Genomic DNA, 57,671 nt, shown 5'->3' with positions numbered 1-57,671 from the left:
CGGGTCGTCTCGTTGCCGGCGACCACCAGCAGCAGCCAGAACTGGCAGAACTCCCGGTCGGTCATCCGCCGTCCGTCGACCTCCGCGGTGGCGAGCAGGCTGATCAGGTCGTCGCGGGGCGCGGCCCGCCGCCGTACGGCCACGGCCAGCGCGTACTGGAACGCTTCCGCGAACGTCTGCCGGTAGACCTCGACGTCACCGCCGCCGTACTCCGGGTCGTCGAAACCGACCAGGTTGTTGCTCCAGCGGTACAGCAGGTGCCGGTCGCCGCGGGGCAGGCCCAGCAGGTCGGCGAGCACGAGCAGGGGCAGTTCCGCCGCCAGGTCGGTGACCGCGTCGAACGTGTCCCGCTGACGCACCGCCTCGACGAGTTCCTGAGCGTGCCGGGTGACGGTGTCGCCGAGCGAGCGCACGGCGCGGGGGGTGAACACCGAGCTGACGATGCGGCGGATCCGCACGTGCTGCGGTGCGTCCATGTTCACCAGCAACTGACGCATGAAGTCCAGGTCCGCCGGGGTGCGCGGGTCGTGCAGGAACGCCCCGCGCAGGGCGGAGGAGAACACCTCCGGCTGCCGGGACGCCTCCACGACCGCCTCGTGGGTCGTCGCCGCCCAGAACCCGGAGCCCTGCTGCTGCATCCGGCCGGCCGAGCTGTGCCGCCACAGCGCCGGCTCCGGCACCCACCCGACCGGCTCCTCGCGGCGACGCCTGTCGAACTCGGCGTGCGGCACGCCGCGGGCGTAGGTCGCCGGGTGGGCGATGTCCACGTGGGACGTCGATCGCGTCGCTGGCATCCCGCTCATCGTTCCCATCGGTCGTCTCCGCAGAGCGTGCGCAACTGGTCGAGGCGGACCTTGCCGGTCGGCTCGCGGGGGACGACGTCGACCGATCGCCAGCGGCGAGGCACCTTGAATCCGGCGAGATGGTGCCGGCAGTGGGCGTCGAGCGCCGACCAGGACCGCTGTCCGACGCCGGGCTCCCACTCGACGACAGCGGCCACCCGCTCGCCGTACTCGTCGTCAGGGACGCCGAGCGCGACGGCGTCGCGCACGTCCGGGTGGCGCAGCAGCACCTGCTCGATCTCGGCGGGGTAGACGTTCACGCCCCCGGAAACGATCATGTTCTGGGCGCGGCCGGTGAGGTACAGGTAGCCGTCGTCGTCGAGGTGGCCCACCTCGCCGTACGTGAAGACGCCGGGCGCGAGGTGCGCGGCGCGGGTCTTCTCCGCGGCGTTGTGGTAGCGGAAGCCGCGGCCGGGCCGACGGATGTAGATCCGGCCCTGCTGGTGGGGGTCGAGCTCACGGCCGTCGTCGTCGACGACGAGGATCTGGTTCGGCGGTACGGCCCGCCCCACGCTGCCGGGGTGGGCGAGCCAGTCGGGCGAGTCGATGAGGGTGACCACTCCCCCCTCCGTGGCCGCGTAGTACTCGACCAGCACCGGGCCCCACCACTCGATCATGCGGTGCTTGACGTCCGGCGGGCAGGCGCCGCCGCCGTGCCAGATCCGGCGCAGGCTGGTTCCCGAGAACGCGGCTCGGACGGCCGGGTCGAGGCGGAGCAGGCGGACGAACTGGGTCGGCACGAGGTGGCACTCGGTGATCCGCTCCGCGTCGATGGTCGCCAGCGTGTCGGCGGGGTCGAACCGCTCCCGGACAACCAGTGTCGCGCCGTTGAGCAGGGGCAGAAGCGCGAAGAACAGTTGAGCGGAGTGGTACCACGGCCCGACCAGCAGCACCCGCCCGTCGGCGGGCACGCCGAGCGTCCCGCTGGCGTACTCGAGCAGCCGGGTGGCGCGGGAGAACGGCGCTCCGGTGACGAACAGGCCGTTGAGTACGCCCTTGGGCCGCCCCGTCGTGCCCGACGTGTAGATCATCATCTGCCCGCACTCCTGGTCGGAGGGGGAGGTGTGCGGGTCGGTCGCGGCGAGCAGCGGCTCCGCCGGCGGGAGGGCGTGTACGGCACGGTCGCCGGTGACCATCGCCCGGACCGTGCCCGCCTCGGCCGCCGCCTTGGCGCCCACCAGCGCACGCGGTGGATCGACGACGAGCAGCCGGACATCGGCGTCGGCCAGCAGGTAGGCGACCTCCGGCGCGGTGAGGTGCCAGTTCACCGGCACCGCGGTGACGCCGGCGTGCAGGCAGGCCAGCAACGCTTCCAGCGCCTCCCTGCGGTTGCCGAGCATCAGCGCCACCGCGTCGCCGGAGGTGACGCCGACGTCGGCGAGCAGCCCCCGCCACCGGTGCACCCGCTCCCCCAGTTGCGCCCAGGTGAGGACACCGCCCTCGTCGGCGAGCGCCGGCGCGTCGGGGGTCGCGGTGAGCTGGGCGGCGAGCAGAACGGGCGGGTCCTGAGGACGGGGCATCATCAGTCCAGCAGGTCCGGGTGGCGGCGCAGGACACCCTCGTAGAGCGGCTTGAAGTTGAACCGGCCGATGCCGGGCGAGCCGATCACGTCGCGGGTCCGTTCGGCGTCCTCGTGGTCGATGAGCACCGGCCTGCCGGCCGCCTCGGCGGTGAGCTGCACCTGGCAGGACCGCTCCATGGCGACGAACCACCAGGCCGCCTCCTCCACCGACCCGCCGACGGTCAACAGGCCGTGGTTGCGGAGGATGGCGGCCTTGCCGGAGCCCAGCGCGGAGGCGATCCGCTTGCCCTCGTCATCGTCGAGCACCACGCCGGTGTAGTCGTCGAAGACGGCATGGTCGCCGTAGAACGCGCAGGCGTCCTGCGTGATCGGGTCGAGGAGCCGGCCCAGTGTGGAGAACGCCCGCCCGTACAGGGAGTGGGTGTGCACGGCGCAGATGACGTCGGGTCGGGCGGCGTGCACCGCCGAGTGGATGACGAAGCCGGCGGGGTTGATCCGGCCCTTGCCGCCCAGCACCTTCCCGTCGGCGCCGACCAGCAGCAGGTCGCTGACCCTGACATGGCCGAAGTACATGCCGAACGGGTTGATCCAGAAGCAGTCGGGCCGCTCGGGGTCACGGACGGTGATGTGCCCGCCCGCGCCCTCGTCGTAGCCGAGTTCCGCGAACAACCGCAGCGTGGCGGCCAGTCGCTGCATGCGCCGCTGCCGGAGCGCCGGTGTGTCAGGAGAGAACATCATCCGCATCCACCCGTCGTGTCGGTGTCGTAACCACCGGAGGCCACGATTGCCTCCGCCCGGTCGGGGAGCCGCACCGTGGCCGGGGCGGCAGCCAGGACGGGGACTGTGACGCCAGCCGCGTCCGGCCGCCACAGGCTGAGAAAGCCGTCGAGCCGGTCCAGCCCCCAGAACCGGTGCCGCCCCCACTTGAGGTACGGGATCCCGAAGATGTCGTCGAGGTAGGCGCGTTCGAGGCAGTCCGCCCCCTCCGCCCGCAGCTGCGGGTCGTCGACCGCGCCGGTGACCAGGGCCGGATCCAGGCCGGCCCGCTCAGCGCAGCCGGCCACCACCTCGGGGTCGCAGATGTTCTCCCCCCGTTCCCAGCGGGCGGCGACCACCTCGTCGTAGAACGGCTCCGCACGGCCGGCGCGGCGGGCGGCCAGCCAGCCCAGGTGCGGCACCTCCCAGTGCGGGTCGACGTCGATCGGCCACGCCATCGGCACGCCTTCGCGCTGCACCAGTCGTTTGGTGTCCATCAGCAGGTAGAGGTGCTTGGCCCGGCTCATCTGCACGTAGTGGAACTCCGCGCCGCGCGCGGTGAGCGCCTCAGAGGTCTGCGCGTCCGGATCCCAGTAGGGGAACCAGTCCAGCTCCGCGAACGCCGTCGGCACCGCGGCGCGCAGCCGCCGGATCGTCAGCCAGCTGTACGGGCTGCGGAAGGAGAAGAACAGCCGGGGGCGGGCGGGCGCGCGGGTCACTGCCGACTCCCGGTGAGGATCGCGCACACCTCGGGATCGAGCCGGGCGAGCTGACCGGCGTCCGGTCCCCGGCTGATCGCGTACCCGTGCAGGATGGTCGCCGTGGCGACCAGCGTCAGCCGGTCGCCCCGGTTGACCCAGCAGTCCATCCGGCCGCTGAACATCACGTCCCGCAGCACGTCGTCGACGTGAAAGACGGTGTGCACCGTCTCCTCCATGTGGGCCGGCTCGGCGAGGCGTACCCGGGCTCGGGAGACCACCGGGATCCACGCGCGTTCGGCCAGCATGCGTCCCACGGAGATGCCCCGGTCGTCGAGGAACCGGTCGACGACCTCCTCCAGGGCGCGCACGAAGCCGGAGTGCTGCACCCGGTCGGAGTAGTGGCAGTAGAAGTACGGCGCCCGCCAGGACCACAGGTAGGCCGCCGAGCCGGGTGGCGTCAACACGGAGGCGGGGTCCGCGCCGGCCGGCAGCGCAAGCTCCCCGCGCAGGCCGGTCGCCGCGTCGAGCCCGGGTGTCTCCCAGGTCGAGAGGGCGGCCGGCGCGGGCCGGTGCACCGGCGCGTCGGTCTCGGGCACCAGGGCGACCGTGACGTGTCCCCGCAACACCACGACGTCCTGGCCGCCACGGTTGACCGACAACTGCACCCGCAGCCGCTTGCCGGTGCCGGCAACGACCTCCGCGCGGACCTCGTCGTCCACCTCCAGCACGGCCGGCAACTGCACCGAGCAGTCGATGATCTCGGTGCCGAGGCCGTACTCGTGGAAGAGCTCGCGGGCCCCGTGGCCCTGGTCGCGCAACCACTGGAGGACCGCCTCCTCCACCAGGTACATGAAGTGCTTGAACCCGATCCAGGTACGGATGTTGGCGCCTTCGTAGCGCGGTCGGCTGACCAGGACGCTCGGGGTCGGAGCGTGGGGAGCGAGGGTGGTCACGTGGCTACTCCTTCGGGATGACCGGTGACGATGGGAGCCACGTCGACGAAGGCCCGCAGGCGGGCCGCGACATCCTCCGGCTGGCGGGCGTAGCAGAAGTGGTCGTAGCTGTCGCCGACCGACAGCACCGCGTGCGGCATGCCGTCGGCGAGGGTCCGTGCGGCCTCCGGGGACAGGGTCGGATCGGACCCTCCGGCGAGCACCAGCACCCGGGCGGTCACCTGGTCCAGCCGCAGTGACGCGCTGGCGCAGAACTGGTCGAACACGGTCAGGAATCCGGAGGGGCCGACCCGGTCGACCGCCTTGGCGATCATCCGCTCCACCACGTCCGCGTCCATGGCCCGCAACCGCCCGCCGAGCCGGCTGCGCAGCGAGTCGTGGATGTGCTGTTCGAAGGAGCGCCGCGCGCGTTCGAACACCCGCCAGGTCACGGCGACGTCCGGCGGCCGGTACAGCGGGCAGATCAGCATGACGGTGTCCGGCACCCGCTGGTCGCGGGCGCAGAGCAGTTCGAGCAGGGCGTTGCCGCCGAAGGAGTGGGCCACGAGGAGGTCGGGGCGCCGGCCCAACCGGTCGAGGCCGTCGGCCAGCCACCGCGGTGAGGGGCGGCGACGCCACTGGTAGTCGTTGCCGGGCCGCCATGGCAGGTCGAGAGCGACCGGGGACCACCCGGGCGGCAGCACGTTGCCCAACGGCAGCCAACTCTCCCAGGAGTCCTCCAGCCCGTGGACGAAGACCGCGAGCGGTCCGCCCGGCGTGGGCGGGCGCAACTCCCGTACGGTCGGCGCCGTCACGGCTGCCTCCCGCTGGTGGCGGGGGTGAGCAGGGCGGTACGCCAGCCGTCGTCGTCGCCGCCGCAGAGCACCGCGACGCCGTCCGCGCCCTCGGCGACGAGCCGCGCCGCCAGCGCCGTCTGGAGCACCCCCTGGGCGCCGTAGCAGTCGCCCCAGGCCGACGCGGGGTCGAGGTGGCCGGGGCCGACCACGATCCGGGCCGGCCACGGGGGTACGTCCTCGCGTCGGCGCACGGTCGGCCCGACCGTCAGGGTGGCCAGCGGGGCGGCGGCCCGGGTGACGGGTTCCAGGACCACGCAGGCGGCCCCGGCGCGCAGGGGCGGGGCCACGGCGTCGGCGGCGGGGCCACGGCGCACGGCGACCGCGGTCTCGTCGTCGGCTTCCGCGCCGACGACCAGCACCCGGTCGGCCCGGTGGGCGCGCAGCAGCAGGACGCCCAGAGCGAGCGCGTCCAGGCCGGCGGTCTCGCCGGAGCAGACCATCAGGTTCGGGCCGCCGAACCGGAACCACAACGCGATGCTGCTGGCGATGACGTTGCTTGACGCGTTCGGCGCCGCCATCGGGCTGACCCCCCGGCTGCCCTCGCGGGCGACGGTGCGGGTCACGTCGACGACCGTGGCGACGTTGCCGAGGTTGCTGGCGGCCACGACCGCGGTACCGGGATCGAGGGTGGCATCGGGGCGGACGCCGTCGGACAGGCCCAGGGCGCGGTGCACGGCGCACAGCGCGAGCCGGGTGGCTGGTTCCTTGTACAGCAGTCCCTTGCGGCCGAGCAGCGTGTTGGCGCGGTCGGAAGGGCAGCCGGGGTCGACCGTCGGCAGGCCGGCGACGGTCGTGCCGAAGCGGTCGTCCGCGGGCAGGTGGACGCTGTAGGAGGTGACTGCGACGGCGGTGGCCGGGGTGGACCCCGGTGTGCCGGTCACAGCGACTCCACCAGGGTCACCGCGTTCACGCCGCCGAAGCCGAAGGCGTTGACCTGCGCCAGGGCGACGTCCCGGCGGGCGTGGACGTCCCGGACGAAGGTGAGGCCCTCGCCCTCCGGCAGGGGGTTCACCAGCCCGACGACCGGCGGCACCGTGCCGCTCGCCAGGCACCGCAGCGCCACGTCGAGGTTGGCCAGGGCGGCGGCGCCCGACAGGTGGCCGACAGCGCCCTTGACGGCGGTGATCAGGGGCGCTCCGGGCCGCGGCAGGCACCGCAGCAACGCGGCGCACTCCGTGGAGTCGTTCAGGGCCGTGCCGGTGCCGTGGGCCACCACCAGGTCCACCTCTTCCGGGCTCCGGCCGGCCCGCGTCCAGGCGTCGCGCATCGCCCGGCAGATGCCGTCCACATCGGGGGCGGTCTCGTGCACGGCATCGCAGGACAGCCCGGTGGCGAGCAGCCGGCCGACGGCCGGCCCGGTCCAGTCCTCGCCGACCACGACGAGCGCGGCGGCGCCCTCGCCGAGCAGCACTCCGGTGCGGTCACGGTCGAACGGGCGGATCTGGTCGGTGGGCTCCGGTGCGACCTTGCCGATCATCGCGAGCATGGAAGCGGTCATCGTGTCGGCGGCGCCGACGACCACCGCGTCGGCCTCGCCGGTGTCGATCAGGTCCTGGGCGAGCGCGAGGGCGTGCCCGCCCGCGCTGCACGCGTTGGCGATGGTCACCACCTCGGCCAGGCCGGGCACGGCGTCCCGGACGGCGGGCCCGAAGTGCAGGCGGGACGGGGTGGTGGTGGTGCCGGTGAGCGCCAGGTCCTCGACCGCCGCGAGTTCCCGCAGACCGGTGCCGACGAGCACCACGACCCGGCTCCGCAGGGGGTCGATGGCGGCCCGCACCAGCGCCTCGGCGACGCACTCCCGCAGCCAGGTGCCGGCCCGCAGGGCGACCCCCGGGGCCGGCTCGTCGATCTGGTAGCCGGCCGTCACGTTGAGCCGGCCGGTCAGCGGGTGTCGCAGCTCGCGCACCCCGGTACGTCCCTCCAGCAGCGCGGCGAAGGTGTCCGCGCCGTCGCCGAAACACGTGCGCAGGCTGCTCGCCGCGATCAGCGTCGCCATGGGCTACCGCCGGACCAGGGCGGCGCCGACGCCGCCGTCGGTGCCGTGGGCCGTGAGCAGGGTCAGGCCGGACGGAGGCCGGTCGCCGTCATCGGGCAGGCCCAGCGCGGCTACCAGGGCGAGGGCGGGGGTGGCAGCCCCACAGTCCCCGGCCGCCCGGCTGACGACGAGTTCGGCCGGTCGGTGTCCGCGAAGCGCCCGCAGGGCGGCGGCGCGCTGCGGGCGGCGGCCGGAGGTGATGGTTTCGCTGGTGGCCAGGAGCGTGACGTCGGTCGGGGCGACTCCGGCGACGTGCAGGGCCCGGGCGACGCAGTCGGTGAGAGCCTGCTCCGCCGTGCCGTCGGGGCCGTACCCGGTGGTCACGGCACAGACCGCGGCGCGCCCGGCGGGGTCGGTGTGGCCACCGATCACGAACACCGCGGCACCCTCGCCCGGGAGAACCTCGCCGCCTGCCGGACCCAGCGCGGATGCCCAGGCCCGGTGCGCCGAGAACTCCTCGACCGCGCCGACGAGCATGGTGTCGACGTAGCCGCGGCGGATGGCGTTGCTGGCGTACCGCAGCGCGTGGAAGAAGGCCAGGGGTCCACCGGTGACCGTGGCGTTGATTCCCTTGAGCCCGTGCCGGATGGCCGCCTGGCCGGCGGCGCAGTTCATCACGGTGTTGGGAAACAGCATCGGGTTGACCAGGTACGGCTTCTCCTGGACGAGCGTCTCGCGGCTGTAGTCGCTTGTGGACTTCAGGCTGCCGACGGTGGTGCCCAACACCATGCCGATCCGGGCCCGGTTGGTGTCGTCCACTGTCAGTCCGCTGTCGCTGAGGGCCTCGCCGCAGGCCACCACGGCCAGGGCGGTGGCCCGGTCGTAGAAGCTCGTGCCGCGCCGCCCGAGCCGGGCGCGCACGTCGAAGTCTCTGACGGTGTGACCCTCGGCGCGCGGCAGCGGCTCGGTGACGAGGCCACCGACGGGTGCGCCTGGATGACACTCCCCGGCGAGGGCGGCGACCCGTCGGGCGAGCGCCTCCGGCCGGTCACCGGCGGCGCTCAGCGCCGCGAAGCCGTTGATGGTCAGTGGCGTCATTGGGCGGCTCCGAGCAGGACGATCGCGTTGTTTCCGCCGAAGGCGAACCCGTTGTTCTGCACGAGCCGGACGGTTGCCGACCTGGCCTCGTTCGGCACGGGATCGATGGCGGCCAGCTGCGGGTCCGGGTGCGACCAGTTGACGGTGGGTGGCAGGAAGCCCTGTTCGATCGCCAGGGTGGAGGCGATCGCGCCGAACCCGCTGGCGGCGCCCATGGTGTGCCCGATCATCGACTTGATCGAGCTGATGGGCGGCGGTTTCGGCCCGAACACCTCCAGCACGGCCTGCGCCTCGACCAGGTCGTTGGCCGGGGTGCCGGTGCCGTGGGCGCAGATGTAGTCGACCTGGTCCGGTGTGACGCCAGCGTTGCGGTGGGCGATGCGGATGCACTCGGCGATGCTGTCCCGGTCCGGGGCCACCGGATGGTTGGCGTCGCAGTTGAGGCCGTAGCCGAGCACCTCCGCATAGATGTACGCGCCGCGCGCCTCGGCGTGCTCCCGGGTCTCCAACGCCAGCACCGCGCCGCCCTCCCCGGTGAGGATGCCGGAGCGGTCCCGGTCGAACGGCGTGCAGGCGGTCTCGGTGAGGGCGCCCAGCCGGTAGAACCCCGCGTGCGCCCAGCGGCAGACCGAGTCGGCGCCGCCGGCGAACACCACGTCTGATTCGCCGGTGACGAGCAGGTCGTAGGCGTACCCGATGGCGTAGTTGCTGGCCGAGCACGCGGTGGCGAGGGTCAGCGATTCGCCGCGCAGGCCCAGCTCCTCGCTTACCGCGTGCGCCAGCCGCCCCGCGGGCAGTTGCTCGATCAGGCGCGGCGGCACCGCGTCGAAGCCCGCTTCGACCAGATGCGCCGTGAGCGCCTCCAGGACGACGGACTCGCCGCTGGTCGTGCCGATCACGGCATGCGCCCGCGAACGGTCCACCGTGTCGAGGTCCAGTTTGGCGTCGTCCGCCGCGAGCCGTGCGGCGGCGGCCGCGAACTGGCTGGACCGGCCCCACCGTTCCGGCGGTAGCCGGCGCAGCCAGGCGGCGGGGTCGAAGTCGCGGACCTCACCGCCGTTGCGGTACGGGAACCCGGACGGGTCGAAGCTGGTGATCTGGGAGATGCCGGAGCGGCCCGCCCGCAGGGCCGCACCGAACGCCGTCACCCCCGTTCCGATGCTCGACACCGGGCCGAGGCCGGTCACGACCACACGCCGCACGGTGTCAGTCCTGCCAGCCGGCGTGCCGGGTGACGGCCTCGTAGGTGGCCTTGAGGTTGCGCAGCTCGGGCAGCTCCGACTGCGGGATCTCCACCTTGAACGCCTTGTCGATGCGGGCCAGGATCTCGATGGCGCGCAGTGAATCCGCCTGGTATTCCTCGGCGAAGTCCCCGGTGTCGGTCAGCTCGTCGGTCTCGATCTCCAACACCTCGGCGATGATCTCCCGGAGCTGCTCGTACCGCTCGTTTTCACCGGACATGTTGGCCTCCTTGGGCACTGGTGTTAGCGGGGATGGTGCGGTCGACGCCGGTCGGGCCGGCCGCGGGTTCGGCGACTGCGGCGCGGGGGCGGCGGGCGGCCATGAGCGAGCCGACGGTGGCGATGCACCGCTCACCGACCCAGCTCTCGCCGGTGGCGAACGCGGTGTCGGCGACGACGCGTTCCAGGCGTACGACGTGCCGGACGACGTCGCCCGGGTAGGCCCGGCCCTCGACGGTGTACTCCCGTGCGCCCACGAAGAGCAGCAGGGCGTCGTCGGTGAGCCGGTGCGACGGTGCGGAGCCGGCCAGCCACAGCAGGGCGGCGCTCTGGCCGAACGACTCGATGAGCAGCGATGCCGGGTAGGCGTAGTCCTCGGCGGTGGCGTCGTCGCCGAGGTGGGCGTAGCACGGCTCGGTGGCGGTGATCGCCTTGACCGTCTCGATGACCGCACCGGGTTCCAGGCTTGTCACGCGGTCGACCAGCAGCAGCGGGTAGCGCTGCGGCAGAACGGCGCGAATCTCGGCGGCGTTCACGCGCCGGCCCCAGTGTCGAAGACGGCGCGCAGTCGCGCGGTGACCGTGCCGTCATTGCGCCGGCCGGTGCCGCGGACCGCCCAACCGGACGGTGCCGGGGCACCGGGGTCCGCCGGATCCACATCGAGGGTGAGTTCCATCTCGTCGCCGCCGAGCAGCGCCGCGAGGAACCGGATCGAGGTGACGGCGCGCAGCCGGGGGGCACCGGGCACGGCCTGGGCCATCGCCTGGCACAGGGTCTCGACCACGAACACACCCGGGTAGATCGGCTGGCCGGGGAAATGGCCGGCGAGGTTCGGGGATCCGGGATCGACCGCGACCCGGGCGGTGATCGTCCAGCCGCCGTCGCGGGGGGCCACCCGGAGTCGGTCGACCGCCGGCAGCGGGGCGGCGTAGGAGACGGGGACCGCGGGTCGCCAGTCGGGCGCGACCGTCGCCGCGGTCACAGGGTCATCCCTCCGTCCACCTGGAACACCTGGCCGGTGACGTAGGCGGCCTGGTCGGAGAGGAGGAAGTCCACCATCGCCGCGACGTCCTCGGGGCGGCCGAACCGGCGTAGGCCGATCATGCCCAGTGCCCGGTCCCGGGCCTTCGCGTCCAGCGCGTCGGTCATGTCGGTCTCGATGAACCCGGGCGCGACCACGTTGACCCGTACGCCGTAGGGGGCGAGTTCCTTGGCCAGCGAACGGCTCAGCCCGATGATGCCCGCCTTACTTGCCGCGTACGCGGTCTGGCCCACGTTGCCGTGGATGCCGGCGATCGAGGAGAGGTTGACGATGGCCCCGGCGCGGCGCTTCATGAATCGGAAGGCCATGGCTCGGCAGAAGTTCCAGGTGCCGCCGAGGTTGACGTCGAGGACCGCCTCCCAGTCGGGGCGGCGGGCCAGCACCAGCGGGCTGTCCCGGGTGATGCCGGCGTTGTTGACCAGCTGGCCGATCGGGCCCAGCCGCCGCTCGGCTTCGGCGATGAACGCGTCCACCGCCGCGTCGTCGGCGACGTCGCAGGGGGCAAAGTAGCTCGGCACCCCGGCCGCGGCGACCTGCGCCTCGGTCTTCTCGGCGGCCTCACTCGGCTTGCTGTAGCAGCAGGCGAGCCCGTACCCCTGCTCGGCGAGCCGGACGGCCACCGCACGGCCGATGCCCCGTGAGGCGCCGGTCACCAGTGCCAGCGGTCGCTCGGTCACAGACGCCTCCTTAGCCCGTCGCACCCACACCGGGTGCCCCCGATCGGCGACCGGAACTCGTATCTTGCACTCCTATGTTGAAGCATCTTCGGCCTGACATCAATAGAAGCAGCAGGACACACGTAAAGCGCACGCAGATACTATGCAGACGCTGGCCGGACCCTACGGCTCGTCGGGGCGCGGGGCGGCGTCCCCCAGCACGTCAGAGCTGTCCGCGCCGGCGGCCGACGCGCCCCGGCGGATCCGCGTCGGTGTGCGGGAGAACTTCACCGCCGGACCGGTGAGTGGCGCGGTGGCGCCGTTGTGCAGCACCGTCGGCTGAAGCATGTCCCGCTCCGACACCTGTGGGTCGGCCGCGACCTCGGTCAGCGTGCGTACCCGCTCGGCCACCAGGCGCGCGGCGCGGAACGCCGCCATGACCTCGCCGACCGTGCGGGTTCGGCACCAGTCGGTCACCAGGCCGTCGACCGCGACACGGTTCTGCCGGCGCTGCGCGCCCCGCCCGTAGCCTGGCGCGCGGGCCAGATCCGGGCGGCCGATCGTCTCGGCCAGCGCCCGCCAGTGCTTGTCCAGGGCGACGGACAGGTAGACCTCGCCGTCCAGGCAGGGGTAGACGTTCGACGGGACCGCGAAGTCGGTCTGGTTGCCCCAACGCTCCGGCGGCGCGCCGGTCGCGGCAAGCGTCAACAGGCCACAGCTGCTGGCGAGCAGGCTGTCGAGCATCGCCACGTCGACGTGCTGACCCTCGCCGGTGCGGTCGCGGTGCGCCAGGGCGGCCAGCGCGCCGACGGCCGCGTGCAGGCCGGCCAGTTCGTCGGCGAGGAACGTCGGCGCCCGCACCGGGCGGCCCGCCGGGTCTCCGTTGAGCGACATCCAACCGCTCGCGGCCTGCACCACCGGGTCGTACGCCGGCCGGTCGATGTCCGGGCCGTACTGCCCCCAGCCGGTGATGGATACGAACACGATGTCCGGCCGGACACGGCGGCAGTCGGCGTAACCGACACCCCAGCCGTCCAGCGTGCCGGGCTTGTAGTTCTCCACCACGAGATCCGCCTCGCGCACCAGCCCCAGGAACGCCTCCCGACCGGCGGGCTGCCGCAGGTCCAGCCCCACGCTGCGCTTGTTCCGGTTCACCGTCTCGCGGAACCACGACAGGCCCGTGCCGGGGATCTCCGGCGGCACCTCGCCGTCGCGGCCGTACGGCAGCTCGACCCGGACCACGTCCGCGCCCATGTCGCCGAGCAGGCTCGTGGTCAGCGGGCCGGACCACACCTTGGTCACGTCCAGGACGGACAGGCCGTGCAGGGGGCCGTCCCGGTCGTCGCGGGCCTCCCGATAGAACTCCTCGCGCCGCACGTCACACCCGCGCCAGGATCGTCGCGGTGCCCAGTGACCCCCCGCAGCACATCGTGACAAGCGCCGTCTGCGCGTCCCGGCGCTCCAACTCGTGCAGCGCGGTGACGAGCAGCCGGGTGCCACTGGAGCCGAGGGGGTGACCCAACGCGATCGCCCCGCCGTTGACGTTGACCCGCTCCAGGTCGGTGTCGTGCTGCTGCGCCCAGTTGAGCACCACGCCCGCGAACGCCTCGTTGACCTCGACCAGGTCGAGGTCGGCAAGCGTCATACCGGCGCGCTCCAGCGCCCGGCCGGTCGCCGCCACCGGCCCGTCCAGCAGGTAGTACGGATCCGCTCCGGTGACCACCTGGGCGACCATCCTCGCCCGGGGCCGCAGCCCCAGCGCCCGGGCCCGGCCGCGGGACATCCACAGAATCGCCGACGCGCCGTCGGAGACCTGCGAGGTGGTACCGGCGGTGTGCACCCCGTCGGGCACGTTCGGCGTGAGCTTGGCCAGACCCTCCAGTGTGGTCTCGCGCAGCCCCTCGTCCCGGTCGATCCGGCGACGCCCGGCGTGGTCGTCGTCGCCCGGCACGTCGAGGCCGACCACCTCACGGTCGAAGTGCCCGGCCGCCCAGGCCGCCGCGGCACGCTCCTGGGACAGCACCCCGTACGCGTCGACGTCGGCGCGAGTGTGGCCCTGTCGGGCGGCGATCCGCTCGGCCCCGCCGAACTGCGCCCGCGGCGGGTCGTCCCACGGGTAGTCCGCGGTCTTGTAGTGACCCGGCCCGTTGTAGAGATTGACACCGATCGGGACCCGGCTCATGGACTCCACCCCGCAGGCGATGCCCACGCTGATCGCGCCGCTGCCGATCAGCGCGGCGACGAGGTGGTTGGCCTGCTGGGCGGAGCCGCACGAGGCGTCCACCGTCGTGCAGCCGACCGCGGGGTCCCATCCGGTGCTGAGCCACGCGTTGCGGGTGACGTTCAGACTCTGCTCGCCCGCCTGGGTGACGCACCCGCCCACCACCTGCTCCACGGCATCGGGCCGGACGCCCGCGGCGTCGACGACCGCACCCAGCACGTGCCGAAGCAACTCGACACCCTTCAGGCCGGCCAGCGCACCGCCCCGCTTGCCGATGGGGGTGCGGACCGCCGCGACGACGACCGGCTCGCGGTCGTCCGCCGTCACTGGTCCTCCAGCGTGATGGCGAGCTTCGGACAGGCGTTGGCGGCCTGCGTCGTCTCGGGCCACACCTCCTGCGGCGGGTTCTCCTGAAGCACGTAGAGGTAGTCGTCGTCCCGCACCTCGAAGACCGTCGGCGCGGCGAGCGCACAGAGGCCGTTGCTGTCGCACCTGTCAAAGTCCACGCGTACCCGCATCGCGGCCGTCCTCTCTCGGTCCCGGCACTCGTGTTCCACGGTAGTGGAGTACTCGTATCTGCGAAATACAAGCATCGTCTTTGCACAGACCCTTGTGTGTCTTCTGAGCCGTCGATACCGTGCGTACGGATATCCCATGGCCGGCTCCAGCCGGTGATCGGCGTACGGGAGGCCCCGTGGCTGTTCGTGAAGGCTTCACCCCCTGGCCGGCGGAGCTCGCCGCCCGATACCGCAAGGCCGGTTACTGGCGCGGCGAGGTGCTCGGCGACCTGCTCCGCCCCTGGGCCGACTGGGACGCCGAGGCCCGCGACCCCGGGCGCACCGCCGTCGTCACCCGGCACGGCCGGCACACGTACGGCGAGCTCGACGCACACGCCGACGAGCTGGCCGCGGGCCTGGTCGAGCTGGGCGTACGCCCCGGCGACGGCGTGGTCGTCCAACTGCCCAACACCGTCGAGTTCCTGGTCACCTGCGTGGCGCTGTTCCGCGTGGGCGCGTTGCCGGTGCTGGCCCTTCCGGCCCACCGGCGGGCCGAGCTGACCTACCTGACCCAGTACGTCGGGGCCGTCGCCCTGGTGACCAGCGACCGGGCGCCCGGAGTGGACAACCGCGCGGTGGCGCAGGAGGTACGCGACGCCTGCCCCACGCTGCGGCACGTCCTGGTGGTCGGTGACCCTGGGCCGTTCCTGGCCTGGTCGGACGTGCGCGCCCCGGCCCGGGAGTTGGCCCGACCTGACCCGCAGGACGTGGCGTTCTTCCTGCTCTCCGGCGGAACGACCGGGCTGCCGAAGCTGATCCCCCGCACCCACGACGACTACGCCTTCCAACTGCGCGCCACCGCCGAGGCGATGTCGTTCGACCACCGGCACGCCTACCTCGCCGCGGTGCCGGTCGCGCACAACGCCGCCCTCGGTTGCCCCGGTGTTCTCGGGGCGCTGCGGGTCGGCGGCCGGGCGGTGCTGTCGTCCAGCCCCAGCCCGGACGAGGTGTTCCCGCTGATGGTCCAGGAGCGGGTCACCCTCACCACCGTCATGCCGGCGGTGCTGTCGCTGTGGGCGGAGACCTCCGCCATGTTCGACGTGGACCTGTCCGAGCTGGTCATCGAGGTCGGCGGGGCCGTGCTGCACCCCGACCTCGCCCGCGCGGTCCGCCCGGCCCTGGGCGCCACGCTCACCCACTGGTTCGGCATGGCCGAGGGCGTGCTCTGCTTCACCCGCCCCGGTGATGGGGACGAGGCCGCGGCGACCACCCAGGGCACCCCGATGTGCGTCGACGACGAACTGCTCATCGTCGACGAGGCGGGCGAGCCCGTCGCGCCCGGCGAGGTCGGTGAGCTGCTGGCGCGCGGGCCGTGCGTGCTGCGCGGCTACTACGCCGTACCCGAGCACAACCGGACCGTCTTCACCCCCGACGGCTTCCTGCGTACCGGCGACCTGGCCCGGTTCGACCCCGAGGGCCGCCTGGTCATCTCCGGGCGGATCAAGGACGTGATCAACCGGGGTGGGGAGAAGGTGATGGCCGACGAGGTCGAGGGGCACCTGCTGACCCACGAGCGGGTCCGGGCGGCGGCGGTGGTCCCGTTCCCCGATCGGCGGCTCGGCGAGAAGACGTGCGCGGTCGTCGTCGCCGACGGCCCGGCGCCCAGCCTGGTGGAGCTTCGCAAGCTGCTGCGGGACCGGGGCCTGGCCGACTACAAGCTGCCGGACCGGCTCGAGGTCGTCGAGGCGCTGCCGTTGACCAACGTCGGCAAGGTCGACAAGCGGACCCTGGCCGCGGCGGTCCTCGGCGACCTGACCGCCACCGTCAGCCGGTAGCGGCAGCGCGGCATGACGGCCTCCCCCGACCGGCCCCGGCGACCGGCGAGCCTGTGGCTGGACACGCTGCCCGCGTTCCTGCGGGCTCGGCGGCCGGCCCTGTCCGGCGACGTGCAGACCGACGTGGTGGTGATCGGCGCAGGATTCAGCGGCCTGTGGACCGCCTACTACCTGACGGAGTTGGCACCGCAGACCTCCGTGCTGGTGGTCGAGGCAGAGCACGTGGCGTACGGGGCCAGCGGACGCAACGGCGGCTGGTGCACCACCGAGATGCCCGCTCTGCTGGCCAACCTCGTGCAGCGCTACGGCCCGATGGACGCCATGCGCTTCTACCGGGCGGGCCAACGCACTCTCGACGAGATCGAGCGGGTCCTCGCCGCCGAGGACATCGACTGCGGGTGGCGGCGCGACGGCTCGCTCTACGTCGCCCGTACCCCGCCGCAGGTCGCGCGGCTGCACGCCTGGCAGGACATGCGCCTCAAGCTCGGCATCACCGACATGACGCTGCTGTCGGCCACCGAAACCACCGAGCGGGTCGGCATCGAAGGGGCGCTGCTGAGCGGCTTCACGCCACAGTGCGCGGCGGTGCAGCCCGCGGTCATCGCCGCCGGGCTGGCGCAGGCCGTGGAGCGGCGCGGAGTGACAGTCGTCGAGGGCACCCGCGTGGTCGGGCTGCGGCCCGGCGTCGTCGTCACCGACCGGGGCACGATCCGTGCCCGCAGCGTGCTGTGCACCACGGAGGCGTACACGGCGGGCCTTTCCGGGCACGCCCGCCGGGTGCTGCCGGTGATCTCCCGGGTGCTGGCCACCGAGCCGTTGTCGGAGCGGCGCTGGCGAGAGGCCGGCTGGCGGGACCGGATCACCGTCGCCGACTCCCGCTACCAGTTCGCCTACTTCCAGCGCACCGCCGACGACCGACTGCTGGTGGGCGGTCGGGGGGCCGGCTACCACGCCGGTTCCCGGCCGGACCCGGCCGCTCGCTCCGGCGACCGGGTCTTCGCCCGGCTGCGGGCGTCCCTGGCCGAGAGCTTCCCCGCCCTGGCCGACGCAACCGTGAGCCACCGCTGGAGCGGGGCGTACGGGATGCACCGCGACGGCGAGCCGGCCGTGGTGTACGACCGCGACAGCGGTCTCGGTCACGCCGGCGGCTACGGCGGCGAGGGCATCGCGCTGAGCAACCTCGCCGGCCGCACGCTGGCCGCGCTGGTGGCCGGGGTGAAGAGGCCCGAGACCCGGCTGTTCTGGACCGGGCACCGGTCTCGCCGCTGGGAGCCGGAACCGTTGCGGACCATCGGTGTCCGCACGGTCAGCGCGCTGGCCACCGCCGCGGACCGCTACGAGGACCGGCTCCGGCGTACGGCGCCCCTGGCGGGAGCCGTCATGCGCACCGTTCTGTGACCGTCTTCTGCGAGAGGAACTCCGTGGCCAACGACTCCGCACCCCCGCTCAACGGCGGCACCCACATCAACCTGACGGTCCGGGACCTCGACCGCAGCACCGAGTGGTACTGCCGCGCGCTGGGCTTCACCGTCGTCCGCGACGCCCGGCCGGCCGAGTCGGGGTTCACCTTCCGGACGCTGCTGCACTCCCGAGCCCTGACCTCCATCGTCCTCGGACAGGCCGACCAGCCGGTCGAGGAGCCGTTCGACGAGCACCGGGTGGGGCTGCACCATCTGGCGTTCCACGTCCCCGAGCGGGAGGACCTGCACACCTGGGTGGCCCACCTGGACTCGGTGGGCGTCGACCACGGCGGGGTGCAGGAGTTGTTCCTGGAGGCCGGGCACGGCGTGTGGCTGCGCGATCCGGACAACATCTGGCTGGAGCTGTACTGGCTCAACGCCGACTACTTCATGCGGCGGATGCGGGAGCACCACCGGGCGCGACGGGCCGAGCGCGTCGGCGGGCAGCGGTGACGCTTCCCGACGCCGTCGCGCGGCCCCGGATCGCCGCGGTCGACCTGGCCTGCTCCGACGACCCCTACCCGGAGTACGAGCGGCTGCGCGCGCAGGGCCCGGTCGTGCGGGGCGAGTTCGGGCAGTGGCTGGTGGTCGACCACGCCACGGCCAACGCTCTGCTCCGCGACGGCCGGCTGGCCAGCCACTTCCCCCGGGAGTTCATCCGGCTGACCCTGGGCGACGGAGCCGCCGCCGAGTTCCCCTCCCGCATCGTGCTCACCCAGGACCCGCCGGTGCACACCCACGCCCGCCGGTTCCTCGGGCAGGCGTTCGGCACGCCCCGGGTCCGGGCGATGACCCCGGCGGTGGCCGCGCTGGTCGAGGAACTGCTCGCCCCGGCCCGCGACACCGGCCGCCTCGATCTCGTCGCGGAGCTGGCAGTGCCGCTGCCGGTCACGGTGATCTGCCGGCTGATCGGCATTCCCGACGCCGACCGGGAGACGGTGCTGCCCCGGGTGATCGAGCTGGCCCAGGTCTTCGACGCGGCGAACCTCCAGCCCGACGAGCGGGACGGCGTGGACGCCGCCGTCGCCTGGCTACGCGAGTACGTCACCGCCCTGCTGCGGGACGCGCCCGCCGGCGACTCGACCCTGGCCGGCATGTTCGCGGCGGCCCCGCCCGAGGACCGTGGCGACATCGCCACGATCGTCGACAATCTGCTGTTCCTGTTCCATGCCGGGTTCGAGACGACCATGGGGCTTGTCTCCAACGGTTGCATGGCGCTGCTGAAGCACCCTGACCAGCTGGACCGGCTACGTCGGGACCCGACCCTGGTCCGGTCGGCGGTCGACGAGTTCCTCCGGTTCGACTCGCCGATCCAGAACGCGATCCGGGTGGCCCGGGAGCCGGTCGAGATCGGCGGTCACAAGATCAGGACGGGCCGGTCGGTGATGCTGCTGCTCGGCGCGGCCAACCGCGACCCGTCGGTCTTCGACCGGCCGGCGGAGCTGGACCTGTCCCGTACCCCGAACCCGCATCTGGGCTTCGGCGGCGGCCTGCACCACTGCCTGGGCACCGCGCTGGCCCGGCTGATGGGCGAACTGACGTTCACCGCGCTCGCCAGCGGGTTCCGTGACCTCGCGGCCGACGGTGACGCTCTGCGCCGCCACCACGGGAGCCTGCGCTCCTTCGAGCGTCTCCCGCTGGCCGTCCGCGCCGCGTGATGCCGACACCTGCCACCCCCGCGACAGCCCGTTAAGGAGAGACCCGCATGGCGCAGTTGTCCACAGAGATGTACTGGCACTCCACAGAACCGACCGACATCGGCCCGCCGCTGGACGGCGACGCCTCCTGCGACGTGTGCGTCATCGGCGCGGGCTACACCGGGCTGTGGGCGGCGCACTTCCTCAAGCAGGCCGAACCGGGCATGTCGGTGCGGGTGGTGGAGGCGAAGTTCGCCGGCGACGGCGCGTCCGGAATGAACGCCGGGTTCGTGCAGATGACCGCCGGCAAGGTGCTACGCCGGATGCTCTGGTACTACGGGGCGGAGAAGGCGGGTGGGGTGTACCGCGCGGTCGCCCGGTCGATCCTGGAGATCGGTCGGTTCTGCCGGCAGAACGGCATCGACGCCCAGTACGAGAACACCGGCATCCTCCAGGTGGCCACCGACACCAAGCAGCTCGCGCGGCTGGAGTTGCAGATCAAGCGTGCCCAGCGGGCCGGTGTGACGGGGTTCCGCCTGCTCGACCGGGAGCAGGCGCAGGAGCGGATCGGTTCGCCGACCGTCCTCGGGGCGCTGAAGGTCAGTGGCGCGCTGCTCAACCCGTACCGGCTGGTGCGCGGGCTGGCTCGGGTGGTGCAGGAGCAGGGCGTGGTGCTGCACGAGCAGACCCCGGCGCAGACGGTCGAGAAGGTCGACGGGAAGTGGCGGATCACCACCCCGCACGGCACGATCACCGCCGACCAGGTGATTGTGGCGACCGAGGCCATGCAGGGCGCGTTCCCCGAACTCCAGCCGCGCCAGATGCCGGTGTGGAACTACCTGCTGGTCACGGAGCCGCTGACGGATGAGCAGTTGGGCCGGGTCACCTGGCCGGGGCGGGAAGGCGTGGCGAACTCGCTGTCGTTCTCCACCGCGGCCCGGCTGACGGCCGACAACCGGGTGCTCTGGGCGGGCGGCCTGTGGTACATGTTCGGCAACCGGGACACCGATCCCCGCCACCGCCGCAACGACGAGGCGTTCGACAAGCTGGGCGAGTCGTTCCGCGAGTTCTTCCCGCAGTGGCGGGACGTGCGGTTCAGCCACGGCAACGGCGGGCTCATCAGTTGGAGCCACAGCTTCATCCCGCAGTTCGGCCGGACCGACTCGGGCATGGTCTACGGCCACGGGTACACCGGCAGCGGGATCGCGGCGAGCCACACCGGCGGGAAGATCCTGCGCGACCTCGTGCTGCGTCGCAAGACGGAGTTCACCGAGCTGGCGTTCGTGACGGTCAACCAGCCCAAGTTCCTGCCCGCCCCGTTCGGCGACAAGGGCGGCGAGTTCTTCATCTGGCGGCAGCGGGTGGGCGACCAACTGCCGCTGCTGCTGCCGTACCGGGCGGCGCTGGCACCGAAGCGGTTCTTCGCGCGCCGTACGGCGTCTCCCGGCCAAGCCACCCCGGGCCGCGGCAGCGACTGATCCGCTAACAGGCCGCCAGCCGCGCCCGACGGCAACGCCGGGCGCGGCTGGGCCGTCGGCACCGGTCAGTCGGCGGCCGGCGCGGTCACCGCCCGACGCAGCACACGGCTCTCCCCCACCGCCAGGTCCCACAGGTCCTCGGTGGCTCGCCCGCTGGCCTGCCACGCCTTGCGGGCCTGCTCCAGCGGCTCCAACGGCGCCTCGGCGGAGAGCGCGAAGGCACCCCAGTGCATGGTGGCCATCCGCTGGGCACCCAGGTCGCCGCAGGCGCGTACGGCCTCGGACGGGTTCATGTGCAGCGGCTTCATGAACCAGCGGGGCAGGTAGGCGCCGACCGGCATCAGGGCGAGGTCCACCGGGCCGCAGCGGTTCCCGATCTCGGCGAAGTACGACCCGTAGGCGGAGTCCCCGGCGAAGAAGACCCGTTGCGGCGGGGCGCCCACGGCGGGGTCGGCGTCGGCCTCCAGCATCCACCCGCCCCACAGGCTCTGACAGCCGTCGAAGAGGGTCCGGCGGCTCCAGTGGTGCACCGGCACGAACGTGAACTCCACCGCGCCGAGGCGGGCGCTCTCCCACCAGTCCAACTCCGTGACGGCCGTGAACCCCAGCCGGCGGAACCACCAGCCCAGCCCGCCCGGCACGAGCATCAGGACGTGCCGCGGCAGCCGGCGGATGGTGGGCGCGTCGAGGTGGTCGAAGTGGTTGTGGCTGATGACCACGGCGTCCACCGGGGGCAGGGCCTCCCAGCGCAGACCGGGCGGGGTGAAGCGGGGTCGCACCCCGGGGATGCGCCGTGACCACACCGGGTCGGTGAGCACCACGAGCCCGCCGATCTGGAGCACGAACGAGGCGTGACCGACCCAGGTCGCCACCACCTCGCCCACGCCGGCGGGCGGCAGGGAGTCGGCGGCAGGGTGGACGGGAATCTGGTCGACCCGGCTGAGGTCGGGCCGCATGCCACCCTCGGTGATCAACTTGCGGACCGCCCGGGAGCCGGGGACCGGATGGGTCAGCCGGTCGGCAAAGCTGGTAGGCCAACTGCGCCCACCACGCTTTTTGGAAAGCATCCTGTCAAAGACGCGATAAACACTCCGCGGATATCTCATCCCGTACCCCGATACTCTCGCCGGAAAGCCCGACTCTGGCTGCCTTTTTGCGCCGGTAGCTAGGCCCGATCGAGGGTATGCCGAGCCTGGTATTTGCGCTAGCGTCTCGTGCATGTCGGCGACCACACACACCGACAGGCTATCTTTGTCCTGTCTGGACGATTTGCCTCGAGAGCTGTTCATCGGAGGCAAGTGGTCGCCCGCGAACGACCGCCGGGAATTGGCGTCTCTGCGTCCGTCCACGGGGGAGACACTTGCGACTGTGGCGCACGCCGACGCCACCGATGTCGCCAGGGCTGTCGCCGCGGCGAGCGCCGCCGGCCGACCCGGATCCCGATGGCACCGGATGTCTCCGGCCACCCGGTCCCGACTGTTGCACCGGGTCGGCGACCTGATCCTCGCGCATGCCGACCGGCTGGCTCTGCTCGACTGCCTCGACAACGGCAAGCCGCTGCGGGTGGCCCGGGCGGGTGACGTTCCGGCCGCCGCGGCGGTCTTCCACTACATGGCGGGTTGGCCCGGCCGGTTGAACGGCGAGAACGTCTCGATCTTCACCGGCAACCCGGAGCGGCACATCGCCATGACCGTGCCCGAGCCGGTGGGCGTGGTGGCGGCCATCATCCCGTGGAACTTTCCGCTCTACATGGCCGCGGCGAAGGTGGCGCCCGCACTGGCGGCGGGCTGCACCGTGGTGCTGAAGCCCGCCGAGCAGACACCGCTGTCCGCGCTGCTGCTCGCACAGCTGGTGCAGGAGGCCGGCCTGCCGGCGGGCGTGCTGAACGTCGTCACCGGCGACGCCGCCACCGGTGCGGCGCTCGCCGCGCAACCGGGCGTCGACAAGGTCACCTTCACCGGGTCGACGGAGGTCGGGCGCAGCATCGTCCGGGCCGCGGCCGTCGACTTCCGCCGGGTGACCCTGGAGCTGGGCGGCAAGTCACCGAGCATCGTGTTCAGCGACGCCGACCTGCCGCAGGCGATGGACGGCGCGGCCCACGCGATCTTCTACAACCAGGGCGAGACCTGCGTGGCCGGGTCCCGTCTGTACGTGCAGCGACAGGTCTTCGACGAGGTCGTCGCGGGGATCCGGGAGCGAGCCGCGGCGATCAGGCTCGGCGACGGTCTGGACCGGGACACGGACATGGGGCCACTGATCTCCGCGGAGCATCGGGAGCGGGTGTTGTCCTACCTGCACTCGGCCCGGGACGGCGGCGCACGGGTCACCGGCGGTCACGCATCGGACTCGCCGGGCTTCTTCTGCACTCCGGCCGTGGTGACCGGGGCCGACCCCCAGGCGCCGGTGGTCCGCGAGGAGGTCTTCGGCCCGGTGCTGGTGGCGCAGCCCTTCGACACGGCGGAGGAGGCGGTGGCACTGGCCAACGACAGCCCGTACGGGCTCGCCGCCGGCGTCTTCACCCGTGACCTGGGCCTGGCGCAGCAGGTTGGCCGCCGGCTGCGCGCCGGCACCGTGTGGGTCAACAGTTGGCACGTGCTCGATCCGGCGCTGCCCTTCGGCGGAATGCGGAGCTCCGGTTGGGGACGGGAGATGGGCAGGGCGGGCGTCGACGCCTTTCTCGAGACCAAAACACTGGTCAATGACCTGGGCATCCGCCCGTGGGGGTCGGTACCTGCTTCGAGGTGAGCACCGGCCCGCGTTCAGCGACGGGCACGTCGTGGGGAGGCATCGTGACAAGCGAACAGCAGATGCTCGACATCTGGAAGAACATATTCGGTCGCCAGGTGGAGCCGGACACCGACTTCTTCGACGACCTCGAGGGTGACTCGATGGCGGCAGCGGCCATCGTGCACTGGGTGAACATCGTCTTCGGCGTGCACCTGCCGATGATCGAGGTCTTCGACCGGCCCACCCCGGCAGAACTGACCGGGGCGGTGAACGAACTGCGGGCCGCCGCACGGTAGAGGCCGTACGGCCCCAGCACTCTCGGCCCGATCGCCAGAAAGCACTCGTCGATCGCATCTCGAGAGACCGTCCGGAGCGCACCTCCGGCAGGGTATTCGTACCACTTTGTTCACAACCCGCCATCCCGAGGGAACGTCATGGACATAGTGAGATCGGAGCACCACTCATCGTCAGCCAACGCCCCCCAGGCCCCGCCGCCGGCACCGTGCCGAGCGGACGCCTCGGGTGCCCACTCGGCGCCGTTGAGCGACCTGCAGTACGCATACCTGCTCGGCGAGCTGGGCGACTTCCAGCTGGGCGGTCCGGCCCTCTTCTTCGAGGAGTACGCCTGCCAGGAGCTGGACGTCCGTGCGTTCAGCGCGGCCCTGCACCAGCTCATGTCCCGGCACGAGATGCTCCGGGCGTCGTTCGACGAGACGGGCCTGCTGCACGTCCAGGACGAGCTGCCCGTGCCGTTGACCTACCGGTCGCTTCGCGGCCAGCCGGAACATACCTGCCGGCGGCTTCTCACCCGCAATCGGGAGCGATGTTACGACGAGGGGCCATCGCGCGACGGGCACGCTCCGTTCGAGGTCTTCGTGTTCGCCCTCGACACCCACATCGTGGTGCAGGTGTGCGCGCGGCTGCTGGCCATCGACGGGTTCTCGGGTGAGATCTTCGCCCAGGAGCTGCGGGCCCTGCTGAACGGTGAGTCGCTGCCCCCGCTGCGGTACACCTTCCGGGAGTACCGCAACGAGTTCGAGCGACGCAAGGACAGCGACGAGCACGAGCGGGCCCGCCGCTACTGGCTCAACCGGCTGGACAGCCTGCCCGCGGCGCCGGAGCTGCCCCGCCGCCGGATGAGCGGCGATCCCAGCCCCCGCCTCGTGCGCCGGGTCTTCAAGCTCACCCCCGAGCAGTGGACCAGCCTGGCGGCGCGCATCAGGAAGAGTCGGCTCACCGGCACGATGGTGCTCGGCGCGGCGTTCTGCGAGGTGTTGCGGCACTGGTCGAAGAACGCCGACTTCACCATCAACATCATGTACGGCGACCGGATGCCGTTCCACCCGGAGGCCGACAAGATCATCGGCAACTTCAGCAGCACCCTGCTCATGGAGTGCCGCCAGGGTGGCCCGGGCGACACCTTCCTCGACCGGGCCCGCGCCTGGCGCCGGCAACTGCTTCAGGACATGGAACACAGCTCGTTCGGCGGAGTCTCCGTCATCCGGCAGCTCAACCAACGGACGGGCAACGCCCGTAACGCGCTGATGCCGGTGGTGTTCACCAGCATGCTCGGCGTCGGGGAGCCGGACTCCGGTGTCTTCCTGGAGCACCTCGGCTGGCAGCGGCTGGAGGGCAAGGTCCGTACGCCGCAGGTCGCGTTGGACCACCAGGCGTTCGTGGCCGGCAACGCCCTGGTCACCACCTGGGACAGCGCGGACGACCTCTACCCGGCGGGCATGATCGACGACATGTTCGCCGCCTACCGGTCGCTGCTGATCCGGCTGGCCACCGGGGACGAGGCGTGGGGGATGGAATCGTTCGACCTCACCCCGGCGGCCCAGCTCAAGGTCCGCGAGCAGGTCAACGACACCGCCGCACCGGCCCGGGTGGCCACCATGCACCACCTCTTCGAGGAGCAGGCCGCGCGGCAGCCGGACCGGCTCGCGGTGATCGCCGACGGCCGGGAGCTCACCTACGCCCAGCTGCGCGACCAGGCCAACGCGCTCGCGGCGGATCTCGTCGCGGCCGGGGTACGGCCGGGCGAGGTGGTCGGCGTGCAGGCGCTGCGCGGGGCGCACCAGATCATCGCGTTGCTCGGGGTGCTGATGGCCGGGGCCGCGTACGTGCCGGTCTCGCCGCAGTGGCCGCGCCGCCGGCGCGAGCAGGTGGCCGAGATCTGTCGACTGCGGGTCCTGCTGGCCGACCGCAGCATCCAGGGCGAGGAGCCGTACGCGGATGCGCGGACCATCGACATCGCCACCGCCATCGCCCGGCAGGACGGCGCGGCGGGGCCGGCGGTGGACGTCAGCCCGGAGTCGCTGGCGTACGTCATCTTCACCTCCGGCACCTCCGGCACGCCGAAGGGGGTGATGATCTCGCACAGCAGCGTCGTCAACACGCTTGTCGACATCAACGAGCGGTTCGGCCTGAGCCCTCGCGACCGGGTCCTCGCCGTCTCCGACTACACGTTCGACCTGTCGGTGTGGGACGTGTTCGGGATGCTCGCCTCCGGCGGGGCGGTGGTCGTGCCGACCGCCGGGCAGGAGCGGGAGGTCACCCACCTCTACGAGCTGTGCCAGGCCACCGGGGTCACGGTGTGGAACAGCGTCCCGGCCTACCTGGCGATGTTCGTGGAGTTCGTGCGTACGAGCGGCCGGCACCCGCTCACCGAGCTGCGGCTGGCCATGGTCAGCGGCGACTGGGTGCCGATCAACCTCGGCGCGGAGCTGGCGGAAATCGCGCCGCACGCCGCATGCGTGAGCCTCGGGGGCGCGACGGAGGCGTCCATCTGGTCCAACTACCACCCGGTGCCCGCGCGGGTGCCCGCACAATGGATCTCGATCCCGTACGGTCACCCGCTCCGCAACCAGCGCTTCCAGGTCCTCGACGCCCGTTTGATGGACCGCCCCGACTGGGTGCCGGGCGAGTTGTTCATCGGCGGACGCGGCCTCGCCCTGGGCTACCTGGGCGACAGGGAGCTGACCGCCGCGTCGTTCCTCGTGCATCCGCAGCGGCAGGAACGGATCTACCGCACGGGCGACTGGGCCCGATACTGGCCCGACGGGACGCTGGAGTTCCTCGGCCGGGAGGACCCACAGGTCAAGGTCAACGGCTTTCGGGTGGAACTCGGCGAGATCGAGGCAGCGCTGCTGGCCCACCCGGAGGTCACCGACGCCGCCGTCGTCACCCGCACCGACGGAAGGGCCGTGTCGCTTGTCGCCTTCGTGGCCTCGCAGACCCCGGCCGAGCAGTTGGCCACGCAGTTGAAGGACCACCTCGCGGCCCGGTTGCCGGAGTACATGGTGCCGCGCAGCATCGACGTACGGCAGCGGCTGCCGCTGACCGCCAACGGCAAGGTCGACCGGCGGCAACTGGCCGAGCGGGCGGCCGGCGTGCGGGCCGCCCGGCATGTCGGCGATGACGCGCCCCGACCCGGCACCGAACGGGACCTGGCCACGCTGTGGCAGGAACTGTTGGAGGTGCCGGAGGTCGGCCGCTCCGTCGACTTCTTCGCCTACGGTGGCAGTTCGCTCCTGGCGGCGCGCCTGATGAACCGCATCGAGCAACAGTTCGGACGGCGGCTGCCGCTGGCCACGCTCTACACCTCGGGCACCGTCGCGGCGATCGCCGCCATGCTCGACACCGCCGGCGGCACCGAACCGGCGCGCAGCCTGGTCGCGTTGTCCGACAACGGGCACCGCCCGCTGGTCCTGGTGCACCCGGTCGGCGGCGACCTGCTCTGTTACCGCCCGCTGGTGGCGGAGTTGGGCGAGCGGCACCGGGTGCTCGGCTTCGCTGCGCCGTCCCCGGCCCGGTCAGTCGTGTCCATCGAGGATCTGGCCGCCCGCTACCTGGCGGAACTCGCGCCGATCCTGACGAATGAGCCGCCGGACCGGGTGGTCCGGCTGGCCGGCTGGTCGCTGGGCGGCGTGGTGGCGTACGAGATGGCCCGGCAACTGCGGCGGCAGGGCCGGGAGTGCGCGGTGCTGCTCATCGACCCGTGGATCGGCTGCGGCAGCAACCCGACGGTCGACGACGCCTCCCTCGTCAAGGCGTTCCTGCACAACCTCGCGGGCGCTCCGGTGGAGGTGTCGAGCGACCCGTGCACCCCGAACGCCGCCCAGGAGACGCTGCGCCGCACGTGGGCGGCGCCGCCCCCGCAGCTCAAGGACCTGAAGTCGGTGACGTACGCCGAGTTGCAGGAGATGTACGGGGTCTTCGAGGCCAACACCCGGGCGCTGCTGCGGTACTCGTTCGTCGCCGAACAGGGCCTGGAGGTGGACGTGGTGGAGGCGTCACGAGGGTTGGTCGGCCCGGCGGCGGGCTACCTGTCGCCGCTGCGGCACGCCGCGGCCGTGCTACAGGCCCGCTTCCACATGCTGGAGGGCGACCACTTCACCGTGGTCGACCACGCACAGGCGCAGGCCGTGGCTCGGCTGATCGACGGGATGCGGTAGGGCAGGGGCCCCGCGACGCCGGTCCTACGCGTCGCGGGGCCCCTGCCGGTGCGGTGCCCGGTGGCGCCGCCCGGGGCGTCAGGCGACGTCGGTGGTGGTGGTGAACGCGGTGTGCAGGGCGTCGCGGATGCCCGGGCGGGAGCCGAAGACCAGCAGGAACGTCGCCTCCCGCACCAGGCGCTGGGCGTGCTGGTCGAGCAGGACCGCGCGGCTGCCGGAGGCCACGGCGAGGTTCGCGCTGGCCCGCAGCGCCAGCTCCGAGGCGGCGGCGCGGGCGGCGGGCATGACCTCCGGGTCGGCGGTGTCGAGGCGGTCACGGACGGCGTCGAGCTGCGGGCGCAGCCGCGGCTCGTCAGCCAACTCGATCGCCCGGTCAGCCACCCCGAGCGCGAGGGAACCGTTGAAGCGCAGCGTCGCCGGGTCCCGCTGCCGCCACGCCTGCAGCGGCATCTGGTTGGCCACCCGGTCGGCAGACACGAAGTGGTTGTCGAAGGTGACAGTCACCGTGCTGCTGGCGTTGACCGCCGACATCCGCAGGGGCTCGACGGTCAGCGTGCCACTCGTCGCGGCGTCGACCAGGGCGAAGACCAGCGTGTCGTCGGGCAACCGGGCGGCAACGTAGATCGTGTCGACCAGGCCCCAGCCGCTGACCCACGGCGCGGCGCCGGAGAACCGGAACCCGCCGTCGGCCGGCGTCGCCGACAGCGCCGCCGGACCGGGCCGCACCGCCGCGCCGATCGCCAGCCCCGCCCGACGCTGCCCCGTGGCCAGCGGCTCCAGCCAGGCCGCCCGTAGCTCGGTGTTACTGGTGTTGGCCGCCGCCATCACCGCGTTGTGGTGCTGGGCCCAGAGGAACGTGGTGGTGAGGCAGCCGCTGGCGAGGGTCTCGATGACCCGGCACACCGCGGGGAAGCTCGGCAGGTCGAGGCTGTTGAACTCCGAGGGCGCGGCCAGTCCGTAGAAGCCCCGCTCGGCGAGCAGGTCCAGGTGGGAGATGGGGACGCGGTCGGCGCCGTCGACCGCCAGCGCGGCGGGGAAGAACACCTCGTCGGCGATCTCGCGCGCCTGCCGCAGGCTCGTGGACTCGTCGATGGAGACAGTCACAGCAGTGCCCTCCGTTCGCAGGGCCCCGGGGGGCCGGTGGTGCGGGCCATGGCCTGGTGGCCGCGTCGGCTGCCACGGTGGCTGGCCCGCCAACCACCGGAACTCGTCTTTACTAGCATCCTTGCGTGTCTGCGGAAGACGAGACAATGCCCGTTATGATGCTAGGACATCTCCCCTGACAGATCACGCACCGGAGGGCGCCGTGGCAGGAGAACCTTCGTTCATCGAGTTTGCAGTTCCGGTTCCCGAACGCACCCGGGACTTCTACGAGGCGCTGTTCGGCTGGAAGTTCACGATGCTCACCCACGGGTCGTACATCGAGATGCCGGGCGCGGCCCCGGGCCTGGAGGCCGGCTCCCACCCGGACACCGACCCTCCGCACATCATCGTCTACTTCGCGGTGGACGACCTGGCCGCGGCCGTCGAGCGGGTGAAGGAGCTCGGCGGCGAGGTGGGCCCGTTGCGGCCGCCGAGCCCGCAGTACGGCGCGTTCGCGGAGTGCCGCGACAGCCAGGGTGTGGCCTTCGGCCTGCGGGAGCTGCCCAAGGCCGGGTGACCGACCGTCCGGACACGACGGTGGCGGTCGGCGGCTCCCCGCCGGCCGCCTGTCGTTTTCGCGCGTGGCGCGGGCCGTACGGACACGTGGCACCGCCGACGCGCGTCTCAGGATGGCGTGCCCGGCAGCCGCTGCGGGTCGGTCACCACCGCCGCGGCCAACGCCACGTAGTCCTTGACGAACTGCCGTGCCCAGTCCGGGGTGAACCGGTCACGGTCACACATGAGGACGGCGGTGAGCGCGTCGCCCTGCGGTACGACGACGAACTCCAGCGCGAACCGACTGCGCTCCAGTTGCGCCTCAAGGTCGTCGAGCTCGTCGCCGCTCATGTCGGCCCTCGGCACGAACGACCCGAGCAGCTGGAACATGACGTCGTCGGTGCGGCCCTCCCCCGTGACCGACCCGGGCGGCAGCAGCTGCGCCGGTAGCTCCTGGTGGCGCAGGCCCTCCATCACCTGGTTGCGCACCTGCCGCAGCAGGTCGGTGAACGGTTCGGCGGCGACCACCCGGCCCCGCAGCAGCACCATGGACACGAAGAAGCCCACCGTGTCGCGGACCTCCGGCCGGCTGCGGTTGGCGAACAGCGACGCCACCGTCAGGTCCGACTGGCCGGTGGCCCGGTGCAGCACCAGGTAGAACAGCGAGAGCATCACCGGGAAGAGGGTGGTGCGTTGCCGGCGGGCGAGCTGGTGCAGCCCGTGCGCGACGTGCGGGTCGATGGTCAGCTCCACCGACACCCAGGCCTGCTCGTCGGGGCCCCGGGGGACCTCGGCGCGCTCGGGCAGGCGCACCAGCCGCGCCCCGTCGAGCTGCCGGCGCCAGTGGTCGGCCAGCACACCCGAATCCGGCCCGGAGATCCGCTCCCGCTGCCATGCCGCCCACGTGGCGTACTGCCATCCGACCTCCGGCAGCTCCTCGCCCTGGTAGAGCGCGCGGATGTCGCGTGACAGCAGCGCGTTGGACCAGTCGTCGCTGACGTAGTGGTGCATGGTCAGCACGAAGACGTGGTGCTCGGGGCCAACGGTGATCAGCGTGGGCCGGGTGGACCACACGCCGAAGTCCACGGCGGTGGTCAGCTCGGTTGCGACGTGTTCACGGGCGGCCCGTCGGGGATCGGCGTGCCCGGACACGTCCACGCGAAGCAGTTCGACCGGGCGCGGCGGATTGATCACCTGAACGAGCTGACGCCGCCGGGCGACGAACGTCGTCCGCAGCGACTCGTGCCGCTCGTGCAACAGGTCCACGGCACGGCGCAGGGCGGCGACGTCGCAGTCCCCGCGCAGGTGCCACACCACCTGCTCGTTGAGTGAGTGCTGCTGCCCTCGATAGTGGTCCATCAGCCACAGGAGCCGTTGACCCACCGATGCCGGTTCCTCTCGCATGCCGGCGACGCTACCGCAGCAAGCGCGTGGTTACGAGTGTCCTGAAGATACTTCGACAGTCTCCGCAGACACTCCTTGACACGAGTTTCGGAGAGCCCGAATAATCGGCGGCGGACGCGGGGCGTGCACGCCGTACCGGTCCGTCGGGAGGCCCCTATGACAGCCGTTCGCGCGCCACGGGTCACCTTCGACGTCTCGGACCCGCAACTGCTGGCCGACCCCTTTCCCACATACGAGCGACTGCGCCGTACCGGCGCCGTGCTGAGCAACGGGCCGGGGCAGTGGGTGGTCCCCGGCTACCGCGAGGTCGCCGCCCTGCTCAAGGACCAGCGGCTGACCAAGACCCTGCCGGAGCAGTACTACCGCTTCACCGTCGGGGACCCGGAGCTGAGCGGCTTCCTGTCCGGGCAGAACCTCGGCCAGCGCAACCGGCTCGCCAGCCGGGTCCTGGTCAGCTCGTTCAGCCCCGGCCTGGTCCGGCGGCTCGACGAACGCATGACCTCCCTCGTGGACGACCTGCTCGAACCCGTTCTGGCGACCGGCCGGATGGACCTGGTCGCCGACCTCGCGCTGCCCTTCCCCCTGATGGTCATCTGCGACCTGCTCGGGGTGCCGGCCGCCGACCGGTCCCTGCTGTGGCCGCACGCGGCACAGTTGGTCAGGGCCTTCAGCGACGTGGCCTTCCACGACGACCGCGACATCGGCGAGGCGGTCCGCTCGCTGCGCTGGCTGCGCGCGTACCTCGGCGATCTCGTCACGGACGGCCCCGGCGGCGATAACCTGCTGACCCGGATGGCCACCACCGAGTCGGACGGGCAGCGGCTGCGCCGCGAAGAGATCGTCGACAACGCCATCACGGTCTTCTACGCCGGCTTCGAGACGTCGATGGGCATGATCTCCAACGGCATGGTCGAGCTGCTGAAGCACCGCGACCAGCTTGCCCGGCTCCGGGCGGGCACGGCCGACACCGCCACCGCCGTCGAGGAGATGCTGCGCTACGAGGCGCCGATCCAGGTGACCATGCGCAGCCCGCTGGAGCCGGTGGAGGTCGCCGGCCGGGTCATCCGCCCTGGTCGCGTCCTCTATCTGCTGGTTGGGTCGGCCAACCGGGACCCGGAGCAGTTCGACGAGCCGGACCGCTTCGACGTCGGCCGCCGGCCCAACCCGCACCTCAGCTTCGGGGCCGGCGTGTACCACTGCCTGGGCGCCGCCCTGGCCCGCGCCGAAGGGGTCGCCGTGTTCGACCGGCTGCTGCGGCGCACCAGCGCCATCGAGTTCGACGGCGAGCCGGTACGCCGGCCGCGCTTCAACTTCCGCACGTACGACCAGGTGCCGCTCGCGGTGCGTCCGGCGTGACGGTGACCAGCACGAGGCGCCCGGACCCGGCCGCCAGGAAGCGAGGACGGCGTTGAACCTGCACGACGACCCGGCCGAGGCCGCGTTCCGCGCCGGGCTGCGCGAGTGGCTCCGGGCCCGCCTGCCCGACGACGACCCGTCCCGTACGTGGAGCACCACGCAGTTGCGCGAGTGGAGTCGCGACCTGTCCGAGGCCGGCTACGCCGGCATCACCTGGCCGACGGAGTACGGCGGTCGCGGGCTGACCGCCGCCTACCAGGCGATCTTCGTCGAGGAGACCGCCCGCGCCGGAGCACCGGACCACATCAACATCATCGGAATGAACATGGTGGGCCCGACGCTCATCGCACGCGGCACGGACGAGCAGAAGGCGCGCTACCTGCCCGGCATCCTGTCCGGTCGTACCCTGTTCTGCCAGGGGTTCTCGGAGCCGGAGGCCGGCTCGGACCTGGCGGCGGTACGCACCTCGGCCCGGCGGGCGGAGCCGGACGGCTACCTGCTGGACGGCGAGAAGGTCTGGTCCTCCTACGCCCACCTGGCCGACCACTGCCTGCTGCTGGCCCGCACCGGCCCCAGCGAGCCGAAGCACCAGGGGCTGACTTGCTTCCTGCTGGACATGCGTGCGCCCGGGGTGAAGGTGTCGCCCCTGCGGCAGCTCAACGGCGACACCGACTTCAACCAGATCATCCTCACCGAGGCGCCGGTCGGCGACGCGGACGTCGTGGGCGAGGTCGGCAAGGGCTGGTCGGTGGCGCTGTCCACGTTGGCCCACGAGCGCGGAACGTTCGGGATCACCCTCACCGCCCGGTTGGTCGCCCAGTTCGACCGGCTGCTGCGGCTGGTACGCGAGGTCGGCGCCGAGGGCGACCCGACCGTCCGTCGCGAGCTGGCCGTGTTGCACGCACGGTTGCAGGGGCTGCGGTACACGGGCTACCGGTCGCTGGCCGCGCTGCGCCGCTCCGGCGAACCCGGCGCGGAGGCGTCCATCCTCAAGCTCGAATGGTCGCTGCTGCACCAGCGGGTCTGCGCGCTCGCGCTGCGCGTGCAGGGCCCCACTGCGCTGCTCGACGGCGGCGACGCCACCTGGCAGGGGTACTGGCAGCGGCAACTGCTGCGCAGCCGGGCGAACACGATCGAGGGCGGCACCTCCGAGATCCTTCGCGGGATCGTCGCCGAGCGCGTGCTGGGCCTGCCCAGATCCCGCCAGTGACCACCGGCCCGCGACGACACGGAGAAGACCATGGACTTTGCCCTCACCGATGAGCAACGGGAGATCCGCCGGGCTGCCCGTGACCACCTGGAGCGGCACTATCCGGCGACGCGGGTGTGCGCCCTGGCGGAGGGCCCCGGCGGGAGCGAGGCGGGTGCCTGGCCCGAGCTGATCCGGCAGGGCTGGCTGGACGATGACCTCGGCATGGTCGAGCTGACGCTGTTGGCCGAGGAGAGCGGGCGGTGCCTGCACCCGACGCCGTGGTGGACGACTGTCGCCCTGGCCGCACCGTACGCGTCGGCCGCCGGCGAGCCCCTGACCGTGCCGGCGACACTCGCCGACGGCGCCGCGTCCCCCGGCGCCGGGACGGTGCGGGCCACCCGCTCGCCGCAGGGCTGGACCCTCACCGGGCAGGTGCCGGCAGTGCCGCAGGCGGGCGCGGTGCGCTGCGTCGTGGTACGCGCCCACACCGAGGAGGGCCCGGCCGTGTTCGCCTGCGACACCGGGTCCCCCGGGCTGGTCGTGGAGGAGCTGTCGACACTGGACACGCTGCGCCGGATGGCCCGGGTCCGGTGGGACGGCACGCCGGCGCGGCTGCTCGTCGAGCCGGCCCGCACGCCGGGGGCCGTGCGGCGGGCCCAGCTGCGCGGCGGCGTGCTGTTGGCAGCCGAGGCGGTCGGGGCCGCGGCGGGCGCGCTGGACATGGCCGTCGCCTACGCCCGCCAGCGGGAGCAGTTCGGGCGGCCGATCGGCAGCTTCCAGGCCGTGGCGCACCAGCTGACCGAGGCGTACGTCGACACCGAGCTGGCCCGGTCGCTGGCGTACCGGGCCGCGTGGCTGGTGCAGAACGATCCCGCGGGGTCACCGGCGTGCGCGCAGGCGGTGGACGAGGCGGTGCTGGTGGCGCGCGGCGCGGCGGTGCGGACCTGCGAGACCGCGATCCAGATCACGGGTGGCATGGGGGTGACGTGGGAGTACCCGCTGCACCGGTGGCTGCGCCGGGCGCTCTGGCTGGAGGCCTTCCCGGGGTTCGGCGACGACCCGCACGGTCGCGTGGCCGAGCAGTTGCTGCGGCCGGGTGACACGGGCGGGATCAATCCGAGCACGCCCGACGGGCGTTAGCGTGACGCGATCCGTCGACAACCGAGGAGGCCGCAGTGGTCAGCCCCGAAACCGTCAGCAGCATCGCCCTGGCACTTCCCGGAGCGCGCCAGTCGGCGCACTTCGACGTCACCGACTTCCGGGTCGGCAACAAGATCTTCTGCACCCTTCCCAGGCCCGGTGTGATGGGGATGCGGATCGACGTCGCCGAGCAGGCGGCGCTCATCAGCGAGGACCCGGCGACCTTCTCGGCGCCGAACAACAGGTACGGGCAGAGCGGGTGGACGTTCGTCGAACTGGCGACGGTCGACCCGACGCAGCTGCGAGAGCTGATCACCGATGCGTGGCGCCGGCTCGCGTCCAGGAAATTGCAGGCCGAGTTGGACGAGGCCGGTTCCTGACACCCCGCCACGCGACTCCGGTGGCCAGGGGCCGCCGGAGCCTCACGCGAAGGGACGGAGACACCCGTGGGCACCAGGCGCACCATCGACGCCGATTCGATCTTCAAGCTCCTTGAACTCGGCGACTACCTCCTGCCGTACACCATCCGGGCAGCATGCCTGCTCGGCGTGGCCGACCACCTGGTGGACGGGCCGGTGCCGATGTCCCGGCTGGCCCGGGCGACCGGGACCCACGAGCCCACCCTCCGCAAGACGCTGGAGTACCTGGCGACCCGGGACGTGTTCGAGCTGGTGGAGCCGGACAGCGTGGCGCTGACCCCGCTGTCGGACCTGCTGCGCGAGGGGCATCCGTACTCGGCGCGCGACATCTTCCTCTCCCCGGTGGCCTGCACCCGGGCGATGGAGGGGCTCGCCGAATCGATCCGTACCGGCGGACCTGCGTTCGACGTGGTGCACGGCCGGTCCATGTGGGAGCACCTGAGCGCCCAGCCCGAGGACGGGGAGGCGTTTGACAGGGTGATGAGCGGGGTCACCGGGATGGAGCTGCTGGCGGTGCTTCGGGCCTGCGACTGGCGGCGCTTCGCCAGCATCGTGGACGTCGGCGGCGGCAACGGCGGCTTCCTGGCCAGCCTGCTGCGCCGGCTCCGGGGTGTCCAGGGGGTGCTGTTCGACCTGCCGGGCGTCGTGGCCAACGCCCCCGAGGTCCTGGCCGCCGCGGGGGTCGCCGACCGGGTGGAGGTGGTGCCCGGCAGCTTCCTGGAGGGGCCGATCCCGCCCGGCGGCGACGCGTACGTGCTCAAGCGCATCCTCTACAGCTGGAGCGACGACGAGGTGGTGGGCATTCTCGGCCGCGTCCGCGCCGCCATGAAGCCGCACAGCCGGCTGTTCATCATGGAGGCCGGGCGGCAGGAGGCCGAGGTGCCGGCCCTGGCGCGGCGCATGGACCTGCTCATGCACACCCTCACCGCAGGCGGCGCGCGGACCCTCGAACAGCAGGGCGAGCTGCTGGACCGGGCCGGGCTACGGCTGGTCCGCAGCGTCTCCACCCCCATGTTCCCGATCATCGAGGCAGCGCCCGCGTGACCGGCCCGCTCGGTTGGCTGGACCGCCCCGACGAGCGGCGCGGCATCCGGTTCGCCGAGCCCGACGGGTCGTGGCGGCTGTGGTCGTACACCGAGTTGGCGGACCTGGTGCGCCGGTACGCGGGGGCGCTGCGCGGTGCCGGGGTGGGCGCGGGCGATGTGGTGTCGATCGTGGAGACCACCGGCCCACGGTTCGTGGGGCTGCTGTTCGGCACCATGCTGGCCGGCGCCGCCGCCTCGCCGGTGGCGCCACCGCCGCCCTTCGGGGACCGGGCGCGCTGGGCCGAGCACCTGCGCGGAGTGCTGCGGGCCAGCGCGCCGCGGCTGGTCGTGCACGATCCCGCGTTGGCCCTGGTAGCCGAGGTGTGCGCCGGGGCGGGCGTACCGGCGTACGACAGTGTGGGGTTGCTCGCCGACGCGGCCGACGGCCGCCGGGCGTCGACGCCCGGGCCGGACGGACTGGCGCTTGTGCAGTTCACCTCGGGCAGCAGCGGCCGGGTGCGCGGGGTGCGCGTGCCCCACGCCGCGCTGGCGGCCACCGTCGCCGGCATCCAGCGGTGGCTGCGGATGACGCCCGACGACCCGACCGCCTCCTGGCTGCCCGTGCACCACGACATGGGCCTGGTGGGCTGCCTGCTGGCACCGGTCGCCACCGGGTCGGACCTGTGGCTGATGTCGCCGGGCGACTTCGTCCGTCGGCCGCTGCGCTACCTGGAGTGCTTCGGCCGGCGGGGCGCCCGGCTGACCGCGATGCCGGCCTTCGGGCTGGACCACATCGTCCGGCGGGTGCCCCCCGAGGCGCTGGTCGGGATGGACTTCTCGGCGTGGCGGGCGGTGATCGTCGGCGCGGAGCGGATCCGGCCGGCGCTGCTGGCGGAGTTCGCCCGCTTCGCCGCACCGCACGGGCTACGCCGCGAGGCGCTGCTGCCCGCGTACGGGCTGGCAGAGGCGACCCTGTCGGTGACCGGCGTGCCGCTGGACACCGGATGGCGCACCGCCACCGTCGAGCAGGGCGAGGTGGTGGGCTGCGGACGGCCGCTCGCCGGTGCGCGGGTGACGGTGGTGGACGACGACGGCCGGGCCGTTCCCGACGGGATGGTCGGCGAGATCGTGGTGCGCGGCCCGTCCGTGGCTGCGGACTACCTGCCGGCGGCCGGGGACGACACCGCCAGCGGCACCCGGCTGGTCGACGGTGAGGTGCACACCGGTGACGCGGGCTTCGTCGCCGACGGGGAACTGTTCGTGCTGGGCCGCCTCGGCGACGGGGTCAAGGTACGCGGCCGGATGCTGCTCGCCGAGGACGTCGAGGCGGCGGCGGTTTCGGCCTGCGGTGCACCGGTCGGACGGATCACCGCCCTGCTCGGGCAGGTCGGCGACGAACCCCGGGTGGTGCTGCTGCTGGCCCGGCCCGAGCCGGGCTGGCTGCCGGCGGCGTGCGCCGCGGCCGAGGTCGCGGCGGAGGGGGTGCCGGTGGAGGCGGTGGTCGTGCCGGTGGGCGCGGTGGCGCGTACCAGCAGCGGCAAGCCCCGCCGCCGGCTCATGTGGCAGGACTACCTCGCCGGCCGGCTCGGCCTCACCGAGCCGGCACCGGACGGGCCGGCGGGGGTGCTCGCGGCGAGTTGACCGGTCAGCGGGGCTGGTCGGCGGGCAGCCCGAGCGCCTCGCGGAGGTGATCGAGCACCTCGGCCTGCTGGTCGATCAGGTAGAAGTGGTGCCCGGGGAGCACCCGGAGCTGGAAGTCCCCGGTGGTGCAACGCCGCCAGTCGGCCACCTCGGGCACGTGCGCCTCCGGGTCGTCGTCGCCGGTGATCGCGGTGACCGGCATCGACAGTGGCGCACCGAAGGTGGGCCGGTACGTCTCGACGAGGCGGTAGTCGGCCCGCAGCGTGGGCAGCAGCGCGGCCCGCAACTCCGGGTGCACCAGCGCCTCGTCGGTGGTGCCGCCGAGGCGCCGCACCTCGTCCCACAACTCGTCGTCGCTGCCGAGGTGCTTGACACCCGGCCGCTGGTGCTGCGGGGCCGGGCGGCCGGAGACGACCAGCCGGCGCGGCGTGACACCGAGGCCGTGCTGGAGCCGATGCGCCACCTCGTACGCGACGGAGGCGCCCATGCTGTGGCCGAACAGGGCGAAGTCGGTGTGCAGCAGCGGTTGTAGCGCCGCGACGATCCCGTCGACCATCGTGGCCATGTCCCGTACGCACGGCTCGTGGATCCGGTCCAGCCGGCCGGGATACTGCACCGCCACGACCTCGACCTCGGCGGGCAGCCGTACGGCCCACTGTCGGTAGAAGGTCGCGTTGCCGCTGGCGTACGGGAAGCAGACCAGGCGCAGGGTCGCGGCCGGACGCGGCCGGTAGAGGCGCAGCCAGGACGCGGCCTCCACGGTCGCCCTCACGGCCGCGCCGCCTCGTCACCGGCGGCGGCGATGGCCTTGAGGTCGTCGTCGGTCAGTGGCTGGGGCGGGGTGGAGGACAGCAGCTCCGGCGGCCCGAGCCGCAGTGTCAGGTCCTGCCACAGCTTGCACAGCGACAGGTAGTACTGGCCGCGACGCAGCGGATCCTGCCCCTCCTGGGCCGCCTGGTGCAGCTCGGTGAGGGCGTGCGCGATGCCGGCCGGCCACAGGCTGCGAAAGATGTGCCGGTACGACGGCACGGTGCCCGGTCCGAGCACGACGGCGCTGGGCGCCTGCGCGTCGTCCGGCATGGTGGCGTAGTGGGGGTCGGCGTTCGGGTCGGCGACCTCGCGGGGGAAGTCGGGGCGGGCGGACCAGACGACCGGCCCGTGGGTGTTGACCAGGGTGAGGTTCCCGGCCTCCGTGCCGATGCTGATGCGGTGCATCAGGTGGGCGTAGTTGTCCGGGTCGGCGGGGTCCATCTGGTTCTGCACGCGCAGGGTGGCGGGCACCCCGGCCAGCACCCCGTCGAGGCTGCTGAACGGGATGTCCAGGGTGGTCGCGGCGCGCACCGGTGGGGCCTGCTCGGGCAGGTCGCCGAAGGCGAACGGGCGTACCCCGCCGAGAGCCTGCCCGAGGATGTCCAGCAGGGAGTAGGCGAGCTGGAACCCGGCCGCCGCGTCGATGTAGAGCGGGCGCTGCCGCCGCGTCAACTCCTGCGCCGCCGCGACGAACCGGCGTACCGGGGCGACGTGGGTGTAGAACGGGTTCAGGTGGTAGACGACGCCGTGCCGGCGGGCGGCGCGCAGGTTCTCCGCCAGCTCGTCGTGGTGCAGGGGGTGCTCCTGGAGCACGTGGATGCCACGGGCCATGAGCGCGCGGGCCAGCTCCGAGCCCCGGCCGCCCAGCAGGCCGCCGCGGATCACCACGCACGCCATGTCGATGTCGTCGGGCAGCTGCTCCGGGTCCGTGTACAGCGGCGCGTCGTAGCGGCGGGCGCAGGCGCGGGAGCGTTCGCTGCCGGCGGCCAGCACACCGGCCAACTCGAAGGGCAGATCCGGGTTGCGGAACGCCTCCAGGTAGACCTGACCGAATCGGGCGCCACAGACGACGACCCGGGGACGTTGCGTCACAGTGCCTCCTCCACGTGGCCGCCGACGTGGGCGGCTTCACCGTCGAACACCGTCAGGTCGCTCACCGCGGCCGAGCCGGCGAGCAGGTCCACCGCGACCCGCGGGTCGAGCGCCTCCCCCGCGTGGTGCAGACCGGCGGCCAGGGTCCCCTCGGTGAGCGCCGCAACGGCGACGCCCGCGAACGCGCCGGTGAGCGAGCTGGCGTTGTCGCCACGCAACACGAGGGTCTGGGCGTCACCGGCGACGGTGGTCAGCTCGACGATGATCAGCTGGTAGGTCGCGTGCCCGAAGGCGTCCAGTTCGGCGGCGCGGCGCAGCGCCTCGGGGGCGTCCGCACCGGCCGGTGGCTGCCGCAGCACCTGCGCGACGTGCGGGCCGGCGAAGACGGAGTGCCAGGTGGCGTCGGTGACCCCCAGGGACCGGGCTACCCGTTCCAGTTCGGTGCTCAGGTACGGCACGGTCGTGGCCGGCTCCGGGAAGAACGGCAACTCGGCGTCGGTGCGGGTGGGCAGCGGCTGCCGCGCTCGTACGCCCCCGGTCAACGCCGCCCCGGCCTGACCGAATCCCTCTCCCACACGGAGGTAGTCGGCCGCGGCGGTGGCGGTGAACCGGTCACGACCGCCGAGGTAGCCGAGCAGCCCGCGCGGCCGGTCCGACAGGGTGGCGGCGAGATAGCGGGGCAGCAGTGCGCTCAGGCCCGGCATCATGCCGGCGGAGATCACGGCGGTCCGCCCCGGCGCCCGCGCCAACAGGGCTCCCACCTGCTCCCCCAGGACGTCGTCGCCAGCGGCGTCGACGTAGTCAGCGCCGCTGGCGAGCGCCGCCCGCGCCACCCGGTCCTCGACGAGGTAGGCCGGGCCGGCGCAGTTGAGCACGACGTCGCAGCCGGCGCAGTAGCGGCGCAGCGCGTCGGTGTCGCTGATGTCGAGGACCTCGACGGTGGGCGGGGAACCGCCGGTGGCGGCGAGCCCGTGGCACAGCGCGTCGAGAGGGGCGCGGCGGCGGCCGGCGAGGCGCAGCACGTGCCGGCCCCGGCGGTGCAGCTCCGCCACGGCGGCGGCACCGACGGCACCGGCCGCGCCGACAACACCCACCACGGTCACCGGGGACCTCCCCGGCCGTGCCCGCCGTCGGACGAGGGTCGGTTCATCACGCCGGTCCGAGCGCGGCGGCCAGCGCGGCGGGCTCCGCGGACCAGCGCAGTTGCTCCGCCGGCAGAGCCGTGTCGACCACGTCGAGGTTGCCGAGGCAGAGGTCCTCCCAGAACTCGATCTCGGCGTCCCGCGCCGGCTGCACCAGGGTGATGTCCCCGGCGTAGATGGATGGCTCGTGGCGCGCGAGGGCGTCGCGCACTCCGGCGGCGGGGTCGTCCACGCTGCCCGGGCCGGGTCGGTGGCCGGCGAACAGGCGCAGCCCTTCGACGAGCACACCGCGTTCGGTCAGGTTGCGGGCCACCTCGACGGCGAGGACCGCCATCGGTCCGTGGGCGAGCAACTCCACCTGGGGCAGGTCGGCGTCGACGACCGCCTGGGCGTACGCGGCGGCGGCATTGTCCACCGAGGGCAGCAGCTCCAGCCCCGCGCCGGTGAACACCCAGGCGGGGGCGGCGGGGAGCAGCGCCGCGGCGAGCGGCCCGACCCCGTCGGCCGATCCCGCCTCGTCGGGCAGGAAGATCCGGGGTACGCCGGTGCCCTCGGCGTGCACGGCGACGAGCAGTTCCGTAGACCGTTGCTGGCCGGCCTCCTGCGGCTGCTCCCCGGCCTCGGCGGCGGTGGTCAGCCACTGCGCGAGCCGAGCGACGGTGGCCAGTTCGAGCAGGTTGCGCAGCACCTCGTCGAAGAACAGCGCGCGGGCCGGCGGCAGTTCCTCGATGATGCGCCCGGCCAGTTGGGCGGCGACCAGCGAGTCCCCACCGAGCTCGAACAGGTTGCCGTCGCGCCCGACCGGCGTACCGAGGGCCTCGCTCCACATCGCGACCAGGTCCCGTTCCAGCTCGGTCTCGGGTGCCGCGCCGGCCAGTCCGGCCCGCGCCCCGCCGTGCCGGCGACCCAGCCGCCCCGCGAGGGACCGGCGATCGATCTTGCCGTTGTCGGTGACCGGCAGCTCGTCGAGGATCTCCACGGTGCCGGGCACCATGTACTCGGGCAGCCGGGCACGCAGGTGGTCGGTGAGCGCCCGTGGGTGCACGGGTGCGCGGTCGGCCTTGAACCGGGCGGCGAGCACGCACATGCCCATCCGTCCGACGAAGGTGTCCTCCGCCGGCAGGCAGACGCTGGTGTCGGCGCCCGCCCGGTCGAGGATGTCCCGCCACCGGTCGCGGGCGAGGAAGACCGTCCCGGTCCCGGCGCGGTCGTCGGTGAAGTCGCCGGTGGCGTCATCGAGCCGGACCAGCAGCTCCAGCGACGTCATGATCTGGTAGTGGTCCCGGGTCATCTCCAGGGCCACCAGCCATCCGCCGGGGGCGAGCAGCCCGCGCAGCCGGTCCAGGACCCGGTCGACGTCGGCGGTGGCGTGCAGCACGTCCCCGGCGACGACGAGGTCGAAGGAGTTGGGCGCGAGGCCCTGCTCGGTGGGGTCGGCGTCCAGGTCGTACAGGCCGAACCGGACGCCGGGCACCTCCGCGAAGCGGGCCTGCGACTGCCCCGCGAAGTAGGGCGACAGGTCGGTGCACAGGTAGTCGATGTCGTGCCCGGCGAGCGCGTCGAGCACCGCGGCGGTGGTGCCGCCGCCACCCGCGCCGACCTCCAGCACGCGCAGCGGCCCGGTGTGCCGACGGTGACTGCCCAACTCCGCCACGACGGCACCGGCGGCCCGGTTGGCCCAACGGTTGAACACCGCCTCCTCGTAGAGCTGCTGGGAGACGTCGAGCTTGCCCTCGGGAAAGAGCAGCCGAAGCGGGTCCTCGTCGCCACGGAGCAGGGCTGGCAGGTGGCGGATGCTGGCCCGGAAGTAGTCGAGCAGGCGCTCCTCGCCCGGCAGCGCCGCCGCGTCGACCGCCGCCCACGCGACGTCGAGCGCGTCGGATGCGACGACGCCGGCCAGCCGGTAGTGGTCGCCGTCGACTGCCAGCAGACCCTCGGTGACCAGGGCGGCGAGCCAGCGGCGCAGCAACCGGTGGTGTCGGGGCGCGGCGTCGGTGGCGGCCACGATCTCGGCGGCGGTGTGGCGGTCGTCGGGCGTGGCGAACATTCCCGCGCGGCGGAAGGTGTCCAGCATGGCGGGCAGGGCCACCTGGTCGAGCCGGTGTGCGTACTCCAGGTAGCGGTCCGGGTCGACGCCGTCGAGCGCGGCGTCACCGGCCCGCGCCGCGACCGCGTCCAGGTCGGCCACGTCCTCGGCCGGCGGCGTCGCGGCGGCGGGCTGCGCGAAGGCGACGAGGGTACGCTCCAGCGGCTGGTCGCCCGTGACCAGCACCGCCGCCCCGGCGACGTCGGGGTGGCTCTGCAGGGCCGTCTCGATCTCGGCCAGCTCGATCCGGTGACCACGGATCTTGACCTGGTGGTCCTCCCGGCCGAGGAACTCGATGTCGCCGTCGGGCAGGTACCGGCCCAGGTCGCCCGTTCGGTACAGGCGCTCGCCCGTGACGGGGTGCACGATGAACCGTTCCGCCGTGCGCTCGGGGTCGTGCAGGTAGCCGAGCGCGAGGCCGACGCCGCCGATGAACAGCTCTCCGGTCACCCAGTCGGGGCAGGGCCGCAGCAGCGGGTCGAGGACGTGGAAGGTCTGGTTGGCCAGCGGCCGGCCGTACGGGATGCTGGCCCAGTCCTCGCCGACCACGCCGACGGGGTAGTGGATCGACCAGATGGACGCCTCGGTCGCCCCACCGAGGCTCACCACGTCGAGGCCGGGCACCTGGGCGCGGATCTGGTCGGGCAGGGCCACCGGGATCCAGTCGCCGGAGAGCATCGCCAGCCGCAGGGTGGGCAGCGCGGTGCCGGCCACCCCGAGGTATCCGGAGAGCATCTGGAGCTGGGCGGGAACGGAGTTCCACACCGTCACCCCGTGGGCGGCCACCAGGTCAGCCCAGTGCGACGGGTCCGCGCGCCGCTCGGCGTCGGGGACGACCAGCGCCCCGCCGACGGAGAGCGGGCCGAAGATGTCGTAGACCGACAGGTCGAAGCCGAGCTGGGACAGGGCGAGCACACGGTCCCGCTCGCCGACGCCGAACCGGGCGTTGATGTCGAGGACGGTGTTCAGCGCCGCCTCGTGGGTGATCATGACCCCCTTCGGCGTCCCGGTCGAGCCCGAGGTGTGGATGACGTACGCCAGGTCGTCGGGCCGCGACCCACCCGGCTCGCTGGGCGGGTCGGCCGGCGGCACCTCGTCCAGCGCCACGACGACGACCCCGGACGGCCAGGAGCCGGCGGCCAGGTCGCGGGAGGTCAGCACGTGCCGTACGCCCGCACCGGTGAGGATCGTGTCGCGCCGGGCCACGGGCTGCGCGGTGTCCACCGGCACGTACACCGCGCCGGCGAGCAGCGCGCCGAGGACGGCCACGACCTGCCCCGGGCCGCGTTCCAGGGTCACCCCGACGAGGCCGCCGGGTACGCAGCCCGACTCGACGAGCCGGGCGGCGATGCCGGTGGCGTGGGCGGCCAGGTCGGCGTAGCTGAGCGTGGCCGTACCGTGGATGACCGCCGGGGCGTCCGGGGTACGACGGGCCTGGGCAAGAACCGCGTCGTGCAGACGGGCACGGGTCAGCGGGGCGGCGGTGGCGTTGATCTCCTCGCGGCGGCGTCGCTGCCGTTGCGGCAGCAGGCTCGACGGGACCCGCTGCCACGCCTGGTCGTCGGTGGCGAGCTGACGCAGCAGCTGCTCGAAGGCGGCGAACATGTCGTCGACGACGCCCTCGGGCAACACACCCTCGCGTACGTCCCAGTTGGTCGACAGCCCGCCATCCCGCTCGGAGTTCTGGCAGTCGATGACGACCTGCGGGGTCTGGCTGATCCCGTACCCCATCTGTCCGTGCGACACCGATGCCGTGGCCCCGGCCTCGCCCAGGCCGATCGCGCTGGTGAAGACGACGGGGAACAGCGCCGCGTCGGCGCCGCGTCGGCGGGTGATCTCCCGCATCACCTCGATGCCGGAGAACGCCCGGTGGTCCATGTCCTGCCAGAGCTGGGCCTGCACGGCCCGAGCCCAGCGGTCGAAGGTGTCCGCCTCGTTCTGGTCGACCGCGAGCAACTCCACGCCGGTGAAGTCGCCGACGACGGCGGGCACCTGTGGATGCAGCGGCAGCCGGTTGAGCATCGTGACATTCAGCGTGAACGTGGGACGCCGGCTCCACACGGCGATGACGTGCGCGTACGCGGCGAGCACCGCGCCGGAGGGGCTCACGTCGTGCTGGCCCGCGTACTTGCGCAGCCCCTCCCACAGCTCGGGTTCCAGGGTGGCGGCCAGCCGGCGGAACCGGCCCTCGGTCTGTCGGGCGCGGCTGGTCAGCGGCAGCTCCGGGCCGGGCGGCAGGTCGTCCACCCGGCGCAGCCAGTAGTCGCGGTCGGTCTCCCGGTGGCTCGCCGTCCAGCTCCGCTCGGCCAGCAGGTAGTCCCGGAAGCCGATCTCCAGCTCGGGCAGCGGTCCGGCGTCGTGGTAGAGGTGGTGCAGCTCGTCGAGGATGATCTGAATGCTGACGAAGTCGGCGATGAGGAAGTCCACCGAGACGTGCAGCACCGCCTCGTCGTCGCCTCGGGTCACGCGCGCCTCGAACAGGGGCCAGACGTCGGGCCGGAACACCCGGTGGTCCATCTCGGCCCGTACCTCGGTCACCCCGCGGTCGAACTCGTCGCGGTCGCGCCCGCGCAGGTCGCGTACGGCGATGTGGTAGTCGTCGACCTGCGGCAGCACCCGCTGGGAACCGTCGATGTCGATCACCGCGCGGAGCATGTCGTGCCGGGCGATGAGCGCCCGCCAGGCGCGGGTCATCCGCTCCGGATCCAGATCCGGATAGTGCAGCTCGCCGTAGCCGTGGCAGGCGACGCCGCCGTAGGCGAAGGTGGAGCCTCGGCCCAGCAGGTACGCCGACTGCACCTCGGTGACCGGGAACGGGTCGTGGCGGTGCTCCGTGTCCGGCACCACTCGCGGCATCCGGCCGTTGGCCAGGTGGGCGAGGATCTCGTCGCGGCGGGCCCGCAGCAGCGTGCGCCGCTCGTCGGTCATGAAGCCGGCGGGCGCGCGGAACTTCAGCGCGCCGTCCTCGGCCCACAGCCGCAGTCCGGCCCGTTCGAGGTCGGTGACCAGCCGCTCGACGGGGATGCGGGGGTCGTTGCTCATATGACACCTTCCTCGACGTCGTCGTGAGCCGACGCACGGAGCTGCTCGTCGACAGCGGCCGCGAGCTGGGCGAGCACGGGTACGGCGAACAGTTGTCGCAATGTCATGTCCACGCCGAGCCGCTGGCGCAGCGCCTCCAGCAGGCGGGTGGCAAGCATGCTGTCCCCGCCCAGGGCGAAGAAGCTGTGCCGGCGGTCGTCGACCGGCTGGTCGAGCAGCTGCGACCAGAGCGCGGCGAGAAGTTCCTCGGTGTGCCCCTTGGGCGGCTCGGCCGTGTCGTCGAGCGGGTCGGCGCGCAGTAGCGTCCCGAGCCGCTGGCGGTCGACCTTGCCGTTGGCGGTCAGCGGCAGCTGCTCCGCCGTCACGACGTACTCGGGCACCATGTACGCGGGCAGCCGCTCGGCCAGCCAACCGGCCAGGTCCGGCTCCGTACCCCCGGTGGTGGGTACGACAGCGAGGCCGATGTGCTGCGTCGGCGCCTGACCGACGACCATCGCCACCGCCCGCCCGACGAGCGGGTGGGCCTCGGCGGCGGCCTCGATCTCGCCCAGCTCGATGCGGTGCCCGCGCACCTTGACCTGGAAGTCGACCCGGCCGAGGAACTCCAGCGTCCCGTCCGGCCAGTACCGGCCGAGGTCGCCGGTGCGGTACCAGCGGCGGCCCTCGTCGTCGACGCCGAACTGCCGGGCGGTCAACTCGGGGGCGTTGCGGTAGCCCAGCGCCACCCCGGTGCCGCCGATGCGCAGTTCCCCGGGCACCCAGTCCGGGCAGTCCCGGTCACGCGAGTCGGTCACCCGGTAGCGCTGGTTGCGCAGCGGGCGGCCGTACGGGATGGAGCGCCAGTGCTCCGGCACCACCGCGACCTCGCAGGCGTTGGACCAGATCGCCGCCTCGGTGGCACCGCCGAGGGCAACGAACCGGGCGTGCGGGGCGACCCGCGCCAGCCGGTCCGGCAGGTCCAGGCCGATCCAGTCACCGGAGACCAGGGCCAGCCGCAGGCCGGACGGCGGGTGGTCGCCAGCCGCCACGAGCAGCATGTCCAGCAGCGCGGGCACCGAGTTCCAGACGGTCACACCCCACCGGTGGGCCAGCCAGGCCCAGCGGCGCGCCTCCCGGCGGTCCTCGTCGGCCAGCACGACCAGCGCGCCGCCGGCTGCCAAGAGCCCGAACACGTCGTAGACGGACAGGTCGAAATCCAGCGCGGAGACCGCCAGCACCCGGTCCTGGGGTCCGACGCCGTACCGGGAGTTGATGTCGGTCACCGTGTTGACGGCGGCCCGGTGGGTGATCTCCACCCCCTTGGGCTCCCCGGTGGAGCCGGAGGTGAAGATCGTGTACGCCAACGCGTCCGCGTCGACCGTCACCGGCCCGCGCAGCGGCGGCCCGTCCACGTCGGCGGCCACGGTGGGCAGATGATGCCCGTCGTGACGGCCCACCACGGCGGTCACCTGCGCCTTGGCGTGGATCCGATCGCGGCGGGCGGCAGGCTGGTCGACGCTGACGGGCACGTACGACGCGCCGGCGGCCAGCACGCCGAGAACGGCGGCGACCTGGTCCGGCCCGCGAGGCACGGTTACGGCGACCGCGTCGCCCGGTTCCACCCCGGCGCGCAGCAGCGCCCCGGCGATCCGCAGCGCGCGGGTGGCCAGCTCGCCATAGCTGATCGACGTCTCGCCGTACGCGACCGCGAGCCGGTCGGGGTCGCGGGCCGCGTGCGCGAAGAACGGCCCGTGCAGGGTGTGCCCGGGCGCCGGGGCGTCGGTGGCGTTGACGGCGGCCCGGACCGCGCGCTGCCCCGGCGGCAGCATGTCCGGCAGCGGCCGGTCCCAGTCGCCGTCGGCGAGCCAGCACAGCAGCCGGTGGTAGGCGTCGAACATGGCGTCGAGCAGCCCGTCGGGGAACAACTCGTCGACGCTGTCCCAGTTGAAGGTCAGCCCGCCGTCGCGTTCCATGACCTGGTTGTCCAGCCACACCTGCGGGGTCTGCGAGATGCCCCAGGTCAGCTCGCCGAACGGGAACCGCATGTTGACCAGGTCCGCGGCCACGCCGAGCGCGCTGGTGAACACGATCGGCATGCTGACCGTGCCGCTGTTGCGCCGGCGCGCCAGCTCCCGCAGCACCCACAGGGCGGAGACGTCGTTGTGCTCCAGCCCGGCCCACAGGTCCTGCTGGAACCGGTGGGTGGTCTCCCGCCACGGCTGCCCCGCTGCCCCTCGGTAGCCGACCAGGATCAGCGAGGTGAAGTCGCCGAGGATCGCGCCGATGTCGGGGTGCACGTCGTGGCGCTGGAACATGGTCAGGTTGAGCGTCAGCTCGTCCTGCCCGCTGTACGCGCTGAGCACCTCGGCGTACGCGGTGGCGAGGACCGCGGCCGGGGTGAGTCGGTGGTCCCGGGCACGCCGGTTGATCGCCGCCCACTGCTGCGGGGTGAGGCTGCGCTCGCGACGGACGAACCGCGGGGCGACAAGGGTTTCGGGGTCGACAGCCAGCGGCAGCGCGGGGGCCGGGGCGATGTCGTCCAGACGCCCGCGCCAGTACGCCCCCGCCCGCTCAACCGCCTCCGGCGGCGCCGCCGCGCCGAGCACGTAGTCGCGGAACGACACCCCCAGCGGGCGCAGCTCGACGTCGGGGTCGCGGTAGAGGGTGGACAGCTCGGAGAAGAAGACGACGATGCTCAACGCGTCGAGCACGATGTAGTCGAAGCTGAACGCGACGCGGGTGCCGCCGGGGTGACGCACGGCCTGGATGTCGATCAGCGGCCACCGGGACGGGTCCGGGACACGGTGAGACAGCTGCTCGCGCAGCGTCGCCAGGCGTTCCTGCCCCTCGTGCACAGTGATGGTGAACGGCGGCACCTCGGGCAGGATCCGCTGGTCGCCGTTGTCGTCGAAGACCGCGCGGAGCATCTCGTGCCGGGCGATGAGCGTGTCGACCGCCCGGCGCAGCCGGTCGAGGTCGACGTCCCCGCCGTCGAACTCCCAGTACCAGTGGGAGCCGACCCCGCCGAGCGCGAAGTCGGCGGTGCGCCCCATCCAGTAGGCGCGCTGCACGTCCGTGGGCGGGAACGGGTCGTGCCGGTGCGCCGGGTCGGCGGTCAGCGCACGCCGCTCGGCGGGTCCGCCAGCCGTACCCGTGGTGCGCAACCGCACCGCGAAGCCGGCCAGGTCGCGGGCGTGGAACAGGTGGTGCAGTTCGGCGCCGGCGATGCCGGTCTCGCGCAGCCGGGCCAGCAGCCGGGTGGCGACCAGGCTGTCGCCGCCGAGGGCGAAGAAGTTGTCCTCCCGGTGCACCTCGGGCACGTCGAGCAGCTCCGACCAGAGGGCGGCCACGGCCGTCTCGACCGCGCCCCGGGGCGCGGTGCCCGCGACCGCCGGTCGGGCGGCGACCAGCTCGGGCAGCCGGGCGCGGTCGATCTTGCCGTTGGCCGACAGCGGGAACGCGTCGAGGACCACCACGACGGCCGGCACCATGTACGGCGGCAGCTGTTCGGCGGCGCGCTGCCGGATCACCTGGGGGTCGGCGTCGGCCCGGGTGACGGTGACGGCGACGGCGAGGGTGGCCCCCTCGACAACCTGGGCCACCGCGCGGGAGACGTCCGGGTCGCGCTCCAGCGCGGCCTCGATCTCGCCCAGCTCGATCCGGTGGCCCCGGATCTTGACCTGGAAGTCGGTACGCCCGAGGAAGTCCACCGTGCCGTCGGGCCAGTACCGGGCCAGGTCGCCGGTGCGGTACCAGCGCTGCCCGGCATGTTCGACGAACCGGTCGGCGGTCCGTCGCGGGTCGCCCGCGTAGCCGGCCGCTACCGACCGGCCGCCGATCCACAGCTCGCCGGGCACCCAGTCCGGCCGGTCCCGGCCGTGCTCGTCGACGACCCGCATGAGCTGGTTACGCAACGGCACGCCGTAGGGCACCGACCGCCAGTGCGGCGGCGGGTCGACCGGGGCGGACTGCACGGTGGAGTGGATCGCCGTCTCGGTGGTGCCGCCCAAGCCGTACAGCCGGCTGCCCGGGGCCACCTCGGCCAGCCGACCGGCCAGGTCGAGGCCGACCCGGTCGCCGCCGAGCACGGCGAGCCGCAGCGGCAACGGCCTGGCTCCACCCGCCGCCCCGGTCTCGGCCTGGGTCAGCAGCAGGTCGAGCAGGGCCGGGACGGACTGCCAGACCGTCACCCGGTGCTCGTGGACCAGGCGCAGCCAGGCCGCCGGGTCACGGCGGGTGTCCTCGGTGACGGTGACGACGGCGCCACCCACGCCGAGCAGGGCGAACATGTCGAACACGGACAGGTCGAAGTCGAGGGCCGAGACCGCGAGGACGCGGTCGTCCGGGCCGATCGCGAACCGCCGGACAAGGTCGTCGAGGGTGTTGCGGGCCGCCCGGTGGGGCACCCGCACCCCCTTCGGCGCTCCGGTGGAGCCGGAGGTGAACAGCAGGTAGGCGTCCTGCTTGGGGTCGACAGGCGGCGCGTCGTCGCGCAACGGCACGCCGACGGTGGGGACGGTCAGTGTGGTCGAGGAGTCGACGGGCGACCCGTCCGCGGCCCCGGCGGCGGTGACGGTGAACCGGGCCGCCGCGGTGGCCCGGATCAGCTCGCGCCGGGCGTTGGGCTGGTCGACGCCGATCGGCACGTACACGCCGCCGGCCCGCAGCACGCCGAGCACCGCCACGATCTGGTCGGGGCCCTTCGGCAGTGTGACGGCGACGGCGTCACCGGGGGCCAGGCCACGGGTGGTCAGCTCGTCGGCCAGCGCCTGCGCCCGGCCCGCCATCTCGCCGTACGTGAGCACGCCCGCCCGGCCCGGCCCGGCCAGCACCGCCGGCCGGTCGGGCTCACGGGCCGCCCAGGCGAACACCTCGCGGTGCAGCGGCCCGTCCGCGGTAGGGCCGGCGGTGTCGTTGGCCGACGCCCGGGCGGCAAGAGTGTGAGCGGGCAGCGCGATCGGGGCGCGCCCGGACCAGTCCGTGGCCGGGTCGAGCAGCCAGTCGACGATCCCCAGGTAAGCGGCGAACATGTCGTCGACGAACCCCTCGGGGAACAGTTCGTCCACGACGTCCCAGTTGAGGTAGAGGCCGTCCTCGCGCTCGGTGATCTGGTAGTCGAGCCAGACCTGCGGGGTCTGGGACATGGTCCAGCCGGGCAGGCCGAAGCAGTCCCGCACCTCGGCGTCGAACAGCTCGCCGAGGCTCAACGCGCTGGTGAAGACGACTGGCGCACCGACGGGTTGGCCGGTCCGGGCGCGGGACAGGTCGCGCAGTACGTCGATCCCGCTGTACGTCGAGTGGGCGGCGTCGCTGCGCAGTCGGTCCTGATGCCGGCGGACGAGGTCGACGAAGCCGGCCGGTCCGGTCGTGTCGATCTCCAGCAGAACCAGGTTGGTGAAGTCACCGACGACCGCGCCGACGTCGGGGTGGACGGGGCGTCGGTCGTACATCGGCAGGTTCAACACGAATCGGCCGCTGCTGCTCCACGCGGCCAGCACCTCGGCGAAGGCCGCGAGGAACACCATCGACAGGGTGACTCCCGCCGTCGCCGCGCGCCGTTCCAGTTCCGCCTGCTGCTGCGGGGTCAGCCAGTGGTAGCGGCGGACCACCCGGTGGCCCTCCACGGTGGCCGGGTCCACGGCGGTCGGCAGCTGGGGCGGGCCGGGCAGGGTGTCCAGCCGCTCGCGCCAGTACTCGCGGGCCCTGTCCCGGGCCTCGTCGGGACGGGCGGCGACGGTGGCGAGGTAGGCGGGATAACTGAGGCTCACGGGAGGCACCTGCCGGTCCGGGTCCCGGTAGAAGGCCGCCAGGTCCGACAGGATGAGCCGGAAGCTGTGGGCGTCGGCGACAAGCATCTCGACGTGTACGTGCACCCGCGTGGCACCGCCGGGCAGCAGCGACAGTTGGATGTCGAAGGTCTCCGACTCCTCCACCCGCAGCCGCCGGTGGGACAACCGGTGGCGCAGCCGCGCCAACTCCTCCTCGCACCGATTCGGCGGCAGCTCACGCAGGTCGTGCACGGTCAGGCCCGGCCACGGGCTCTCCGGCCGGATCCGCTGGGTGCCGTCGGTGTGGAACTCGGCCCGCAGCATGCCGTGCCGACGCAGCACCGTGCGGACGGCGGCGTCGAGCCGGTCCGGGTCGACACCGGCACCGTCGAACTCGTTGTAGAAGTGGGCGCCCACGCCACCGAGGGGCTGCCCGTCCGCCCGGCCGACCCAGTACGCGTGCTGCATCGTGGCCAGGCCGAACGGCGCGGACTCATCCACGACCACCGGCGGCAGCTGCGCCGGGCGGGCCTCGGCGTCGCGCTCCTCGACCAGGCGCCACCACTGTGCGAGGGTGCGCCACTCGATGAGCTCACTGAAGGTGACCGGGACGCCCTGACTGTGCCAGCGGCTGGCCAGCCGCATGAGCGCGATCGAATCGAGGCCGAGCATCAGCAGATCGTCGTCGTCCCCCACCAGTGACGGCGGGCAGCCGAGGGCCTCCGCGACGTCCTCCCGAATCCGGTCGAGGGTCAGGGTCGGATCGGTGTCGACGGCAACGTCCAATGTCGCGTCTCCTCAGTAAGCCTCTACCACGTCTCCGCTCGGCTGGCGCTAAGCTATCAGCGGATCGCGACTCGGGTCTAGAGATAGTCGGTAAAGCTCGTAAAGGCTCGCCACGAAGGCGAGGGGAAAGACGCCGGCGGACGGGGGAACGGCGTGGGCGAGGGGCTCGGCAGCGGCGAGTGCCTGGTCTGGCGGTGCCGCGCCGGGCCGGTCCCCGAGCGGCTGCACGCCCTGCTCGACGACGCCGAGCAGGCGCGGGCGCGGCGGTTGCGCCACGACGCGGCCCACACCCGCTTCGTGACGGGCCGTGTCGCGGCGCGGCTACTGGCCGCCCGGTACGCCAACACCACGCCGCGCGAGGTCGTCTTCTCCTCGACGTGCCGACACTGCGCCGGCCCGCACGGCCGGCTGGAGGTGCGGACCGACGCGGGTGTGCTGCACGTGTCGGTGTCGCACTCGGCAGAACGGATCCTGGTGGCGATCGCCCGCGACACGGTCTGCGGCGTGGACATCGAGCGGGTGGCGCTACGTGGTCGCCGGATTCCCGTCTCGGCACTCTCCCCTGTCGAGCGTCGGGTGCTGGCCGACCTGCCACAGCCACGGCGACTCGCCGCGTTCATCCGGTACTGGACCCGCAAGGAGGCCATCCTCAAGGCGACCGGGGACGGCCTCGTGCCGTCGCCGGCCGACCTCACCGTCAGCGCCCCGGATGCCCCCGCCCAGCTTCTGAGCTGGGCGAACCGGCCGCCGCCGCAGGTCAGCGTGCACCTGCTCGACCTGGCCGTCGGCGACGACTACCGGGGCGCGCTGGCCACTCTCGGCCGGCCACTGTCGATTGTCGAGCGTGATGTTGACCCTCGTACAGAGGCGAGTCACCTATGATGAACCGCACCGCACAGATCGATCAATACGCGAGAAGAGGCTTCATGTCGGAACGTTCGTTCTCTCCGGTCATCCCCTTCCTCCGCTACCAGGACCCGACGGCTGCCGTCGACTGGCTCGTCAACGCGTTCGGCCTGGAGCGCTTCGACGTCACCGAGGTGGACGGCAAGGTGGTGCACGCCGAGTTGAGCTGGGGCAACGCCACCATTCAGCTCGGCGGCGGCGGCCCGCACGACACGCTGGGCATGGTCAGCCCGCGCGAACTGCCCGCCACCAGCGGGGGGATCTACATCTGCGTCGGCGACGCGGCGGACGTCGACAAGCACCACGAGCGGTCGGTGCAGGCCGGCGCCAAGCTGGTCTACGAGCTGCACGACACCTCGTACGGCTCTCGCGACTACGGGGTCTACGACCTTGAGGGCCACGTCTGGAGCTTCGGCAGCTACCTGCCTCGTGAAGCGTCGGCGTAGGGTTCTCGACAAACACGCGTAAACACTTGCCCGGGTGGTGGGTTCGGGCCAAGACTGGCAGGCATGGTTGCCTCTGGTCTGCCGCCCAGGTTCGACGCGCTCGACCCCGCCGTCCGGGAAGACCCCTATCCGACCTACGCCCAGCTGCGCGAGGCCGGGCCGCTGTGCCGGATCGGCCCCGGCAGTTGGGGCGTCACCCGGCACGCCGACGTCGTGGCGTTGCAGCGTGACCCCCGCCTCGGCAGCGAGTTCCCCGAGCCGTACCACCACCTGTCGGTGGGCGAGGGGCCGGCCAGCCACTTCTTCCAGCGCATCATGCTCTACCGCGACCCGCCGGACCACGTCCGGCTCCGGCGGCTGATGAGCGGCGCCTTCACTCCGGCCGTGGTGCGGCGGATGCGCGGCTACATCGAGCAGACCGTGGACCAGCTCCTGACCCCGGCGCTGGAGACCGGCACCTGCGACGTGGTGCGCGACCTGGCGTACCCGCTGCCGGTGCTGGTGGTGTCCACGTTGATGGGCATCCCGCCCGAGGCCCACGACGACGTCCGGCAGCACGCCATGAGTCTCGGGCGGGCGTTCAGCGCCATCGTTCCCGAGGACTCCCGGGGTGCGGCACACGAGTCCGTCCAGTGGCTGCGCAAGTACATCGGTGGCCTGCTCGACGAGCGCCGCGCGGCGCCCGGGGACGACCTGCTGTCGGCGCTGTTGCAGGCCGAGGACGACGGGGACCGGCTGAGCCACGACGAGATCGTGGACAACACCGTCTTCTCGTTCTTCGCCGGTTTCGAAACCACCGTCCACCTCATCACCAACGGGTTCGCCGCGCTGCTGCGGGCGCCGGACCAGTTCGCCCTCCTGCGCGCCGACCCCGGCCTGGTGCCCGGCGCGGTGGAGGAGTTCCTCCGCTTCGAGGCGCCCATCCAGGGCACCGCCCGGCTGGTGCGGGAGCCGGTGCGGATCGGGGAGCGCACCGTACGGGCCGGGCGGGTGCTGGTGCTGATGCTCGGCTCGGCGAACCACGACGAGGCGGTCTTCCGGTCCCCCGGCACGCTGGACGTCACCCGAAACCCGAACCCGCACGTCACCTTCGGCGGCGGCGGACACCTGTGCCTGGGCGCGTTCCTGGCCCGCACGGAGGCGCAGGTCGTCTTCGACTGGGTGCTGCGGCGCACCCGCTCGGTGGAGCAGGCCGGCGAGCTGGTCCGGGAGGCCGACACGCCGTTCCGCGCCTTCGCCCACGTGCCGCTGGCCGTCCGGCCCGCCTGACGCTGCCGGCGTCCCCCGCCCGGCGCTGCCGGCCTCCCCCCGCCCGGCGGGGCCGGATCAGGCCGGCGTGGCGGCCAGGATGGTCAGTGTGGCCGTCGGCCGGACGGTGTCCAGTCGCAGCCCGGCACGGTCGAGCAGGGCCGCGGTCTCCTCGGCCGTGCGGTGGGTGCCGCCGGTGAGCACCAGCGTGTGCACGTCGTACAGCTTCGCCACGTCGAAGGTGTCCCCGGACGGCAGGACGGCCTCCAGCAGCAGCAGGCGGCTGTCCTGTCGCATCGCCTCCCGGACCCGGCGGAGCACCGCCACCACCTGGTCGTCGCCGAACCCGGGCAGCACCGTCTTGAGCAGGTACGCGTCCGCGCCGGCGGGCAGCGCGTCGAAGAAGCTGCCGGGGACGATCTCGCACCGGTCGCGTACCCCGGCCTCGGTCAGGACCCGCTCCGCCGCCGCGACGACGTGCGGCAGGTCCACCAGCGTGCCGCGCATCGCGGGGTACCGCGCGAGCAGGCCACCGAGGAACCCGCCGTCACCTCCGCCGACGTCGACCACGTGGGACAGCTCTCCCCACGGGTGACAGGGCAGCACGGTACGCAGGTGCAGCCGGGTGATCGCGTGCATCCAGCGGTCCACCCGCCGGCTCTCGTCCGGGTTCTCGGCCAGGTGGCTCCAGTAGTCCGTGCCGTGCGCCCGGTCGAAGGCGGCCTCGCCGGTGCGCAGGCTGTGCGGCAGCATCGCCCACGCCTGCACGTCGGAGGCGAGCAGCGTGTAGACGGCGCGCATCGACATCGGGTGGTCGCTGCGCAGCGGCTGGGCCAGGGGGGTCAGGGCGAAGACCTCCGGCTCCGGTTCGGTGAAGATGCCCTTGGCCGCCAGCGCCCGCAGCGCCCGGCACAGCGACCGCCCGTGCACACCGACCTCGGCGGCGAGCTCATCGACGGGCCGGGGCCCGTCGATGAGCAGGTCGGCGATGCCCAGGTCACTGACCGCCCGCACCGTCATCGGCACGATGACATCGGTCAGCTCCGCCAGCCGCATCAGCGACGCCAGGTCCATCGGCGGCCGTTGCCGGACGCCCGCTCGCTCAACCACCGCGCCTGCCCTCCACGAATTGGATCAGATCCAGCCGGACGAGCCCGTCCCGCACGCGAGGGGTCATCAGTCCGATCTGGTCAAGTGCCCGGCCCACCCGGGAGAAGATGGCCTGCCGGTAGGCGACCATCAGCTCGTTGCGGGCGGCGAAGTCGAGTCCCTCGGCCATCGGGACCTCCATGCGTTCCCAGATGTCGCTGAGCAGGAACCGGCGGCGGATCAGGGCCGCGGACTCCAGCACCAGTTCCTCCCGCTCGGTCCGCTCGCGAGTGGTCATCTCGTCGTACAGGCCGCGCAGCGACAGCACGCCGAACGACACGTGCCGGGCTTCGTCCCGCGCCACGAGGCCGGTGATCTGCTTGATCAGCGGGTCGTGGAAGGTGCTGTGGGCCAGCCGGAACGCGGCCATCGCCAGCGCCTCGACCATGATCTGCATGCCCAGCGAGATGACGTCCCAGCGGTTGTCTTCGAGGATGTCGGTCAGCAGCAGCTCCAGCGGCTCGGAGATCGGGTACGGCCGCTGGATTTTCTCCCCCAGGTAGCGGGAGAAGACCTCCACGTGACGCGCCTCGTCCACCGCCTGGGTCGCGGCGTACAGCTTGCTGTCCAGTCCTGAGACGATCTCCACCAGCCGGGCGGCGACCACCATGGCCGCCTGCTCACCGTGCAGGAACTGGCTGACCATCCACGCCTGGAGTTCCCAGCGGAACTCGTCCCAGGCGGGCCGGCCCCGCGCGGCAAGCGGGGAGGCGGCGAACCCGGCCATGGCGAAGGCGGAATCGTCGGGCAGTGGCGCCCCGAAGGGTACGTCGAGGTGCCAGTCGATCTCGTCGACGCTCCACTGCGCCTGTTTGGCACGCTGGTAGAGCGAGCCGGTGCGGGTGTCGGAGGACTCGTAGTTCCAGTTGAGCCGGGCGTCCTGGGTGGAACGCACTACCAACTCACTCATAGCAGCAAAGACTAGTTTGCGAGGCACGCAAAGCCAACGACAAAAGCTATCCTGCTGTTTGTGGAAGCACGCGACACACCAGCCTCGGTCTCCCAGCGACTGTTGTGGATGATCAAGCACTACCGCGCGGACTTCGGCGCGCTGAACTGCCCGGTCGTCTGCCGCATCGTGGGAAACCTGGACGAGCGGGCGTTGCAGGCGGCTGTCGACCAGCTCGTGGTCCGACACGAGGCGCTGCGGACGACCTTCCACGGCCGCGGCGCGCGTCTCGTGCAGCGCGTGCACGCCCCGCGCCCGCAGCCGCTGGCCTGGGCCGATGCGGTGGCGGGCGAGGCGCCG

General features: G+C 72.8%; 46 protein-coding genes (2 of these 46 running past the window's edge). 19 read left to right on the top strand and 27 right to left on the bottom strand.

Translation table 11 applies throughout. The features are described 5' to 3' along the window. The 17 genes from ABZ780_RS07285 to ABZ780_RS07205 form a co-directional block, all read right to left on the bottom strand. A protein-coding gene (locus ABZ780_RS07285; RefSeq protein WP_357484967.1) for a cytochrome P450 crosses the window boundary here: on the bottom strand, nucleotides 1–794 show its 5' portion. The gene continues 463 nt to the left of window position 1, outside the view; only the first 794 of its 1,257 coding nucleotides appear in the window; the start codon lies at nucleotides 792–794; its stop codon lies beyond the left edge, outside the window. A gap of 5 nt (nucleotides 795–799) precedes the next feature. Further along, nucleotides 800–2,362, bottom strand: a complete 1,563-nt coding sequence (locus ABZ780_RS07280) for an AMP-binding protein (RefSeq protein WP_357484964.1) — start codon at nucleotides 2,360–2,362, stop codon at nucleotides 800–802. Nucleotides 2,363–2,364: 2 nt separating this feature from the next. After that, nucleotides 2,365–3,099: a class II aldolase/adducin family protein gene (locus ABZ780_RS07275; protein ID WP_357485327.1), complete on the bottom strand. Its 735-nt coding sequence runs from the start codon at nucleotides 3,097–3,099 to the stop codon at nucleotides 2,365–2,367. Continuing rightward, nucleotides 3,099–3,839 carry a DsbA family protein gene (locus tag ABZ780_RS07270; RefSeq protein WP_357484962.1) on the bottom strand — a complete coding sequence of 247 codons (741 nt, stop codon included), beginning with the start codon at nucleotides 3,837–3,839 and terminating at the stop codon, nucleotides 3,099–3,101. The genes ABZ780_RS07275 and ABZ780_RS07270 overlap by 1 nt, the downstream gene beginning before the upstream one ends. After that, complete coding sequence (locus ABZ780_RS07265; protein WP_357484959.1) at nucleotides 3,836–4,774, bottom strand: thioesterase; 939 nt, start codon at nucleotides 4,772–4,774, stop codon at nucleotides 3,836–3,838. The genes ABZ780_RS07270 and ABZ780_RS07265 overlap by 4 nt, the downstream gene beginning before the upstream one ends. Further along, on the bottom strand, nucleotides 4,771–5,568 hold the full coding sequence (locus ABZ780_RS07260) for an alpha/beta hydrolase (protein WP_357004677.1): 798 nt from the start codon (nucleotides 5,566–5,568) through the stop codon (nucleotides 4,771–4,773). Before ABZ780_RS07260 ends, ABZ780_RS07265 begins: the two co-directional genes overlap by 4 nt. Continuing rightward, on the bottom strand, nucleotides 5,565–6,491 hold the full coding sequence (locus tag ABZ780_RS07255) for a beta-ketoacyl synthase N-terminal-like domain-containing protein (protein ID WP_357004675.1): 927 nt from the start codon (nucleotides 6,489–6,491) through the stop codon (nucleotides 5,565–5,567). The genes ABZ780_RS07260 and ABZ780_RS07255 overlap by 4 nt, the downstream gene beginning before the upstream one ends. Continuing rightward, nucleotides 6,488–7,606: a beta-ketoacyl synthase N-terminal-like domain-containing protein gene (locus ABZ780_RS07250; RefSeq protein ID WP_357004673.1), complete on the bottom strand. Its 1,119-nt coding sequence runs from the start codon at nucleotides 7,604–7,606 to the stop codon at nucleotides 6,488–6,490. Before ABZ780_RS07250 ends, ABZ780_RS07255 begins: the two co-directional genes overlap by 4 nt. 3 nt (nucleotides 7,607–7,609) lie before the next feature. After that, entirely contained in the window at nucleotides 7,610–8,683 is a 1,074-nt protein-coding gene (locus tag ABZ780_RS07245; RefSeq protein ID WP_357004671.1) for a beta-ketoacyl synthase N-terminal-like domain-containing protein, read from the bottom strand. Continuing rightward, the gene (locus tag ABZ780_RS07240; protein ID WP_357484957.1) at nucleotides 8,680–9,885 is read right to left on the bottom strand and encodes a beta-ketoacyl-[acyl-carrier-protein] synthase family protein; all 1,206 of its coding nucleotides are present in this window, start codon (nucleotides 9,883–9,885) and stop codon (nucleotides 8,680–8,682) included. The genes ABZ780_RS07245 and ABZ780_RS07240 overlap by 4 nt, the downstream gene beginning before the upstream one ends. Nucleotides 9,886–9,889: 4 nt before the next feature. Next, on the bottom strand, nucleotides 9,890–10,144 hold the full coding sequence (locus ABZ780_RS07235) for an acyl carrier protein (protein ID WP_357004665.1): 255 nt from the start codon (nucleotides 10,142–10,144) through the stop codon (nucleotides 9,890–9,892). After that, nucleotides 10,134–10,679: a beta-hydroxyacyl-ACP dehydratase gene (locus tag ABZ780_RS07230; RefSeq protein ID WP_357004662.1), complete on the bottom strand. Its 546-nt coding sequence runs from the start codon at nucleotides 10,677–10,679 to the stop codon at nucleotides 10,134–10,136. Before ABZ780_RS07230 ends, ABZ780_RS07235 begins: the two co-directional genes overlap by 11 nt. Continuing rightward, a complete protein-coding gene (locus ABZ780_RS07225; protein WP_357004659.1) occupies nucleotides 10,676–11,125 on the bottom strand; it encodes a hypothetical protein in 450 nt (149 codons plus the stop codon). The genes ABZ780_RS07230 and ABZ780_RS07225 overlap by 4 nt, the downstream gene beginning before the upstream one ends. Further along, the gene (gene fabG, locus ABZ780_RS07220) at nucleotides 11,122–11,862 is read right to left on the bottom strand and encodes a 3-oxoacyl-[acyl-carrier-protein] reductase (RefSeq protein WP_357484954.1); all 741 of its coding nucleotides are present in this window, start codon (nucleotides 11,860–11,862) and stop codon (nucleotides 11,122–11,124) included. The genes ABZ780_RS07225 and fabG overlap by 4 nt, the downstream gene beginning before the upstream one ends. Before the next feature lie 162 nt (nucleotides 11,863–12,024). Continuing rightward, nucleotides 12,025–13,218: a CoA transferase gene (locus tag ABZ780_RS07215; RefSeq protein ID WP_357484952.1), complete on the bottom strand. Its 1,194-nt coding sequence runs from the start codon at nucleotides 13,216–13,218 to the stop codon at nucleotides 12,025–12,027. A gap of 1 nt (nucleotide 13,219) precedes the next feature. Further along, nucleotides 13,220–14,389 carry a steroid 3-ketoacyl-CoA thiolase gene (locus ABZ780_RS07210; protein WP_357484949.1) on the bottom strand — a complete coding sequence of 390 codons (1,170 nt, stop codon included), beginning with the start codon at nucleotides 14,387–14,389 and terminating at the stop codon, nucleotides 13,220–13,222. Then, the gene (locus ABZ780_RS07205) at nucleotides 14,386–14,580 is read right to left on the bottom strand and encodes a ferredoxin (protein ID WP_357484947.1); all 195 of its coding nucleotides are present in this window, start codon (nucleotides 14,578–14,580) and stop codon (nucleotides 14,386–14,388) included. Before ABZ780_RS07205 ends, ABZ780_RS07210 begins: the two co-directional genes overlap by 4 nt. A 176-nt stretch (nucleotides 14,581–14,756) precedes the next feature. Between ABZ780_RS07205 and ABZ780_RS07200 the strand changes: the two genes are divergently transcribed. The 5 genes from ABZ780_RS07200 to ABZ780_RS07180 are packed head-to-tail and all read left to right on the top strand — an operon-like array spanning nucleotide 14,757 to nucleotide 20,969. Beyond that, the gene (locus tag ABZ780_RS07200) at nucleotides 14,757–16,394 is read left to right on the top strand and encodes an AMP-binding protein (RefSeq protein WP_357484944.1); all 1,638 of its coding nucleotides are present in this window, start codon (nucleotides 14,757–14,759) and stop codon (nucleotides 16,392–16,394) included. 12 nt (nucleotides 16,395–16,406) lie between these two features. Next, nucleotides 16,407–17,792 carry an FAD-dependent oxidoreductase gene (locus tag ABZ780_RS07195; protein WP_357484941.1) on the top strand — a complete coding sequence of 462 codons (1,386 nt, stop codon included), beginning with the start codon at nucleotides 16,407–16,409 and terminating at the stop codon, nucleotides 17,790–17,792. Nucleotides 17,793–17,815: 23 nt separating this feature from the next. Further along, nucleotides 17,816–18,307, top strand: coding sequence for a VOC family protein (locus tag ABZ780_RS07190; protein ID WP_357004641.1), 492 nt, complete (start codon nucleotides 17,816–17,818; stop codon nucleotides 18,305–18,307). Beyond that, the gene (locus ABZ780_RS07185) at nucleotides 18,304–19,512 is read left to right on the top strand and encodes a cytochrome P450 (protein ID WP_357484938.1); all 1,209 of its coding nucleotides are present in this window, start codon (nucleotides 18,304–18,306) and stop codon (nucleotides 19,510–19,512) included. Before ABZ780_RS07190 ends, ABZ780_RS07185 begins: the two co-directional genes overlap by 4 nt. A 47-nt stretch (nucleotides 19,513–19,559) precedes the next feature. Beyond that, a complete protein-coding gene (locus ABZ780_RS07180; RefSeq protein WP_357004636.1) occupies nucleotides 19,560–20,969 on the top strand; it encodes an FAD-dependent oxidoreductase in 1,410 nt (469 codons plus the stop codon). A gap of 65 nt (nucleotides 20,970–21,034) precedes the next feature. Here ABZ780_RS07180 and ABZ780_RS07175 read toward each other — a convergent pair whose 3' ends face one another. Then, on the bottom strand, nucleotides 21,035–21,925 hold the full coding sequence (locus ABZ780_RS07175; protein WP_357484935.1) for an MBL fold metallo-hydrolase: 891 nt from the start codon (nucleotides 21,923–21,925) through the stop codon (nucleotides 21,035–21,037). A 262-nt stretch (nucleotides 21,926–22,187) separates the two neighbouring features. On the opposite strand from ABZ780_RS07175, the gene ABZ780_RS07170 reads away from it, so the two are divergent. From ABZ780_RS07170 to ABZ780_RS07160, 3 genes are all read left to right on the top strand, one after another. After that, nucleotides 22,188–23,714: an aldehyde dehydrogenase family protein gene (locus ABZ780_RS07170; RefSeq protein WP_357484933.1), complete on the top strand. Its 1,527-nt coding sequence runs from the start codon at nucleotides 22,188–22,190 to the stop codon at nucleotides 23,712–23,714. A gap of 44 nt (nucleotides 23,715–23,758) precedes the next feature. Beyond that, on the top strand, nucleotides 23,759–23,992 hold the full coding sequence (locus ABZ780_RS07165) for an acyl carrier protein (RefSeq protein WP_357004628.1): 234 nt from the start codon (nucleotides 23,759–23,761) through the stop codon (nucleotides 23,990–23,992). Nucleotides 23,993–24,235: 243 nt separating this feature from the next. Continuing rightward, a complete protein-coding gene (locus ABZ780_RS07160) occupies nucleotides 24,236–28,153 on the top strand; it encodes an amino acid adenylation domain-containing protein (RefSeq protein ID WP_357484930.1) in 3,918 nt (1,305 codons plus the stop codon). A 78-nt stretch (nucleotides 28,154–28,231) separates the two neighbouring features. Here the strand turns inward: ABZ780_RS07160 and ABZ780_RS07155 are convergent, their stop codons facing one another. Next, a complete protein-coding gene (locus tag ABZ780_RS07155; RefSeq protein WP_357484928.1) occupies nucleotides 28,232–29,257 on the bottom strand; it encodes an acyl-CoA dehydrogenase family protein in 1,026 nt (341 codons plus the stop codon). Between the two features lie 202 nt (nucleotides 29,258–29,459). Here ABZ780_RS07155 and ABZ780_RS07150 point away from each other — a divergent pair, with 202 nt between their 5' ends. After that, a complete protein-coding gene (locus ABZ780_RS07150) occupies nucleotides 29,460–29,813 on the top strand; it encodes a VOC family protein (RefSeq protein ID WP_357004618.1) in 354 nt (117 codons plus the stop codon). Between the two features lie 107 nt (nucleotides 29,814–29,920). Here the strand turns inward: ABZ780_RS07150 and ABZ780_RS07145 are convergent, their stop codons facing one another. After that, entirely contained in the window at nucleotides 29,921–31,195 is a 1,275-nt protein-coding gene (locus ABZ780_RS07145) for a condensation domain-containing protein (RefSeq protein WP_357484925.1), read from the bottom strand. 156 nt (nucleotides 31,196–31,351) lie between these two features. Here ABZ780_RS07145 and ABZ780_RS07140 point away from each other — a divergent pair, with 156 nt between their 5' ends. The 6 genes from ABZ780_RS07140 (at nucleotide 31,352) to ABZ780_RS07115 (ending at nucleotide 37,968) form a co-directional block, all read left to right on the top strand. Next, on the top strand, nucleotides 31,352–32,551 hold the full coding sequence (locus ABZ780_RS07140; RefSeq protein WP_357484922.1) for a cytochrome P450: 1,200 nt from the start codon (nucleotides 31,352–31,354) through the stop codon (nucleotides 32,549–32,551). Nucleotides 32,552–32,603: 52 nt separating this feature from the next. After that, nucleotides 32,604–33,761 carry an acyl-CoA dehydrogenase family protein gene (locus tag ABZ780_RS07135; RefSeq protein ID WP_357484919.1) on the top strand — a complete coding sequence of 386 codons (1,158 nt, stop codon included), beginning with the start codon at nucleotides 32,604–32,606 and terminating at the stop codon, nucleotides 33,759–33,761. A gap of 30 nt (nucleotides 33,762–33,791) precedes the next feature. Further along, nucleotides 33,792–34,883, top strand: a complete 1,092-nt coding sequence (locus tag ABZ780_RS07130; RefSeq protein ID WP_357484916.1) for an acyl-CoA dehydrogenase family protein — start codon at nucleotides 33,792–33,794, stop codon at nucleotides 34,881–34,883. A 35-nt stretch (nucleotides 34,884–34,918) separates the two neighbouring features. After that, a complete protein-coding gene (locus ABZ780_RS07125; RefSeq protein WP_357484913.1) occupies nucleotides 34,919–35,263 on the top strand; it encodes an MmcQ/YjbR family DNA-binding protein in 345 nt (114 codons plus the stop codon). A gap of 66 nt (nucleotides 35,264–35,329) precedes the next feature. Further along, nucleotides 35,330–36,346, top strand: a complete 1,017-nt coding sequence (locus tag ABZ780_RS07120; RefSeq protein ID WP_357484910.1) for a methyltransferase — start codon at nucleotides 35,330–35,332, stop codon at nucleotides 36,344–36,346. Further along, nucleotides 36,343–37,968 (top strand): AMP-binding protein, encoded by a 1,626-nt coding sequence (locus ABZ780_RS07115; RefSeq protein WP_357484908.1) that lies wholly within the window; start codon nucleotides 36,343–36,345, stop codon nucleotides 37,966–37,968. The genes ABZ780_RS07120 and ABZ780_RS07115 overlap by 4 nt, the downstream gene beginning before the upstream one ends. A gap of 4 nt (nucleotides 37,969–37,972) precedes the next feature. Here ABZ780_RS07115 and ABZ780_RS07110 read toward each other — a convergent pair whose 3' ends face one another. The 5 genes from ABZ780_RS07110 to ABZ780_RS07090 are packed head-to-tail and all read right to left on the bottom strand — an operon-like array spanning nucleotide 37,973 to nucleotide 52,673. After that, nucleotides 37,973–38,740 carry an alpha/beta fold hydrolase gene (locus ABZ780_RS07110; protein ID WP_357484905.1) on the bottom strand — a complete coding sequence of 256 codons (768 nt, stop codon included), beginning with the start codon at nucleotides 38,738–38,740 and terminating at the stop codon, nucleotides 37,973–37,975. After that, entirely contained in the window at nucleotides 38,737–39,870 is a 1,134-nt protein-coding gene (locus ABZ780_RS07105; RefSeq protein ID WP_357484902.1) for a Gfo/Idh/MocA family oxidoreductase, read from the bottom strand. Before ABZ780_RS07105 ends, ABZ780_RS07110 begins: the two co-directional genes overlap by 4 nt. Then, nucleotides 39,867–40,973 (bottom strand): saccharopine dehydrogenase NADP-binding domain-containing protein, encoded by a 1,107-nt coding sequence (locus ABZ780_RS07100; protein ID WP_357484899.1) that lies wholly within the window; start codon nucleotides 40,971–40,973, stop codon nucleotides 39,867–39,869. Before ABZ780_RS07100 ends, ABZ780_RS07105 begins: the two co-directional genes overlap by 4 nt. A 46-nt stretch (nucleotides 40,974–41,019) precedes the next feature. After that, the gene (locus tag ABZ780_RS07095; RefSeq protein ID WP_357484896.1) at nucleotides 41,020–46,140 is read right to left on the bottom strand and encodes an amino acid adenylation domain-containing protein; all 5,121 of its coding nucleotides are present in this window, start codon (nucleotides 46,138–46,140) and stop codon (nucleotides 41,020–41,022) included. Then, a complete protein-coding gene (locus ABZ780_RS07090; protein ID WP_357484893.1) occupies nucleotides 46,137–52,673 on the bottom strand; it encodes an amino acid adenylation domain-containing protein in 6,537 nt (2,178 codons plus the stop codon). The genes ABZ780_RS07095 and ABZ780_RS07090 overlap by 4 nt, the downstream gene beginning before the upstream one ends. A gap of 153 nt (nucleotides 52,674–52,826) precedes the next feature. Between ABZ780_RS07090 and ABZ780_RS07085 the strand changes: the two genes are divergently transcribed. The 3 genes from ABZ780_RS07085 to ABZ780_RS07075 all read left to right on the top strand — a co-directional run bounded on the left by ABZ780_RS07085 (nucleotide 52,827) and on the right by ABZ780_RS07075 (nucleotide 55,294). Continuing rightward, nucleotides 52,827–53,555, top strand: a complete 729-nt coding sequence (locus tag ABZ780_RS07085) for a 4'-phosphopantetheinyl transferase superfamily protein (RefSeq protein ID WP_357484890.1) — start codon at nucleotides 52,827–52,829, stop codon at nucleotides 53,553–53,555. A 44-nt stretch (nucleotides 53,556–53,599) separates the two neighbouring features. Next, complete coding sequence (locus ABZ780_RS07080; RefSeq protein ID WP_357484887.1) at nucleotides 53,600–54,025, top strand: VOC family protein; 426 nt, start codon at nucleotides 53,600–53,602, stop codon at nucleotides 54,023–54,025. 63 nt (nucleotides 54,026–54,088) lie between these two features. Then, entirely contained in the window at nucleotides 54,089–55,294 is a 1,206-nt protein-coding gene (locus ABZ780_RS07075; protein ID WP_357484884.1) for a cytochrome P450, read from the top strand. Nucleotides 55,295–55,351: 57 nt separating this feature from the next. Here ABZ780_RS07075 and ABZ780_RS07070 read toward each other — a convergent pair whose 3' ends face one another. Both ABZ780_RS07070 and ABZ780_RS07065 read right to left on the bottom strand, forming a co-directional pair. After that, nucleotides 55,352–56,383 carry a methyltransferase gene (locus tag ABZ780_RS07070; protein WP_357484881.1) on the bottom strand — a complete coding sequence of 344 codons (1,032 nt, stop codon included), beginning with the start codon at nucleotides 56,381–56,383 and terminating at the stop codon, nucleotides 55,352–55,354. Then, nucleotides 56,376–57,332 (bottom strand): ferritin-like domain-containing protein, encoded by a 957-nt coding sequence (locus tag ABZ780_RS07065; protein WP_357484879.1) that lies wholly within the window; start codon nucleotides 57,330–57,332, stop codon nucleotides 56,376–56,378. Before ABZ780_RS07065 ends, ABZ780_RS07070 begins: the two co-directional genes overlap by 8 nt. A gap of 60 nt (nucleotides 57,333–57,392) precedes the next feature. On the opposite strand from ABZ780_RS07065, the gene ABZ780_RS07060 reads away from it, so the two are divergent. After that, a protein-coding gene (locus ABZ780_RS07060; protein WP_357484876.1) for a condensation domain-containing protein crosses the window boundary here: on the top strand, nucleotides 57,393–57,671 show its start. 1,020 nt of this gene lie beyond the right edge of the window; 279 of the gene's 1,299 nt are visible here — the first part of the coding sequence; the start codon lies at nucleotides 57,393–57,395; its stop codon lies off the right edge, out of view.

It is taken from the genome of Micromonospora sp. NPDC047467 (genome assembly GCF_040643095.1).
Classification (GTDB): Bacteria; Actinomycetota; Actinomycetes; order Mycobacteriales; family Micromonosporaceae; genus Micromonospora.
The sequence above is the reverse complement of the archived record's forward strand: the minus strand, read 5'-3'. Positions and strand labels throughout refer to the sequence as shown.

Coding starts and splice junctions, on each gene's coding strand:
- ABZ780_RS07250 (WP_357004673.1), bottom strand. CDS start 7,606: ATGGCGACGCTGATCGCGGCGAGCAGCCTGCGCACGTGTTTCGGCGAC.
- ABZ780_RS07080 (WP_357484887.1), top strand. CDS start 53,600: ATGTCGGAACGTTCGTTCTCTCCGGTCATCCCCTTCCTCCGCTACCAG.
- ABZ780_RS07205 (WP_357484947.1), bottom strand. CDS start 14,580: ATGCGGGTACGCGTGGACTTTGACAGGTGCGACAGCAACGGCCTCTGT.
- ABZ780_RS07140 (WP_357484922.1), top strand. CDS start 31,352: ATGACAGCCGTTCGCGCGCCACGGGTCACCTTCGACGTCTCGGACCCG.
- ABZ780_RS07170 (WP_357484933.1), top strand. CDS start 22,188: ATGTCGGCGACCACACACACCGACAGGCTATCTTTGTCCTGTCTGGAC.
- ABZ780_RS07245 (WP_357004671.1), bottom strand. CDS start 8,683: ATGACGCCACTGACCATCAACGGCTTCGCGGCGCTGAGCGCCGCCGGT.
- ABZ780_RS07280 (WP_357484964.1), bottom strand. CDS start 2,362: ATGCCCCGTCCTCAGGACCCGCCCGTTCTGCTCGCCGCCCAGCTCACC.
- ABZ780_RS07180 (WP_357004636.1), top strand. CDS start 19,560: ATGGCGCAGTTGTCCACAGAGATGTACTGGCACTCCACAGAACCGACC.
- ABZ780_RS07075 (WP_357484884.1), top strand. CDS start 54,089: ATGGTTGCCTCTGGTCTGCCGCCCAGGTTCGACGCGCTCGACCCCGCC.
- ABZ780_RS07235 (WP_357004665.1), bottom strand. CDS start 10,144: ATGTCCGGTGAAAACGAGCGGTACGAGCAGCTCCGGGAGATCATCGCC.
- ABZ780_RS07145 (WP_357484925.1), bottom strand. CDS start 31,195: ATGCGAGAGGAACCGGCATCGGTGGGTCAACGGCTCCTGTGGCTGATG.
- ABZ780_RS07130 (WP_357484916.1), top strand. CDS start 33,792: ATGGACTTTGCCCTCACCGATGAGCAACGGGAGATCCGCCGGGCTGCC.
- ABZ780_RS07095 (WP_357484896.1), bottom strand. CDS start 46,140: ATGAGCAACGACCCCCGCATCCCCGTCGAGCGGCTGGTCACCGACCTC.
- ABZ780_RS07175 (WP_357484935.1), bottom strand. CDS start 21,925: ATGCGGCCCGACCTCAGCCGGGTCGACCAGATTCCCGTCCACCCTGCC.
- ABZ780_RS07275 (WP_357485327.1), bottom strand. CDS start 3,099: ATGTTCTCTCCTGACACACCGGCGCTCCGGCAGCGGCGCATGCAGCGA.
- ABZ780_RS07195 (WP_357484941.1), top strand. CDS start 16,407: ATGACGGCCTCCCCCGACCGGCCCCGGCGACCGGCGAGCCTGTGGCTG.
- ABZ780_RS07065 (WP_357484879.1), bottom strand. CDS start 57,332: ATGAGTGAGTTGGTAGTGCGTTCCACCCAGGACGCCCGGCTCAACTGG.